This window comes from Serratia proteamaculans (assembly GCF_946227095.1).
In the GTDB taxonomy this organism is placed as follows: domain Bacteria; phylum Pseudomonadota; class Gammaproteobacteria; order Enterobacterales; family Enterobacteriaceae; genus Serratia; species Serratia proteamaculans_E.
Map to the genome: position 1 here is coordinate 57,517 of NZ_CAMISV010000015.1, position 56,090 is coordinate 113,606.

The following is a 56,090-nucleotide window of genomic DNA, read 5'->3' on the forward strand; positions in this document are numbered from 1 at the left end:
ATTAGGCGCGCAATCGTATTGACGACTCGACACGCCAGTGACTCGGTTTGCCTTCTCACTACATCCTCGCGACTAATGACAATCCTTATCTCAAGCCTGAGACAAAGCCTCTCATTAGCCGCGCGAACCTCTGTAACGGAAGATCCTGTTTGGAAACATCAGTAATACATTAACCTGATTTGCTTATGCTTCCTAGAAGAAAGGGGCCAAAATAGGCCCCTTTCCACTGAAACTCGCTTGATTAGCGACGCAGACCCAGACGCTCGATCAGGCTGGTATAACGTGCTACATCTTTACGCTTCAGGTAATCCAGCAGCTTACGACGCTGAGAAACCATACGCAGCAGACCACGACGGCTGTGGTGATCTTTTTTGTGCTCTGAGAAGTGGCCTTGCAGATGGTTGATCTGCGCAGTCAACAGGGCAACCTGAACTTCGGAAGAACCGCTGTCGTTAGTACCACGACCGAAATCAGCTACGATTTTAGCTTTAGCTTCAACACTTAGAGACATTGTCATACTCCAGATTATAGATAATAAATACAGGCGCCGATCTCTAATTCAGCAACCCAATGCATAAGCTGCGCCATTCTACTCTTAGCGCAGTGCGATCGCAAGACAGTGCGTTTTCTGCCCTTAGTCGAAATATTCAACTACCAGGCGGCGCGGCGCCACACGACCGTCATCGGCAATATCACCCACGCCGATAAATTTACGCTCTTCACCTTCGGTGATACGCACCATGCCCGAGGCCGGTGCGCCGGCAACCTGAACCGGTTGTCCCTGCTTCACGTAACCCGCGACAACGGGCAGCAGATTCACTTCCGGGTAGTTTTCCACCGGGCTGTCCATTGGCATCAACAGCGGATCGAGCAGCTCGGCCGGGGCGACTTCCTGCCGATGGGCCTGCTCCAGCAATTCATTCAACTGCTCCAGCGTGACCATGCGCTCGGTCGGGTAGGTCGCTACCTGCAGACGACGCAGGTAGATCACGTGCGCACCGCAACCCAGCAACTCACCGAGGTCATCGGTGATGGTGCGGATGTAAGTGCCTTTCGAACAGTGAATTTCCAGCTCCAGCTCATCCCCTTCCCAGCGAATAAACTGCAGTTCGTAAACGGTAATGCTGCGCGCTTCACGCGGTACTTCGATACCCTGGCGAGCATACTCGTAGAGTTTCTTGCCCTGGTACTTCAGCGCCGAGTACATCGAAGGCACTTGCTTGATATCGCCACGGAAACTGTCCAGCGCCACATCGAGCTGCGCCTGGGTGAAATTCACCGGTCGCTCCTGCACTATCTGGCCGTCAGCATCCGAGGTGTCGGTACGCTGGCCAAGTCGGGCAATCACGCGATAGCGTTTGTCGGAATCGAGCAGGAACTGTGAAAACTTGGTCGCCTCACCGAGGCAAATCGGCAGCATGCCGGTCGCCAGCGGGTCGAGCGCGCCGGTGTGGCCAGCGCGATTGGCGTTATAGAGGCGTTTTACTTTTTGCAGGGCGTCGTTGGACGACAGGCCCTGCGGTTTGTCCAGCAACAGGACACCGTGGATATCACGGCCGCGGCGACGAGGGCGACTCATTAAGCCTCCTCGTCATCGCCTGATGCGGAACGGCGTTCGGCGTCATTCTTCACTACGTTGGTCACCAGGTTGGACATGCGCATGCCTTCAACCAGAGAGTTATCGTAAGCGAAGGTCAGCTCAGGTACTACGCGCAGGCGCATGGCTTTACCCAGCAGCGTGCGGATGTAGCCTGAAGCGTCTTCCAGCGCTTTAATGCCCTTAGGCACCAGATCCGGATCGGCGTTTTCGGTCAACACGTTCAGGAAGGTGACATAAACTTTGGCGTAGGCCAAATCACGAGAAACTTCTACACCAGAAACGGTAGCCATGCCGACACGCGGGTCTTTGACTTCACGCTGCAAAATGATAGCAATCTCTTTTTGCATCTCTTGTGCCACGCGCTGACCGCGGCTGAATTCTTTTGCCATTTTGTGGATTCTCCAGACAAATCGGGGGGCACAAGGCCCCCCAGAACAGACTTAAGCAGATGTGCTAGCGTTAAGCGATGGTGCGTTGGATCTCGATGATTTCGAATACTTCGATCATGTCGCCGACGCGCACGTCGTTGTAGTTCTTAACACCGATACCACATTCCATGCCGTTACGGACTTCGTTAACGTCATCTTTGAAGCGGCGCAGGGATTCCAGCTCGCCTTCATAGATAACCACGTTGTCGCGCAGAACGCGGATTGGGTTGTGACGTTTGATATTACCTTCGGTAACCATACAACCTGCAATGGCACCGAATTTAGGCGATTTGAACACGTCACGCACGGCGGCCAGGCCGATAATCTGCTGCTTGTATTCAGGCGCCAACATACCGCTCATCGCCTGCTTCACTTCGTCGATCAGGTTATAGATCACGGAGTAGTAACGCAGATCCAGGCTTTCTGCTTCAATCACGCGGCGCGCAGAAGCGTCGGCACGGACGTTGAAGCCCAGGATGATAGCGTTGGAAGCCGCTGCCAGCGTGGCGTCGGTTTCGGTGATACCACCTACGCCAGAGCCAACAATCTTCACTTTCACTTCGTCGGTAGAGAGTTTCAGCAGTGATTCGCAAATCGCTTCACAAGAACCCTGTACGTCGGATTTCAGTACGATGTTCAGCTCAGAAACTTCACCGTCGGTCATGTTCGCAAACATGTTTTCCAGTTTGGATTTCTGCTGACGCGCCAGTTTAACTTCGCGGAACTTGCCTTGACGGTACAGCGCAACTTCACGCGCTTTCTTCTCGTCACGCACTACAGTCACTTCATCACCGGCAGCAGGAACGCTGGACAAGCCCAGGATCTCAACCGGAATAGAAGGACCTGCTGAGGTCACTTCGTGACCCAGTTCGTCACGCATCGCACGCACACGGCCGTATTCGAAGCCACACAGAACGATATCGCCTTTATTCAGCGTACCTTCCTGTACCAGCACGGTAGCAACCGGGCCACGACCTTTATCCAGGAAGGACTCGATAACTACGCCGCTAGCCATGCCGCTGCGTACCGCTTTCAGTTCGAGAACTTCAGAACGCAACAGGATAGCTTCCAGCAGTTCGTCGATACCGGTACCGGCTTTCGCAGATACGTGAACGAACTGAGCTTCGCCGCCCCATTCTTCTGGCATAACGCCGTACTGGGACAGTTCCTGTTTAACGCGATCCGGATCGGCTTCCGGCTTGTCAATTTTGTTTACTGCAACCACCAAAGGTACCTTCGCTGCTTGCGCATGCTGGATAGCTTCGATGGTTTGCGGCATCACGCCGTCGTCGGCAGCAACAACCAGAACAACGATGTCTGTCGCCTGAGCACCACGAGCACGCATTGAAGTAAAGGCTGCGTGGCCTGGGGTATCCAGGAAGGTGATCATGCCGTTTTCGGTTTCTACGTGGTAAGCACCGATATGCTGGGTAATACCACCGGCCTCGCCTGCTGCCACTTTAGTGGAGCGGATGTAGTCCAGCAGAGAAGTTTTACCGTGGTCAACGTGGCCCATGATGGTCACAACTGGCGCACGTGGCTCAGCCGCAGCACCGGTATCACGGTCGCTCATCAGCGCTTCTTCCAGCTCGTTCTCACGACGCAGGATAACTTTGTGGCCCATATCTTCGGCAACCAGCTGCGCGGTTTCCTGATCGATAACCTGGTTGATGGTGGCCATTGCGCCCATCTTCATCATCGCTTTGATGACCTGAGAGCCTTTAACCGCCATCTTGTTAGCCAGTTCGGCTACGGTAATGGTTTCGCCGATCACAACGTCACGGTTAACCACCTGAGCCGGCTTGTTGAAGCCTTGCTGCAGAGTGCTTGGCTTACGCTTGCCTTTACCACCACGGGTAACTGCGCGCGCTTCTTCACGGTCTGCTTTAGACTCGGAAAGTTTGTTGCCTTTCTTCTGCTTGGTCGCTTTACCGCCACGAGTGCGGGCGCGGCGTTCGCCTTCAACTTTAGCATCGTTTTCGTCTTCGGCAGCACGGGCGTGCTGGGAAGTGGTTACATGATAATCGGCAGTTTCAACCGCTGCGCTGGCTTTCTCAGCAGCAGCCCATTCTTCGCCTTTCTCTTCGGCCATGCGGCGCGCTTCTTCCGCTACGCGTTTGGCGTCTTCTTCAACCTTGCGCCCAACTTCCTCTTCCGCTTTACGTTTCAGTTCTGCGGCTTCGGCTTCACGGCGTGCTTTTTCTGCCTGTGCTGGCTTGGTCATTTCGTCGGTATGTTGATTCGTCACTTTTTCTTTTTCCGCTGAATTACGCTTAGCGATCTCCGCGGCCTCACGTTTGGCTTGCTCTTCGGCTGCGCGCTTTGCTTCTGCTTCGCGTTTCGCTAGCTCTTCTGCTGCGCGCTGTGCCTGCTCTTCCGCTTCACGCTGTGCCTGCTCTGCCGCTTCAGCCTGTTGGGCTTCTGGCGTATCGCGATTTACATAAGTGCGTTTCTTGCGGACCTCAATTTGCACCGATTTACTTTTACCGCCGGTGCTCGGAATATTCAAGGTGCTGCGCGTTTTGCGCTGCAACGTGAGCTTACCCGGCGCGCTACCGTGTTCACGGTTCAAGTGCGCCAGTAAGGCTTCTTTCTCATGTTGGGTTACAGAGTCGCTCTCCGACTTGTTAATCCCTGCATCAGCAAACTGCTGTACCAGGCGATCAACTGGAGTTTGGATCTCTGCTGCCAGCGATTTTACGGTTACATCTGTCGTCATGCTGTTCCTTCCTGCTACAGTTTATTACGCGTTGTCGCCAAACCAACAGATATTACGTGCGGCCATAATCAGCTCGCCGGCTTGCTCATCGCTAAGCCCTTCAATATCAGCCAGATCGTCAACACCCTGCTCGGCAAGATCTTCCAGCGTACAAACCCCACGCGCGGCCAGTTTAAAGGCCATGCTGCGCTCAAGACCCGACAGGTTGAGCAAATCGTCAGCAGGTTTTTGGTCGCCCAGGCTTTCTTCTTGTGCCAGGGCCAGCGTGGTCAATGCAGCTTTGGCGCGATCGCGCAACGCTTCAACCATATCTTCATCCAGACCGTCGATTTCCAGCAGCTCTTTGATTGGCACGTAAGCCAACTCTTCCAGAGTAGAGAAGCCTTCTTCAACCAGTACGGTGGCGAAATCTTCGTCAATATCAAGATGTTTGGTGAAGGTATCAATGGCGGCATGAGCTTCGGCCTGGTGCTTGGCCTGCAGATCGTCCGCCGTCATCACGTTCAGTTCCCAACGGTCATCGTCACGATGTTGTTTTAACAGCTGGGATGCCAAACGCACGTTTTGGCCATTACGGCCGATCGCCTGTGCCAGATTGCTGGCTTCAACGGCGATATCCATAGTGCAATTATCTTCATCAACCACGATCGAGGCAACATCTGCCGGCGCCATGGCGTTGATGACGAACTGCGCAGGGTTATCATCCCACAGGATGATGTCGATACGTTCACCGCCGAGCTCGCTCGAAACAGCCTGAACGCGCGCACCGCGCATACCTACACAAGCGCCGACTGGGTCGATGCGTTTGTCGTTGGTTTTCACTGCAATTTTCGCACGGGAGCCAGGATCGCGGGCTGCCGCTTTAATTTCAATCACTTCTTCGCCGATTTCCGGTACTTCGATGCGGAACAGCTCTTTCAGCATCTCGGCGCTGGAGCGGCTGACAAACAGCTGCGCACCACGGGCTTCAGGACGAACGGCGTACAGGATACCGCGGATGCGGTCGCCCGGACGGAAGTTTTCGCGTGGCAGCATGTCTTCACGGCCAATCACCGCTTCGGCGTTGCTACCCAGATCCAGCGCAATGCTGTCACGGTTAACTTTCTTCACCACGCCGGTGACGATTTCACCTTCGTGCTGACGGAAGGCATCAACCACCATGGCGCGCTCGGCTTCACGGACTTTCTGTACGATAACCTGTTTCGCGGTCTGAGTGGTGATACGGTCGAAGGTGACAGATTCAATCTGATCTTCGATGTAACCGCCCAGTTCCATGCCTGGCTCTTCATACTGTGCAGCTTCCAGCGTGATTTCACGCGTTGGCTGAGTCACTTCATCTACAGCAACCCAACGACGGAAGGTATCGAAATCGCCCGTTTTGCGGTCAATGCTGACGCGAACTTCGATTTCCTGCTCGTATTTTTTCTTGGTGGCGGTGGCTAATGCGGTTTCCAGCGCTTCGAAAATCTTCTCACGCGGAAGGGATTTTTCATTGGAAACAGCTTCAACAACAGCCAGAATCTCTTTATTCATCCTAGTTGCCTCATCCAAACTTTAAAAGTGGGGTACCAGGTTCGCTTTCTGGATGTTGCTCAGCGCGAACACTTCATCTTTCCCTTCCACAGTAACCGTGATCATCTCGCCATCGACAGACTTAATAATGCCCTGCCATTTGCGACGGTTCTGTACGGCCATGCGCAGGACCAGGCTGACTTCGTCACCGAGGAAACGAGTATAGTGCTCGGCGGTGAACATCGGGCGATCAAGGCCAGGAGAGGAGACTTCCAAGTTGTAAGCCACTGTGATTGGCTCTTCGACGTCCAATACAGCGCTGACCTGGTGGCTGACATCAGCACAATCGTCAACATTGATGCCGTTTTCACTATCAATATAGATACGGAGCGTCGATTGGCGCGCACGAATAAATTCGATGCCTACAAGTTCAAAGCCCAACGCTTCTACCGGTGCCGAAAGCATCTCTGTTAATTTTTGCTCTAATGTGGACAAGCCCACCCCCAAGACATAAAAAAAGGGCCTAATAGCCCAGTGATTCTGTTGCCAAATAACAAAAAACCCCGAAAATTCGGGGCTTTATGCAACTGGACCCTGTTTGCCGCTAAGCGGCTTCGGTGCAACTTTCTAGCAAGTGTCATTTTCAAATGTTGATCGAGAAAAGCGGAATTCAATCGAAAAGTGTATTTGAAAATAAACACTTAAAGGAAAGTGGTTGCGGGGGCCGGATTTGAACCGACGACCTTCGGGTTATGAGCCCGACGAGCTACCAGGCTGCTCCACCCCGCGTCCGAAAACGTGGCAAATATTACGCCGATAATCGCAAAATAGCAAGTTATCTCTGGGATTTGGTACCGAGGATGGGACTCGAACCCACAAGCCCGTTAGGGCACTACCACCTCAAGGTAGCGTGTCTACCAATTCCACCACCTCGGTACTGATTCTTACTGCTAACGGCTGTTATTTATATCGAGGTAACAACAACCGTTTTCAAACTCTGTTACTGCCTGGCGCTTACTGCGGGATATCGCTGCTCGGCTTGGTTGGTGCTGCCGGCGCGGTAGTCTGCTCAGATTTCACTGGCTGACCCAGATTTTCCCACTCGCTGCCTTTTTTGGTCTGGTTGGTGCTCAGGTTGCCCAGGATCAGACTGATGACGAAGAACAACGTCGCCAGCACAGCCGTCATGCGGGTCATGAAGTTGCCGGAACCACTCGAACCGAACAATGTGCCAGACGCACCTGCTCCGAATGAGGCTCCCATATCAGCGCCTTTACCTTGCTGCAGCATAATCAGAGCTACCAGCCCGATTGAGATCAGCAGGAAAATTACCAGAAGAGCTTCGTACATAGTTGTACCCGTATCCTTGCGGCTTCACCGCGTGCCAAATGCTTCACACCCCATAGGCTTCTTTTCTAACAAGAAGTCGCAGGCGTTATATCAAACTGCCCACTGAAGCGGGTGTGAATACTAACCAAAGGCGCTAAGCCACGCAAGGGCAATTTGCAGCCACCGGCGCGTTTGCGGAAAAAAACACCAATAAAATTCGCAGGCTGTGATTTTCGGGGGCAATGACCGCCCCCGAACTCATCAACGTTCAATTAACCCGCAGATTTCACCGCATCGGCGATGCGATGCGCCAGCGCAGTCACCTGCTGCTCATCCTCACCTTCAACCATTACGCGGATCAGAGGTTCGGTGCCGGATTTGCGCAGCAGGACACGGCCGCGACCGGCCAACTCAACTTCAACCTGCTCGGTAACTTTACGCACTTCTTCGGACTCCAGCGGGTTGTGCTCGCCGACAAAGCGCACGTTGACCAGAATTTGCGGCAGCAATTTCATGCCGCTGCACAGATCATGCAGACTCATACTGTTGCGAACAATCGCGGTCAGCACCTGCAGACCGGCGACAATACCGTCACCCGTGGTGGTTTTGTCCAGCAGGATCACGTGGCCGGAGTTTTCCGCACCGATGCGCCACCCCAGTTCTTGCAGCTTCTCCAGTACGTAGCGGTCACCGACTTTCGCGCGTGCAAAGGGAATGCCCAGCTGCTTGAGCGCCAGCTCCAGCCCCATGTTGCTCATCAGCGTACCAACCGCACCACCGCGCAACTGGCCCTGACGCAGCCCTTCGCGAGCAATGATATACAGGATTTGGTCACCATCGACCTTGTTGCCAAGGTGATCAACCATCATCACGCGGTCGCCATCACCGTCAAATGCCAGGCCGACATGGGCTTTTTCCTGCAGCACGCGCTCCTGCAATTGACGAACGTCGGTCGCGCCGCACTTCTCATTGATATTCATGCCGTCTGGCTCAACGCCGATGGCAATCACCGTGGCGCCCAACTCGCGCAGCACGCTTGGTGCAATGTGATAGGTCGCGCCATTGGCGCAGTCCACCACGATTTTCAGGCCTTTCAGGCTCAGCTCGCTCGGGAAGGTGCCTTTACAAAATTCAATATAGCGGCCGGCAGCGTCGATGATACGGCTGGCCTTGCCCAATTCTGAGGATTCCACGCAGGTCAGCGGCTTTTCCATTTCGGCTTCAATGGCTTCTTCAACATGGTCCGGCAACTTGGCCCCATCAATCGAGAAGAATTTAATGCCGTTGTCATAAAACGGGTTATGCGATGCCGAGATCACAATGCCAGCTTCAGCACGGAAGGTGCGCGTCAGATACGCCACCGCCGGCGTCGGCATCGGGCCGGTGAACGAGGCAGACAACCCCGCAGCGGCAAGCCCGGCTTCCAGCGCCGACTCCAGCATATAGCCAGAGATGCGGGTGTCTTTGCCGATAATAATTTTACGAGACCCGTGACGTGCCAATACCTTACCCGCCGCCCAGCCAAGCTTTAGAACGAACTCAGGGGTAATAGGACTATCACCGACCTTGCCACGAATGCCGTCGGTACCAAAATATTTGCGCTCGCTCATGTCTCTATCATCCCTTAGCTGAAAGTGTTGCCTCGACGACACGCATCGCCTCGACGGTTTCTTTAACGTCATGCACTCTGACAATCTGTGCGCCCTGCATGGCGGCGATCACCGCACAGGCCACGCTGCCGATGACCCGCTGCTCAGGGGGCACATTCAGCAGTTGTCCAATCATCGACTTACGTGACATCCCCACCAACAACGGCAGGCCGAAGTGATGAAACTCTGACAATCTGGCCAGAAGCTGATAATTGTGCGCTAAATTCTTACCGAAACCGAATCCAGGGTCGAGCAGCAATTTCTGATTTGTAATCCCGGCGGCGTTACAGCGTTCAATATGCCGTTGGAAAAAGGCGTTTACGTCACCAATAAGGTCGTCATAGTGCGGCGCCTGCTGCATGGTTCGCGGTTCACCCTGCATATGCATCAGGCATACCGGTAGCCCAGTTTCTGCAGCTGCGGCCAGCGCACCCGGTTCCTGCAGCGAGCGAACGTCGTTGATCAAATGCGCCCCCGCCTGGGCCGATTCACGGATCACCCCGGCTTTCGAGGTATCCACCGAGATAAAGACCTCAAAACGCCGGGCTATCGCTTCCACCACGGGCACTACGCGTGCGATCTCTTCCTCCTCACTGACCTCTGCCGCTCCCGGTCTGGTCGACTCGCCACCCACATCAATCATGGTCGCACCGGCCGAAATCAGTGCATGGGCATGCAACAACGCCTGATTTAGCTGGTTGTGTTGGCCGCCGTCAGAAAAAGAATCCGGGGTTACGTTGAGGATCCCCATCACCCGTGGATGGGAAAGATCGAAAGTCGTGTCTCGCACGGTTAACTGCATTACTAATCCACCTTACTGTTGCCTGGTTCACTGCCCGCCGGACAATAAAAAACCCCGGCATGCCGGGGTTCGATGTTATTACACAGCCAAAGTTACTTGTCTAGCTGTTCAGACATGGTATTGCCTGGGTTTGGCGTGCGTGGCTCATCTACCGGCGTTGGGGCTTTTGGTGTGCCACCATTGTCGGAGTTGCTGCCTTTGCTCGCATCGTCCCAACCCGCTGGCGGACGCACGTCTTTGCGGTTCATCAGATCGTCGATCTGTGGCGCATCGATGGTTTCATACTTCATCAGCGCATCCTTCATTGAATGCAGGATGTCCATGTTTTCCATCAACAACGCACGCGCACGAATGTAGTTGCGTTCGATCAGGGATTTAACTTCCTGGTCGATGATGCGCGCGGTTTCGTCCGACATGTGTTTCGCCTTGGCCACGGAACGGCCCAGGAACACTTCGCCCTCTTCTTCCGCATACAGCAGTGGCCCCAGCTTCTCGGAGAAGCCCCATTGGGTCACCATGTTGCGGGCAATCGAGGTCGCCACTTTAATGTCGTTCGACGCACCGGTAGAGACTTTCTCTGGCCCGTAAATGATCTCTTCAGCCAGACGACCACCGTACAGAGTAGAGATTTGGCTCTCCAGCTTCTGACGGCTGGCGCTGATTGCATCGCCTTCCGGCAGGAAGAAGGTGACACCCAACGCGCGGCCACGAGGAATAATCGTTACCTTGTGCACCGGGTCGTGCTCAGGAACCAGACGGCCGATAATGGCGTGGCCTGCTTCGTGATACGCGGTCGACTCTTTCTGCGCTTCGGTCATCACCATGGAGCGACGTTCCGCACCCATCATGATCTTGTCTTTGGCTTTTTCGAACTCAACCATCGACACGACGCGTTTGTTGCCGCGAGCGGCAAACAACGCTGCTTCGTTGACCAGGTTAGCCAGGTCAGCACCGGAGAAGCCCGGAGTACCGCGTGCCAGTACTGAAGCATCAACATCTGGCGCCAAAGGCACGCGACGGGAATGCACTTTCAGGATCTGTTCACGGCCACGTACGTCTGGCAGACCAACGACAACCTGACGGTCGAAACGACCTGGACGCAGCAATGCCGGGTCAAGCACGTCTGGACGGTTGGTCGCGGCGATGACGATAATGCCTTCATTGCCTTCGAAGCCGTCCATCTCAACCAGCATCTGGTTCAGCGTTTGCTCACGTTCATCGTGACCGCCACCCAGACCGGCGCCACGCTGGCGACCGACGGCGTCGATTTCATCGATAAAGATGATGCACGGAGCCGCTTTCTTGGCCTGTTCGAACATGTCACGCACACGAGAGGCACCGACACCCACAAACATTTCCACAAAATCGGAACCGGAAATGGTGAAGAACGGCACTTTTGCCTCGCCGGCGATCGCTTTCGCCAACAGCGTTTTACCGGTCCCTGGAGGGCCAACCATCAGCACGCCTTTAGGGATCTTGCCGCCCAGCTTCTGGAAACGGCTCGGCTCGCGCAGGTATTCCACCAGTTCGCTCACTTCGTCTTTTGCTTCGTCGCAACCAGCAACGTCAGCAAAAGTGGTTTTGATCTGGTCTTCCGTCAGCATGCGGGCCTTGCTCTTGCCGAAGGACATCGCGCCCTTACCGCCGCCGCCCTGCATTTGCCGCATAAAGAAGATCCAAACCCCGATCAGCAACAGCATTGGGAACCACGAAATAAAGATAGAAGCCAGCAAACTCGGCTCTTCAGGCGGTTCACCAACAACTTTCACATTCTTGGTTAACAACGTATCCAGCAATTTAGGATCGTTGACGGGGATGTAGGTCGTGTATTTGTTACTGTCTTTCTTGGTAACGTTAATTTCACGTCCGTTGATTCGCGCTTCGCGAACCTGGTCCTGGGTCAGCTCGGACATGAAGGTAGAGTAATCCACCCTACGGCCATTCGACTCGCTGGGCCCAAAGCTCTGGAATACAGACATCAACACTACCGCGATGACTAACCAGAGAATTAGGTTTTTCGCCATGTCACTCAAGGGATTAACCTCATATTACAACTGTGTTAACAAACAGCGTTAGGGTACTACAGCTTGCGCCCTGTCGCTACAATGTACACTTCGCGCGAACGTGCGCGGGAAGCGTCTGGCTTACGAATCTTAACCTTCGTAAACAGGGAGCGAATTTCCCGTAGGTACTCGTCAAAACCATCTCCCTGGAACACCTTCACCAGGAAACTTCCGCCTGGTGCGAGGACATCACGACACATTCCCAGTGCTAATTCCACCAGATACATCGATCTTGGAATATCGACGGCCGGAGTGCCACTCATATTCGGGGCCATGTCAGACATAACCACCTGAACCTTGCTTTCACCTACACGTTCCAACAGAGCCTTGAGCACCAGTTCATCACGAAAATCGCCCTGAAGGAAATCGACGCCAACGATAGGATCCATTGGTAAAATATCACAGGCGATGATACGGCCGGAACCGCCGATCTGGGTCACGACATATTGCGACCAACCACCCGGTGCCGCACCCAAGTCCACTACGGTCATGCCGGGTTTAAACAGTTTGTCACTCTGCTGTATTTCATCAAGTTTAAACCAGGCGCGCGAACGCAGCCCTTTTTTCTGCGCCTGTTGAACATATTTATCGCTAAAGTGTTCTTGTAACCAGCGACTGGAGCTAGCAGAACGCTTTTTATTAGCCATCTCGTTTTCCAACTATCATAAAAAGAGTCTTAATGTCAGGTTCGCTGCTCATGTAGACTCACACCGGTGAAGACCGATTTGGTGATATACATGAGATGGCGGTAGAATGTACCGTTTTCAATCCCAACTTAAGCAAAAAAGACAATGAATCTGAATAATAAACAAAAACAGCACCTGAAAGGCTTGGCGCATCCGTTAAAACCGGTTGTCATGCTGGGTAATAACGGTCTCACCGAAGGGGTGCTGGCTGAAATTGAACAGGCTCTGGAGCATCATGAGCTGATCAAGGTAAAAATCGCTGCTGAAGATCGCGAGACCAAAACCCTGATCGCCGACGCTATCGTGCGTGAAACGGGTGCCTGCAACGTGCAAGTCATCGGTAGTACGCTTATTCTTTACCGCCCGTCGAAAGAGCGCAAGATCAGTCTACCGCGTTAATAAGCATTGGGTTAACGAAAAGGTGCCATGCACCTGATTCAGATAAAAGGCCGCGTGCGGCCTTTTTCCTTTCTTTACAAAACCCTGGCGATTTTCTGAACGAATGCAGAGCAATCAGAGATAATCAACCTTCAAGATCTCATAATCGACATCGCCACCCGGGGTTTTTATCACTACCACGTCATCAACTTCTTTACCGATCAAACCGCGCGCCATCGGTGAATTCACCGAAATCAGATTTTTCTTGAAATCGGCTTCGTCGTCGCCAACGATGCGGTAGGTCACTTCTTCTTCGCTATCCAGGTTCATCACCGATACGGTGGAGCCAAAAATCACGCGGCCATTGTTTGGCATCTTGGTGATATCGATCACCTGCGCGTTGGACAACTTGGCTTCAATTTCCTGGATACGCCCTTCGCAAAAACCCTGCTGCTCACGAGCGGCATGGTACTCTGCGTTTTCTTTCAAATCGCCGTGTTCACGGGCGTCAGCGATGTCCGCAATGATTTTCGGACGACGCACACCTTTCAAAAAATCGAGTTCTTCGCGCAGTTTCTCAGCGCCAAACAAGGTCATCGGAATCTGTTTCATAATGTAAATACCTCTAAATCTTTCCTGTTCAAATAACCGTCATCCTGACGTGTTCGAATGAAAAAACGGTGGGTGCATGCCCCCCGCCTCCAGGCGACAAACAAAAGAAGCCTGACTCGGAACGGTTGCCCAAGTCAGGATCGATTTTGCATTTTGATACGCATTTTAGCGTAGAGTTCCTTGAGGGTCATCGTTTACTTTTTCCCTGAATGCACCGTAGTATGACGGCACGTTATCCAGCTGTTATCCCGAGATTATGCGTTTTTCACGAATTGTCAGTGCATTGGCTTGCGCATTTGTTCTAAATGCGAATGCGGCCCCGGTTGAAGATTACACACAATATTTGCCTGATGGGGCCAACCTTGCCCTGGTAGTTCAGAAGATCGGCGCAGACGCACCGACCATCGATTATCACTCTCAGCAAATGGCGTTGCCGGCCAGTACCCAGAAAGTGCTGACCGCGCTGGCTGCTTTATTGCAGCTCGGCCCCGACTATCGCTTCACGACCACGCTGGAAAGCCAGGGTGATATCAGTGACGGCGTGCTGCGCGGCAACCTGATTGCCCGCTTCAGCGGCGATCCAACCTTTAAGCGCCAGAGCCTGCGCAACATGGTGGCGATCCTGAAAAAACAGGGCGTACGCCAGATTACCGGCGATGTGCTGGTCGATACTTCGGTATTCGCCAGCCATGATAAAGCCCCAGGTTGGCCGTGGAACGACCTGACTCAGTGCTTCAGCGCCCCACCGGCGGCGGCGATAGTCGATCGCAACTGCTTCTCGGTGTCGCTGTACAGCGCGCCAAATCCGGGCGACATGGCCTTTATTCGCGTGGCCTCCTATTACCCGGTCAATATGTTCAGCCAGGTACGTACGCTGGCGAAAGGTTCCGCAGACGCCCAGTATTGTGAGCTGGATGTGGTACCGGGCGAGTTGAATCGCTTTACCCTGACCGGCTGTCTGACCCAACGTAGCGATCCGCTGCCGCTGGCCTTTGCCATTCAGGATGGTGCCAGCTATGCCGGCGCTATTTTAAAAGATGAGCTGAAACAGGCCGGTATTCAGATCGACGGCCACTTGAAGCGTCAGACCCAACCGGGCCTGAAGGGAACGGTGATCGCACAGACTCAATCCGCGCCGCTGCACGAGTTGCTGAAGATCATGCTGAAGAAATCGGACAACATGATCGCCGATACCGTATTCCGCACGATCGGTCATGAACGTTTCGGCGTTCCAGGCACCTGGCGAGCCGGTGCCGACGCGGTGCGTCAGGTCCTTCGTCAGAAAGCCGGGGTTAATTTGGGCAACAGCATCGTAGTGGATGGCTCAGGCCTGTCACGCCACAACTTGCTGGCCCCGGCAACCATGATGCAGGCGTTGCAGTACATCGCGCAGCATGACAGTGAACTGAACTTTATTTCAATGCTACCTTTGTCCGGCTACGACGGAACCCTGCGTTACCGTGGCGGTCTGCATGAAGCCGGTGTTGACGGCAAGGTTTCTGCCAAAACCGGCGCGCTGCAAGGCGTGTATAACCTGGCCGGTTTTATCACCACTGCCAGCGGTCAGCGTTTTGCCTTCGTACAGTATCTGTCGGGCTATGCCGTGCCGCCGGAAGACCAGAAGCAGCGCCGCGCTCCATTGGTGCGTTTCGAAAGCCGCCTGTACCGAGATATTTATCAGAATAACTGAGGGTTGTGATGAAACTGCTGATTGTTGAAGACGATGAGCTCCTGCAACAAGGCCTGGCACTGGCATTAGCCGGGGAAGGCTATGCCTGTGACTGTGCCGCCACGGCGGCGGAGGCCAGTGCTCTGCTCCTCACCAGTCAGTACAGTATGATTATCCTCGATCTGGGCCTGCCCGACATGGACGGCGCCAGCCTGCTTCGGCAGTGGCGCCGACAGCAAGTCGAATTGCCGGTACTGATTCTAACGGCACGTGATGCACTGGAAGACCGTGTCGACGGGCTGGATGCCGGCGCCGACGATTACCTGGTGAAACCCTTCGCGTTAGTTGAGCTACAGGCGCGCGTGCGTGCTCTGATCCGCCGCTACCAGGGTCACAGTGACAATCTCATGCAGTTGGACGATCTCCAGCTCAATCTCTCCAGCCAGCAGGTTTATGTCCAACAGCAGCCGGTCGAAGTCACCCCTAAAGAATTCGCCATCTTGTCACGCCTGATGATGCGTGCCGGACAAACGGTCAATCGTGAGCTGCTGCAACAAGATCTTTATACCTGGCAGGATGATTTGGGCTCTAACACGCTGGAAGTGCATATCCATAACCTGCGCCGCAAATTGGGTAAGGATCGCATCCGTACCGTTCGCGGTATCGGCTATCGCCTGGAATCCTCATCATGATCAGCATGCGCCGTCGTCTGTTGTTGATGCTGGCGCTGATCCTGTTGGTCACCCAGCTTATCAGTGCCTTTTGGCTGTGGCATGAAAGCCAGGAGCAAATCAGCTTCCTGGTGGATGAAACCCTGTCGGCCAAGGTTCGTACCGAACGTGTCGATACGGAAATCGCCGAAGCGATCGCCTCATTGCTCGCGCCTTCACTGATCATGATGATCGTTACATTGCTTGCCTCATTTTGGGCCATCAGCTGGATTATCCGGCCGCTCAATCAACTGCAACAGCGGCTGGAAAAACGTTCTGCAGATAACCTGACGCCGCTGCCGCTCAACAGTGACAGCCTGGAAATAATGGCGGTTACCACCACACTCAACCAATTATTCTCACGGCTGGATAACACCATCCAGCAGGAACGACTGTTTACCGCCGACGCCGCCCATGAGCTGCGCACGCCGCTGGCGGGGATCCGCCTGCATCTGGAGTTAATGGAAAAACAGGGGATCCCGCAAAGCGGACCGCTGATTACCCGCATTGACCAACTGATGCACACCGTTGAACAATTGTTGATGCTTGCACGCGCCGGGCAAGATTTTGCCAGTGGCCATTATCAACGCTTCGATTGGGTGAGCGACGTTATTCAACCGCTGCGGGAAGAACTCGAGGAGTTGGCAGCACAACGCGGACAAAGTTTGCAATGGCAGCTTCCGGCCACAGCTCCGGTGCATGGTGACCCGGTGCTGTTACGTCTGCTACTGCGCAACCTGGTTGAGAATGCCCATCGTTATAGCCCCGAGGGCAGCAGGATCCAGGTGCAGCTTTCCCCGCAGGATAGCGGTTATCGGCTACAGGTGATCGATGAAGGGCCAGGCGTCAAAGAAAAAATGGTGGGCGAGCTTACCCAGGCCTTCCGCCGTATGGATCAGCGCTATGGCGGCAGTGGGCTGGGGTTGAACATCGTGACCCGCATTGTGCAGCTGCATCAGGGACGTTTAACGCTGGAAAACCGCCAGGATACCCACGGGCTCAATGCTCAATGCTGGCTGCCGGAAAACGTACTGAAATAAAAAAGGGCCCAGTGTTAACTGAGCCCCTCTCTTCGCAAGATTACTTCTGGTAAACGATTTCGACGCCTTCGTCGTCTTCTTCATCCCAGTCGTCATCCCAGTCGTCATCCGCTTCAGCTTCCACTTCAGCGATCTGTTCACGGTGGTAATCATCCCACATGAACTCGACTTTCTCCGGCGCACTTTCTTCGATGGCCATGGCTTTCGGTTGGGTATTGATAAACTTCATCACGTCCCAGCACAGCGCATTGACACCTTCGCGATTGACCGCGGAGATCATGTAGTACTTACCTTCCCAACCCATGCCCTCTGCAATCGCCTTGGCACGTTCGGCAGCTTCTTCTTCACCTATCACATCAATCTTGTTGAAAACCAGCCAGCGGGGCTTCTGCGTCAGATTCTCGCTGTACTGATTCAACTCATTGATGATGATTTTGGCATTTTCTACCGGGTCAGACTCATCGATTGGGGCGATATCCACCAGGTGCAGCAGCACGCGGCAGCGTTCCAGATGCTTCAGGAAGCGAATACCCAGACCAGCGCCGTCAGCGGCACCTTCGATCAGCCCAGGGATATCGGCAACCACGAAGCTTTGCTCATGGTCCATACGCACCACACCCAGGCTTGGCACCAGAGTGGTAAACGGATAGTCAGCCACTTTCGGCTTGGCAGCAGACACTGCGCGGATAAAGGTCGACTTGCCGGCGTTCGGCAGGCCTAACATACCCACATCGGCCAGCAGCAACAGTTCCAGCAGGATGTCACGAGCTTCACCGGCGGTACCCAGCGTTTTCTGACGCGGAGCACGGTTAACAGATGATTTAAAACGGGTGTTGCCCAGACCGTGCCAACCGCCCTTCGCCACCATCAGACGCTGCTCATGACGGGTCATGTCACCGAGGATCTCGCCGGTGCCCTGATCCTGCACGCGGGTACCGACCGGTACCTTGATGGTAATATCTTTGCCACGCTTGCCGGTACAGTCACGGCTCTGACCGTTTTGGCCACGTTCCGCGCGGAAAGATTTCTCAAAGCGGTAGTCGATCAGCGTGTTGAGGTTTTCGTCCGCCAGCAGATAGACGTCACCGCCATCGCCACCGTCACCACCATCAGGCCCGCCGTTCGGGATATACTTTTCGCGACGGAAGCTGACGCAACCATTACCACCGTCACCTGCAACGACCAAAATCGCTGCTTCATCTACAAACTTCATTTACCGTCTCCGTAAATCATTCACCGGGCTGCTTCAAAGGAGCAACCAGGCGGGGTTCTGCCCGTCGCGGCCACCAACGGTGACCAATTGCGGAAAACATGGCACCCGCTACCACCACGAAAGCACCGACATAGCCAACGACGTTTAATGTCGGGGCGGCGAATACCTGTGGCCAAGCCAGCGCCAATAAATCTGAAAAAAGCAGGGTAAACAACGGTGTTAGCGTCACTAACGCGCTCACCTGTGCCGCCTGCCAGCGCGCCATGGCTTCAGCCAGCGCACCATAACCAATCAGCGTGTTGGCACCACAGAACAGCAGACAGGCTAATTGCCAGCCGCTGAGCTGGAAAATCACCTCCGGCCTGGCCAGAGGAAATAACGCCACTGCACATAAAGTGTACAACATTACCAGGATTTGCGGCGAGGCCAATCGACGCAGCAACACTTTCTGCGCAACGCCATAAGTAACCCAGACCATTGCCGCACACACCCCCAACAACACCCCAAGGGTGTAATCCGTCAGGCGGGTGAAAATTTCAAGCAGGCTGACGTTGAAAAACAACAGCAATCCGCAGATCAGCATCAGCGCGCCAATCACCTGGGTGATACGCATCCGCTCTTTTAAAATCAGCACGCTGGCAAACATCATGCCGACCGGCGACAACTGGCCGATCACCTGCGATGCGGTCGGGCTGAGATACTGCAATGAAGAACTGAAGAAAATAAAATTCCCCAGTAAGCCTGCGGTGGCGACGGCCAAAATCAACAACCAGCGCGGTTGGCGGAACAGGGTCACCGGCGGCAACTTGCCGCGCACGGCCAAAATAAGCCCCAACCCAAGTGCAGCCATGGTAAATCGATACCAAACGATGGTAAACGGCTCCATCACTACCAGCACTTCTTTCATCGCAATCGGCAATGCACCCCAGCAAACTGCCGTAGTCACCGCCAGAGAAATGCCAATTCCGACCTGCTGTTTCGTTTCCATCTTACCTTTGCCAGCGCTGACGGGCCGATACACAAGCAGCCCATAAATGTAAAAAGCCCCGCAACGAATTGCGGGGCTTACATCTATTTAGTAAGGCTCGGAAAATTATTCAGCTTCGATGCTGATAAATTTACGATTGCTCGGGCCTTTAACTTCGAATTTGACTTTACCGTCTTTCAAAGCAAACAGAGTGTGGTCTTTGCCGCAACCCACGTTGGTACCAGCGTGGAATTTAGTGCCGCGCTGACGAACGATGATGCTGCCTGCCAGTACTGCTTCGCCGCCAAAGCGTTTTACGCCCAGACGTTTAGCTTCTGAATCGCGACCGTTACGAGTCGAGCCGCCAGCCTTTTTGTGTGCCATTAATCTGCTCCCCTAACTTAAGCGCTGATGCCGGTGATTTTAACGTCAGTGAACCACTGACGGTGGCCCTGCTGCTTACGATGGTGCTTACGACGACGAAACTTAACGATCTTAATTTTCTCGCCACGACCGTGAGCAACGACTTCAGCTTTGATCTTACCGCCATCGACGTAAGGAACGCCGATTTTGATATCTTCGCCATTAGCGATCATCAGAATCTGGTCAAACTCAACTGCTTCACCAGTTGCGATGTCCAGCTTTTCCAAGCGAATGGTTTGACCTTCGCTTACTCGGTGTTGTTTACCACCACTTTGGAAAACCGCGTACATATAAAACTCCGCTTTCCGCGTGCCCAACTGTTTAGTACAGAGCGCGCTATAAATATTCACAATAGGGCGCGAATTCTACGCAATAATCCAGCATATGACAAGAGCAGAATAAGACCAGAAGCAGAAAAAAGAAGAAAAAAAGCACAGTTTCTTTCATGGCGTTTATCTGAGCCGTTTTTCAAGTACAATCAGAGGGACAGTTACCGCCATGTACCGATGTGAGCAGCGATCTCAACGCGGTGAAGAGAAACACAGCTGAAAAAAATACAATGAACCTAGAGCAAATTACCGAGTTAACCGCGCAAGATATGGCGGCCGTGAACGCAACAATTCTCGAACAGCTGAATTCCGATGTCACGCTCATCAATCAGCTTGGCTATTACATTATCAGTGGTGGCGGTAAACGCATCCGCCCGATGATCGCCGTTCTGGCGGCGCGGGCGTTGCATTATCAGGGTGATAAACACATTACCGTTGCTGCGCTGATCGAATTCATTCACACCGCGACCCTGCTGCATGATGATGTGGTGGATGAATCAGATATGCGCCGCGGCAAGGCCACCGCCAATGCCGCATTCGGCAATGCTGCCAGCGTGCTGGTCGGCGACTTCATCTATACGCGTGCTTTCCAGATGATGACCAGCCTGGAATCGCTGCGCGTGCTGGCGCTGATGTCCGAGGCCGTCAACGTGATAGCCGAAGGCGAAGTGCTGCAGTTAATGAACGTCAACGATCCGGACATTACCGAAGAAAGCTACATGCGGGTGATCTACAGCAAAACCGCACGTCTGTTTGAAGCGGCGGCGCAGTCCTCAGCCATCCTTTCAGATGCAAGTGAAGCAGAAGAAAAAGCGCTGCAGGATTACGGTCGCTACCTTGGCACCGCTTTCCAGTTGATCGATGACCTGCTCGATTACAGCGCCGACGGCAGCACGCTGGGTAAAAATACCGGTGATGACCTCAATGAAGGAAAGCCAACACTGCCGCTACTGCACGCCATGCATAACAGCGAAGGCGCACAGAAAACCATGATCCGTGGGGCTATTGAACAAGGTAACGGCCGTCACTTGCTGGAACCCGTGTTGCAGGCCATGCAGCAATGCGGCTCGCTGGAATATACCCGCCAGCGTGCTGAGGAAGAGGCTGACAAGGCCATCGCTGCATTGCAGGTTCTGCCGGAGTCCGCTCATCGTGCCGCGCTGGAAGGATTAGCGCATCTTGCGGTTCAACGTGATTTTTAAGAAATAATAAACGTCTTGCTGTTTCCACAGACCCGCACTGCGGGTCTGCTCATTTCTCCGCTGAAATACGCGCCAGTAAACTACCGATCCCTTCTCGCATCAGGAACTCCAAAACTTTCTCGCGTTCGCTCTCCGTCAGGTGGTAGAAATATTCGATCCACACGGCCAGCGGATCCTTTCGGTCCAGCTCATAGCTCGCAGGTTCTTCTTTTAATACCAATAAATTACGCGTTCCTGCAGGCAAGCTGTCAATATGGTATTCCAGTGCTTTCCCCTGCACGCCTTTACGCCGACGACTGTTCCAGCCTTCACGACGCGCCATCAAATTTATTCCCTGTGGTGAGGAAGGTAATCCTGCTACGCCTGTCAGTTCCTTGGCGGCAAACCACTCTTTTTTCATAGCCATGTTCTCTGGAGAAAAGTCGGCGAATATCTTTTTTGGGAAATTTATTGGATATTTTTTAAGAAATTTAGTGGTATCCTAGTTTCCGTATAAGCGTTTCATGTTGTTCAAACGATTAATTTTGACCTGTTAGTTATACCACTAACAGAACTTTCGCTAATCAAAAAAGGAATGCAAACATGAACTCAAGGAACAAGGATTGGCATCCGGCGGATATCATTGCGGCTTTACGTAAGAAGGGAACCACACTGGCGGCGGTATCGCGCAAGGCGGGGTTAAGCTCATCAACGCTGGCGAATGCGTTGTCGCGTCCCTGGCCAAAAGGGGAATGGTTAATTGCCGAATCACTTAACATCCATCCTGCAGAGATTTGGCCAAGCCGTTATTTCGACCCCTACACCCATAACCTGCTGGATCGAAAAGCCCGCATCCGGTCATAGCTGCGGGCATAAAAAAACCGCCGGTACGCTGTCCGGCGGCCTATGCATACTCATGCACAACTGAATGATCAGTTATTGATAAACTTTTCGCCCAGTTCGATATCTTTGTGCAGAACATCCAGCATGTCTTCCAGCGCTTTCTGTTCGAACGCGCTCAACGCACCGATGTCTTTGCGTTCTTCAACGCCATTCTTACCCAGCACCAGCGGCTGTGCGAAGAAGCGAGCATATTTGCCATCACCTTCCACGTAAGCACATTCCACCACGCCTTTTTCGCCTTGCAGCGCACGAACCAGAGACAGGCCGAAACGCGCCGCCGCCTGGCCCATTGACAGGGTTGCAGACCCGCCACCGGCTTTAGCTTCAACCACTTCAGTACCCGCATTCTGGATACGCTTGGTCAGATCAGCCACTTCCTGTTCGGTAAAGCTCACACCAGGGATCTGTGACAACAGTGGCAGGATGGTCACGCCAGAGTGTCCGCCGATTACCGGTACGTTCAGCTCTTCCGGCTGTTTGCCTTTCAGCTCAGCCACGAAGGTGTTGGAACGGATGATATCCAGCGAGGTCACGCCAAACAGTTTATTTTTGTCATAAACACCGGCTTTCTTCAGCACTTCTGCTGCGATAGCTACGGTGGTGTTAACCGGGTTGGTGATAATACCGATACAGGCTTTCGGGCAGGTTGTTGCCACTTGCTGGATCAAATTACGCACGATGCCCGCGTTCACGTTGAACAGATCTGAACGATCCATGCCTGGTTTACGTGCAACGCCGGCAGAAATCAGTACCACGTCCGCACCGTGCAGAGCTGGAGTCGCGTCTTCGCCACTGAAGCCTTTGATTTTAACTGCGGTTGGGATGTGGCTTAAATCGACGGCAACGCCTGGGGTAACGGGGGCAATGTCGTAGAGAGAGAGTTCAGAACCTGAAGGAAGCTGGGTTTTGAGTAGAAGGGCGAGGGCCTGGCCGATACCGCCAGCAGCACCGAGAACTGCAACTTTCATCCTATACTCCTTTATTATCTTAAATATATAAAGCGCCGTGAATATGTTGGGTACGGACCTTAAATTATTACACCTTTAAAAACAATCTCTTAACAGTCTGTTTGAGAACTGGCGCAATAAAACGGCCGATGTCGCGCTCATCTTAGATTAAATCGCTTACGCATTAAGGGCATAGCGCACACTAATCAAAAATACTGCGAGGTTATTCACGAGCAAGTTAACCGGCGGTTACATTACACCCTTACACAACATCAGAACAACATCATTTTAATAACATTTTCTTTACCACCGCAGACGGCTTTTTAGGTCATGGAAAGGGCATATTCATGGGATACAGATTTTGTTAAAATGCTGCCCTTTCCTCGTTGCCCGGGCATTTTTGTTTTTTCCAGGCGTCCTTTTATTGCATAAAAATTCATTTATATGCATAATAACCACTTCTATTGTCAACATTCCACGGTGCAAAATGCGTAATCCCGCAAAGCAGGAAGATCTGATCAAGGCGTTTAAAGCGTTATTGAAAGAAGAAAAATTCAGTTCTCAAGGCGAGATCGTTTTGGCGCTGCAAGAAGAAGGCTTCGAAAACATCAACCAATCCAAAGTATCGCGCATGCTGACCAAGTTCGGCGCGGTGCGTACGCGCAATGCCAAAATGGAAATGGTGTATTGCCTTCCGGCCGAACTCGGCGTGCCCACTACCACCAGTCCACTGAAAAACCTTGTGCTGGACGTCGATCATAACGACGCCGTGGTAGTGATCCACACCAGTCCTGGCGCCGCGCAGTTGATTGCCCGCCTGCTGGACTCGCTGGGTAAATCCGAAGGGATCCTCGGCACTATCGCCGGTGACGACACTATTTTCGTTACCCCGGCCAGCAGCTTTACCGCTCGCCAACTGTACGAAGCCATCCTGACGCTGTTCGAACAAGAGTTATGATGCATAGCGCTAACAAAATGCGGCTAGCGGTCGCGTTTTGTTAGCACTTCTTTAACCCTACCCTTACCTTTCCCTCATCCCCTACCACGTTTAAAACCAGGTTTCCTCCACACCACAACATATTTCAATGACATTTCTCCGTAACCAGTGATAGCTACTGCCATCTTCCGCACTTTTGGTCAAAAGCACTTACCCTATTGAAATTACATAGATTTAACATTGAAAGATCGTTTTATAAGCGATTTTTATTCCATCTGGTTATTAAAAATAAGGAACACCATAATAAAGTTTCACAAGAAACTGTTAGCTAACTATTAATTTTTGACGTTACTAGATGTATACTCATTTCCGTGACGTAAATCACAGTTCATTGGAACTGATAAAAGAATACGAAAAGGTGAAATCATGAAAATTAAAGCTACCATCGCAACCATGAGCGTTCTATCCATGCTTTCTTTCGGTGCATTTGCAGCACAATCTGTTGATGCAAATCAGGCCGCAAAAATGCAGGCTGCAGGCACTATTACCGTCAGCGGCGTTGCCGGGGCACCTTCGGACATCCGTCAGGCACTGTCTGAAAAAGCCGATGCCAAAGGGGCAACCGCTTACCGTGTAATCGAAGCGCGTAACGAAGGCAACTTCCACGCCACCGCAGAAATTTACAAATAAGTACAAGGTGTTACCCGGAAACGGGCAATAGAACTCTGGACCCCAGCATTACCGATAACAGCCTTCAAGTATAAAAACGCTGCAAAAGCCCTTCCAGGCGGTTATCGCAACAGGACCCAATATCATGAACATGAAAACTACCCTCGCCGCACTCAGCCTGCTGTCAGTCGTTTCGTTCGGTGCTTCTGCCGCTACGCTAATCACTAATGACCAGGCCAACAATCTTCAGTCTGCCGGTACCATTACCGTCAGCGGCATTACCGGCGCGCCTTCCGATATTCGCCAGGCCCTGTCTGACAAGGCCGACAAGCAAGGCGCTAAAGCCTACCGCGTGATCGAAGCCTACGAAAACGGCAACTGGCACGCGACTGCAGAAATCTATAAATAACAATTCAGGGGACATGCTTACCGAACTGATTACCCTCGTCACTGCCACTGCCGAGTTCTGTCGTAAGTACTGATTCCCTGAAGAAGCTTCGTCGTCCTATCCGACGGACCCCGTTGCCCTCGCTCGCGAGGGCTTTTTTACGCCCATAAAAAAGGACCGTTACCGGTCCTCTGTACAAAACTTTTAAAATTTATCAGGCAATCAATAGGTTGCTTTCGGTTCCGGTTTGTTGGCCAGAGCCTCCAACAGTCGATCGTGGATCCCGCCAAAGCCGCCATTACTCATCACCAGAATATGGTCACCCGGCTGGGCCGTTTTCACGATCATATCCACCAGCGTGTCGAGATCGGCGCTCCAGTGGGCCGGTTGAACGCAGGCCTCCGCCACCTCCGCGACCTGCCAGGGGATATGGTGCGGCTGGAACAGGAACACTTCATCAGCGCGGCCAAGGGAGGGTGCCAGATCGTTCTTGCTAATTCCCATCTTCATGGTGTTGGAACGCGGTTCAAGCACGGCCAGAATACGGGCGGTGCCGCCGACTTTGCCACGGAGCGCGGCCAGGGTCGCCAAGATTGCCGTTGGGTGATGGGCAAAATCGTCATACACCGTAATGCCATTGGCTTCACCACGTAGCTCCAGGCGACGACGAGCATTGATAAAGTCGTCGAGTGCGCGGCAGGCATCTGCAGGTAATACACCAACATGACGGGTGGCGGCAATGGCCATCAAACCGTTATGCATATTGTGTTCACCGACCAACGACCACTTAACTTCACCTACCTGCTCACCGTTGAGGAATACCGCATAATGGCTGGCGTCCGGTGTCAGTTTCTGCGCACGCCATACGCCGTCCTCTCCAACCAGCTCCTGCTCACTCCAGCAGCCCATCGCCATCACCTGTTTCAGGTGGCTGTCGTTATCAGGCAGAATGATCTTGCCCTTGCCAGGTACCAAACGCACCAAATGGTGGAACTGTTTTTGGATCGCTTTCAGATCGTCGAAGATATCGGCATGATCAAACTCTAGGTTGTTCAGGATCAGCGTGCGCGGGCTGTAATGCACAAACTTGGAACGCTTGTCGAAGAACGCACAGTCATACTCGTCGGCTTCGATCACAAAGAACGGGCTGTCGCCCAGGCGAGCAGAAACGTCAAAGTTACCCGGAACCCCACCAATAACAAAGCCCGGCTGATAGCCGCAGGCTTCGAGGATCCAGGTCGCCATACCGGCGGTGGTGGTCTTGCCGTGCGTTCCGGCAACGGCCAGTACCCAGCGATCGCGCAGCACATAATCATGCAGCCACTGTGGGCCGGAAACGTAAGGGATGCCCCGCTCCAGTACCGCTTCAACGCACGGATTACCGCGTGTCATGGCGTTACCGATGATCACCAGATCCGGCACCGGATCCAGCTGAGCCGGATCGTATCCCTGGATCAGGTCGATCCCTTCCTTCTCCAACAGCGTGCTCATCGGCGGATAGACATTAGCGTCAGAGCCGGTCACCTCATGCCCCAGCGAACGTGCCAGCACTGCCAGCCCGCCCATAAAGGTGCCACAGATCCCAAGAATGTGAATGCGCATAGTTTTCTCATAGAGTACGTCGAATGTTGGCCCCATTCTAACGCCCAGAATCATCCAGAAGAAATGGATTTGCCTATGAATAGCGTTCATCTTTGGGCTACACTGCTCGCGAATACGTTGGCGGTTTGTTAACAAACCGCTACCCATCCGTAGATTCAGGGATTGTGTCATGAAAACGTTAGGCGAATTTATCGTCGAGAAACAGCACGACTTCTCTCACGCCACCGGCGAGCTGACAGCGTTACTTTCTGCAATTAAACTGGGCGCCAAAATCATCCACCGCGATATCAACAAAGCGGGCCTGGTTGATATTCTCGGTACCAGCGGCGTTTCCAATGTACAGGGTGAAGTTCAGATGAAACTGGACCTGTACGCCAACGAAAAGCTGAAAGCGGCATTGAAAGCACGCGGTGAAGTTGCGGGTATCGCTTCTGAAGAAGAAGATGAAATCGTGATATTCGACGGCGAGCGGGCTGAAAATGCCAAGTATGTGGTGCTGATGGATCCGTTGGACGGCTCGTCCAACATCGATGTCAACGTCTCGGTCGGTACGATTTTCTCTATCTATCGTCGCATTACCCCGGTTGGCATTCCAGTGACCGAAGAAGACTTCCTGCAGCCAGGCAGCGCTCAGGTCGCCGCCGGTTATGTGGTTTATGGTTCATCCACCATGCTGGTGTACACCACCGGTTATGGCGTGCATGCCTTTACTTACGATCCTTCTCTGGGCGTGTTCTGCCTCTCTCATGAGAAAGTTCGCTTCCCGGCCAGCGGCAATATGTATTCCATCAACGAAGGGAACTACATCAAGTTCCCGCGCGGTGTGAAGAAATACATTAAATATTGTCAGGAGCAGGACGAAGCAACGCAGCGTCCTTACACCTCACGCTACATCGGTTCACTGGTTGCCGACTTCCACCGCAACCTGCTGAAAGGCGGCATCTATATTTATCCAAGCACCGCCAGCCACCCGCAAGGTAAGCTGCGCCTGCTGTATGAATGCAACCCGATGGCGTTCTTGGCAGAACAGGCCGGCGGTAAAGCCAGCGACGGTAAAAACCGTATTCTGGACATTACCCCGGTGAAACTGCACCAGCGTGCACCGTTCTTCGTCGGCACCAAATCCATGGTGGAAGACGCCGAGCGCTTTATCGCCGAGAATCCGGACGAATAACCGGTTCTATGCGGGGGGCGCATTTCGCCCCCCTGCATTCAGAGTTTGAACGCCGCCATACTCTGCGCCAGCAACTGGGCCTGCTCCTCCAGCGAGCGCGTCGCTGCCGCCGACTCTTCGACCAATGCCGCATTTTGCTGCGCCACCTGATCCATCTGTGCCACCGCCAGGTTGACCTGCTCAATACCGCTGCTTTGCTCACGCGTAGCCGCAGAAATCTCCCGCATCAACGCCGTCACACGCCCCACTTCGCCGGTGATCCCATTCATGGTTTTCGCCGCAGACTCGGCCATCTGTTCGCCTTCCTGCACCCGATTTTGCGATGCTTCGATCAACCCTTTAATCTCTTTCGCCGACTGCGCGCTACGTTGGGCCAGGCTGCGTACCTCACCGGCCACCACGGCGAAACCACGCCCTTGCTCACCCGCACGTGCCGCTTCTACCGCCGCATTCAGCGCCAAAATATTGGTCTGGAAAGAGATGCCATCCATCACGCTGATAATATCGGCGATGCGCCGTGAGCTGTCGGTTATCGCCTGCATCTTGTTCATCACTTGGCTGACCACCTCACTGCCCTGATTGGCAATATCAGAGACGCTCAGCGCCAATTGATTGGCTTGTTCACAGTTCTCGGCATTCATTTTCACCGTTGAGGTCAGTTGCTCCATGCTGGCGGCAGTTTCCTCCAGCGAAGCGGCCGACTCTTCGGTACGCTGTGCCAGATGCTGGTTACCGGCGGCCAACTCGCGTGAACCGGTGTCGATTTGGCTACTGGCGTCACGCACCTTACTGACTGAACTGGCCAATGCCTGTTGCATCCGCTGCATCGCACGCACCAGACGGCCCATTTCAGTTTCCCCTTCACCGGTGATGTGGTGCGTCAGGTCGCCGCCGGCGATATGTTCCAGTTGGGCAATGGATTCATCCAGTGGCCGCAGGATAATTATCCGTAGCGCAAACCAGGCCAGTACCGCCAGCAATACGCTGAGCAGGCCGGCAACCAGGATCAGTGTAATCTTGGTGCTGGCGTTACTTTCCGCCTCATGCACCCGTTGCTGACCGATCTTCATGGCAAAGCTGCGGAAATCGCTGAGGTCTTTTTCGAAAGCGATGCTCAGGGCGGAGATTTTGGTTTCCTGGATGTCGTAATAGTCATCAACTTTGCCGGCCTTGATGGCATCGGCCATTGGCCTGACGCCTTGCTCCAGATAGGCGCGATAGCTGTTTTGCAAACGAGTGGACAATTCGCGCCCACGTTCGGTAACGGTGCCGACGCTGACAAAGCGCGCCATTTCCTGCTTTGACTGCGCAAGGTAGTCATAAATGCGCCCCACCGTGGCATCGGACACCTCGATCTGGCCGATTTCGCGCTGGCGTACCGCCAGTGAGGCGGCCGTTCTGGCACGCAACGTCAGGTTGGAGCTGCTGGCCAACGATCCCAGTTCTTCCCCCAAAATCTGGTTCAGGGTATGTAACGATCGCGATCCTTCGTTAATGGCGTTGACGCCGATCGTGCTGACCATAATCAACAGCAGCGTCATCAGGCTCAGCAGGGCAATCAGCCCGGCCTTGACCGTAATCTTTTTTAACATGAGTGGTTCCCGGCTTCAGAAATAGTGAGTTCTAACGTAGAGGAGGTAAAACGCAGAGCCAGACTTCGCCGACTCATTATTATTTGATGAAGTTATCGGCAACCGCGGGGAAAACTTAACGCCGTTGGAGGATTAATCTGGAAATTCAGTGGATGACCGTCTGCCGGGGCGAGGGTGATGAAAAGGGCAGGAAATCGCAAAAGAGTCCGCTATAATAGCCGCCACTCCATTTCTGGTTTGATTAAAGGAAACCGACATGAGCTTGCTTAACGTCCCTGCTGGCAAAGACCTGCCAGAAGACATCTACGTAGTTATCGAAATCCCGGCCAATGCCGATCCGATCAAATATGAAATCGACAAGGACACCGGCGCGCTGTTCGTTGACCGTTTCATGTCCACCGCGATGTTCTATCCGTGCAACTACGGTTACATCAACCACACCCTGTCTCTGGACGGTGATCCGGTTGACGTATTGGTACCAACGCCATACCCGCTGCAGCCTGGCTCAGTGATCCGCTGCCGTCCGGTGGGCGTACTGAAGATGTCCGACGAAGCCGGTGAAGATGCGAAACTGGTTGCCGTTCCGCACAGCAAACTGAGCAAAGAGTACGATCACATCAAAGATGTGAACGACCTGCCGGAACTGCTGAAAGCACAGATCTCTCATTTCTTCGAGCACTACAAAGATCTGGAGAAAGGCAAATGGGTGAAAGTGGAAGGTTGGGCAGATGCTGCCGCAGCCAAAGCTGAAATCATTGCTTCTTTCGAACGTGCTGCCAAGAAGTAATTCTTAGCCGCCGTCCGATAAAAAAACACCGCTCAGTGAGCGGTGTTTTTTTTACTTTTCGTCGAGACGCCTCAGCCAGTCACCGCTATTAATTCGCGGGTAACCGTCCACGCTGTGTTTATACAGGTAGATCCACGCACTGCCATAAGGCGTCTGAATCAGCTCGCGCTTATAGTCCCTGGTGTTGCTTTTCAGTTCGTCCAGCTCAGCCAAAATCGATGAGTTGATGCGGTACACCTCACAATGTACCGTGCCCTCTCCAGGGATCGCCGCCGGGTAATGGCCCAGATTATAAATCTGATAGCCTTCGAGCTCATGCTCGCCGAGCCATTGGGCGTTGGTCATCCAATGGCTGTTTCCCTGTTTGCGTCGTAAACTGCCGTAGACAATTATTCGCATCGCTAAAACTCAAACTGATAGAGCAAATCTAATGCCTGGTCGAGACCAGACACCGCTTCAAGATACAATTTAGGCATCAGGCGGTAACGTAACGTCAGCGTGGCCAGCGAGTCGAAAATACCCACCCCATATTTTACTTGTAAGCCTGGGAGAACATAACCACTCACGACAACCTGGGAACTGTCGCCAACCCCCTGAGTATCCAGGGCCAAATTACTTACGCCAAACGCCTCGCCGATTTTACCCACAAGTTGACCACTTTGTGCAACCCCCATCCCAATTAACATTGAGGTCATTGCGTTGCCATCTGCGCCGGAACTGCCCAATCCCTGTCCGCGCAGCAGATAAGACAGCGCTTCCTGCTGGGATTTGGCCGGATCCGAGAATACTTCCAGCTTCGGTGCATCCGCCAACCCGGTGACCCGCACCCCTGCGGTGACGTCGTCTTCGGTAGAGTCCGGATTACGGATCGCCTCAAGATTCAGCAACGGCTGATCCGGCGGCCCAGAGAACATCAGTTGGCCCTTGCGAACGATCAAATCCTGACCATAAGCATGGAAGCGACCGGAAGGGATGTCAATCTGGCCGTTCAAGCCCAGGCCATTCTTATCCTGCACCACTTTCAGATCGCCCTTCAACCGGGCCTTCAGACCAAAGGCATCCAGGCGCACATCGTTGCCAACGTGGATCATCAGGTTGCTGTTGATCGGGATCGAAGCCGTTTTTGGTTGTATCGGTTTAAGTTGGTCATCCAGCATCACTTCATCGGAAGAGACGCCGACCGCGCTTTCCGGCAGATCTTGTACCGTAATACGCGCCCACGGAATGTCGACCGAACCATTGAGTGAGAACAGCTGCGGCGTCGCCTCGAAGATCAGATCCGGTGATACATCGATACGGATCATCGGCGGCACCGTCACCCGCAATTTATCGCCCTTGGCGGCGATACGCGCACGCCAGGCGTTGATGTCGCGCCAGTCAGCGTCACCGGACAGATTAAGCTGACCGTGGGTGGTACTGACCAGCCCTTCCAGCGTCGAGGTCATGCCGTCAAAGTTCATCGCCAGGCGACCTTCGGTCATGTCAAACGGCATCCAGTGACCGTCGATATCGACCTTGTCCAACGCCATGCGGCCATACACCAAAGGTTTCTGCGCGCTGCCGCCCAGGCGCAGGTTGGCATTCAGCATGCCCGCGGCTTTCTCCCCTTGCATCAGCGCCGGGTTAATCATCGCCAGTGAAATGTTGGTGATGTTGACGTTACCGCTGATATTGCGGCGTACCTGCGGATCGGCAATCTGTACGCTACCGTCAAACTGACCATTGTTCGTCAACTTGATCAGCCAGTCGGCCTGTGCACGACCATTGGCGAGGCCGGCGTTAAGGTTCAGCTTGTCGAAGGCAATCGGCAGCGCATTACCCTGCACCTGCTGTACCACCTTCACCCCGTTGCCCACCAGCGAGACTTTCGCCTCCGGCAGCGCACCACCCGGTTTCCAGCTCACGTCCGCCCGCCCGGTGAACACGCCGCTCAGCGCCGTTTCCGGCCCGAGGAAAGGTTTGATCATCGCCAGATCAAAGCGGTTCAACACCACGCTGGCCTGACCGCTCTGGCCGGCTTCGATGGTTTTCGGTACGCAAAGTTCGGCATTCGGGTTCTGCCAGCAATGTGGCCCGATGCTGATTTTCTGTGCGGTATTCAGGTAATCAAGCGCGATGTCACGGGTTAACCGCCATTCCCCCACCGGGGTATCGAAGCGAGTATTGTTCAGGTTGCCACGCCAGCGTTGCTGTTGGCGATCAAAACTGCCCTGCAGCGCCAACTGACCGGAGACCGGTTTGCCGTCAATTTTCAGTTGCAGCTGATGCTGCTTCTCACTGCCTTTGGCAGTAAGCTGAAGCAGGCTGATGTCCAACGCATCCTGTTTCAGTTGTTCGACGCGTACCGCCAACTGCCCTTGGATCTGGTCGCTGGAGCGCACGTCACCGTCAATTTTCACCCGGTTGATACGCAGCGCCTGCCACTGCAGGCCGGAAGCGGTCAGATCGGCCAGCAACTGAGGTGCCTGCAGGTTACCGCGCAGTTTCAGCAGGCCTTTCGCCGTACCGCCCAATCCTGGCAGTGCGCCGTCCAGACGCGGTGCGTCGATGTTCGCATCCAGGTTCCAACTCTTCTCGTCCAACTGACCTTTGACGTTCAGTTGGTTACGTCCCAGGGTCAGATCGATACCCGGAATTTTCCACTGGCCGGCAGCGTTACCACTGAGCGTACCGCGCGCGGTGACCTTGTTTTGCTTCACGTTACCGTCGAGCTGTAACACCGGCACCTGTAATTGCCAACTGCCACCGTGCAGACTGCCGCGGGTGGTGATTTTGCCGTCCAGCTTCGCCGGCCATTCCGGCCACTGTTTGGCGGTATTGATACCGCTCAGCGTCAGCTGTGAATTCCAACTGATGGCCTTGCTCCAGTCCACCAACGCAGTCAGATCGGTATTGCCCTGCAAGGCCGCCAAACGCAGGCGATCCAGTTTGAACTGTTCAACGTTGCCTTTGCCGTCCAGCGTCAACACCGCCGGTGGCAAGTCCTGGCCTTTGATATTGGCGCGGGTCGACAACGCATAGTCGGTTGCCTTGCCGTTAAAGCGCAGGCGGAAATCATTGATCTGGTACTGCGATTCGCCGCTCAGCGGCCATTTCAGCTGCTTGCTTTGTAGCGTCAGCGCCAGCGGTAAACCGACTTCGGCCAGTTGGGTTTGCAGATCAAGCTGCGCGCCGACCGGACCGGACAGGTTGAGCGCTACCTTCAGTTCTTCACGCAGCCCACCGCCGATGTTCAGTTTGACCTTTTCACCCTTCAGCGGATCGATGTTCAGCGTGCTATTCGCCACCATCTCCACCGGCCAGGTGCCCGTCAGTGTGGCCTGCCCCTGTGCCGACAGCGTGCCTTGTGGGGATTTGACATCGAAATTGTCCAGCTTGATATGCTGATCCAGAGTGCTGGCCTGCAGCAACAGGCTGGTGATCAGCACGTCGGTGTCACCGGTCAACCGCAGTTGTTCACCGCTGATCTCCTTGACGGTGATATCCAGCGGCAGGCGAATGTCCGGTAAATCCGGCAGCAGTGGCTTGGCGAACAGGGCTTTCAGTGTTTCACCCAGCGGCTTCTCTTCCGGTTGTGGTGCTGGCTTCGCGCCCTGACTGGCTTTTTCCTCTACCTTTTTCGCCACCTCGACCACCGGTTGTACCGCTTCCGGTAACGGGTTCTGTGGGGTTTTCGGCAGGGCAATCAGCAAGCCGCTGATTTTGGTTGGCAATAAGGTCAGCGCGCGCTCTTGCCACTGTGCACCGGTACGGAACTCGCTAAGGGAAATAGCCGTATCGTCTACGCTGACCTTAACGTTGTTCAACGCCAGCATCCGCAGGGTAATCGGATATGGCGTACTCAGGTTGGTGGTCGGCTCGCTGGTTTCTGCCACCGGCGCGGACGGCGTCATTTCTTTAGTTTTCACCACCACGTCCACGTCCTGTGCGGTCAGAGCATTGACACACAGCGAACTGTTTTTAAAACAGGCCAGATCGAGCGACAGATGGAACTGTCCGGCATTCACCGTCACGCCCGGCATCTGGTATTTCACGCCTTTCAGCGTCAGGTCACGCCAGCCGCCAGTGACGCTGGCAATATCCAGCCCCGGCACCCAGCGCGCCGCACTGTTGATAACCAAATGCAGGCCACTGGTGGTCCCGAGCAGGTATGCAACGCCGCCGATCAGCAACAGCAGGACAATCAGAAATCCGAGACAAATCTTTTTTATCAGGCTCATAGTTCAGGCCCCAAACCAATATAGAACTGCACCCCGTGGGTGTCTTTATCCCCCACCGGGGCGGCAATATCCAGCTTCACCGGGCCAACAGGTGACTGCCAGCGCACGCCGAAGCCGGCACCGGTCTTAAAGTCGCTCTGCTTGATATCGTTCACCGCCTCGCCGGAATCGACAAACACCGCGCCCCACCATTTGCCGGTCACGTTGTATTGATACTCCAGCGAGCCGGTCAGCATTTTGGAGGCGCCGGTCAGCTTGCCGTCATCATCACGGGGTGAAATGCCCTTGTACTTATAGCCGCGGATACTGCGGTCACCACCGGCGAAGAATCGCAGATCCGGCGGTACCCTTTCAAAGTCGTTGGTTTCGATCCAGCCCACCTGCCCACGCGCGACAAAACGGTGCTTGTCAGCCAGCGTACGGATCCAGACGTTCTGCGCCTGCATCAGCGCAAAGTCCACGTCGGAGCCCCAGGTGCTGTCGGACACATCGATAGAATAACGCTGACTGTCCCCCCAGGTTGGCATCAGGCCGCCGCGCGAGCGGGTACGGTTAACGCTGACGCCCGGGTACAGCAGCATGGTGGTGTTGGTGACGTTACCCTGAGTAAAGTGGTCAAGACGCCAGGTCAGGTTCAACGCCCGTTGCCAGCCGCTGGAGAGATCCCAGTTACGGGAAACCACCGCTTTTGAGGTGACGGACTTGGTATCGTTGAGATCGACGTTCTTGAAGCCGCCCTGCAGCAGGTAGTACTGCTCCAGCGGGTTCTTCAATAACGGGATTTTATAGGTCAAATCAAGCTGCTGCTCCGGAGCCGAAATGCTGGCGCTGGTTTCCAGACTGTGGCCGCGGTCATTAAGCCACGGCTTTTTCCAGGTGCCTTTGATCCGGGGACCGACGTCGGTGGAATAACCCACCCCGGTTTCGATGGTATTACGAGTGCGCGGTGACACCAACGCATCTAACGGCAAAATCTTGTTCTCTTTGGCATCTTGGAAATCAGGGGACACCACCACCGAGTTAAACCAGTTAGTGGCGGACAAACGGCGATTCAGCTCGGCCAAATCCTCCGAACTGTAATAACCCCCCTGATGAAAGGGCACCAGATTTTGCAGATAGTCTTCACGGATTTGCGAGCCGGTGAACTTCACCTGGCCGAAGCGGTAACGCTGCCCACTGTTGAAATCGATGTCCCAATAGGCCTTATGCAGATCTTCCGCCACGCCGAGCTGGCTCTTGGTCATATCGGCATCGAAATAGCCTTTACGCAATGCCAGGCCGGTCAGCGAACCTTTAAAGCTGTCATATTTACCGTGATTGAGGATCTCCCCTATCGTCGGCTTGCCTTTCTTGACCAGCGTCAGATAGTCTTCATCGGTTTTCGCACCGCCTTCCAGCACGATATTGGCACCGGCAATTCGCACCGGCTCACCTGGGTTAACCTTGGCGTGCAGCACCGGACGAGCCAACCCTGGCCGGTCATCCAGCGTAAAGTCGATGGTTGGCTCATAATAGCCGAGCGCTCGCAGGCCCTGACGGACGGCTTCATCCACACGGGCGCGAAAGCGGCCATCCGTGCTGACCTCTTCCGGCGTGATGGACGACAGACGCACCCGGACGTTTTTTTCCAGTTCCCCACTAAGTCCTTCAACCTGCAGCCGCACATTCGCCGAATACGCCGCAGGCGTGGCGAGCAGCGCACACAAAAAGCACAGGGCACGGTATCGTGGCACGCGTTCTCCTTAATTTATTTTACTTTCCTGTAATAACACTCACTCTGGGGCCAGGGCCTACTCCGCGCTATCAAGACGGCAGCCCTTTTCAGCATGATTCCAGACGCTGCATGTTACGGTTTTACTGCCGCAGTAAACTGGCGCATTCTTATCTTTTGGCGCTCTAAATACTGCGTTAAGCTGATACATAATCCCAATATGTAGCTTATTGTGGGCAAAGTTGCGGTTAGATACAACTTAACTGCCGCGACTTAGGTCAATTCTTACTGTGACAACAGGAGTCAACCGTGGTGCCATTTTTTGATAAAACACAAACCGTCGACAAGGCAAACTCACTGCCTGGCCGCACCACCCCCATGCCGGTTGCCACACTCAACGTGGTCACCGATCATTCAATGACCCAGGTGCCGGACGGTATGGCGGTGGCGATCTTCGCCATGGGCTGTTTCTGGGGTGTAGAGCGCCTGTTCTGGCAGCAGCAGGGCGTCTACAGCACCGCAGCCGGCTACAGCGGTGGCTATACGCCAAACCCAACCTACCGCGAAGTGTGCAGCGGCCAGACCGGTCACACCGAAGTGGTGCGTGTGGTATTCGACCCGAAAATCATCAGCTATAAACAGTTGCTGCAGGTGTTTTGGGAGAACCACGACCCGGCGCAGGGTATGCGTCAGGGCGGTGACGTCGGCACCCAGTACCGCTCAGCGATTTATACGCTGACACCAGAGCAGCAGGCCGAGGCGGAAAGCAGCCTGCAGCGTTTCCAGCAGGCGATGAACGAGGCCGGCGATAAACGCACCATCACCACCGAAGTGGCACCGGCACTGCCGTTCTACTATGCGGAAGACGACCACCAGCAGTATCTGTACAAGAATCCGGAAGGGTACTGTGGTCTGGGCGGTATCGGCGTGTGCTTGCCACCCCAGGGCTAAGACACCGATTGACGGTAATTTTTTAACCGCTGGCGGCCCCTGTAGGGCTGCTGCTATACTGTGCGGGCCGCTTCTGCGGCCCGATAACCTTCTTTCTGGTTGTTATCGCTACTTTTTTTACAATGTACTACCCTTCCTCAAGAGCGCCGTCATCCCGTCGGCACGTATGGATAGATTATGTTAAACAGTATTTTACTGATTCTTTTTCTGATCGCAGTGAGTGCGTTTTTCTCACTGTCGGAAATTTCTCTGGCCGCGTCACGCAAGATTAAACTGAAACTGATGGCTGACGAAGGTAACGTCAATGCCGCCAAAGTCCTCAAACTGCAGGAAACCCCGGGGTTGTATTTTACCGTGGTGCAGATTGGCCTGAACGCCGTGGCAATTCTCGGCGGTATCGTTGGCGATGCAGCCTTTTCCCCCACTTTCCAACCGATTTTCGACCGTTTCCTGTCGCCTGAACTGGCAGAGCAGGCAAGCTTCATCTGTTCGTTCGTGCTGGTGACCAGCCTGTTTATCCTGTTCGCAGATTTGACCCCGAAGCGCATCGGTATGATTGCACCAGAGACGTTTGCCGTCCGGATCATCAACCCGATGCGTTTCTCGATCATGATTTTCCGGCCGCTGGTGTGGTTCTTTAACGGCATGGCAAACCTGATCTTCCGCCTGTTCAAACTGCCGATGGTGCGTAAAGATGACATCACCTCTGACGACATCTATGCGGTGGTGGAAGCCGGAGCTCTGGCGGGCGTGCTGCGTAAGCAGGAACATGAGCTGATTGAAAACGTGTTCGAACTGGAATCACGTACCGTGCCTTCGTCGATGACCTCGCGTGAAAGCGTGGTTTACTTCGATCTGCGTGAGACCGAAGAAAGCATTATCCAAAAGGTCTCGACCCATCCGCACTCCAAGTTCCTGGTGTGTGACGGCAATATCGATCAGGTAGTCGGCTATGTGGACTCCAAAGACCTGCTGAACCGCGTTCTGGGCAATCAGAGCCTGGTACTGAGCAGCGGCGTGCAGATCCGTTCGGCGCTGATCGTGCCGGATACCCTGACGCTGTCCGAAGCGCTGGAAAGCTTTAAAACCGCCGGTGAAGACTTTGCGGTTATTCTCAATGAATATGCGTTGGTCGTGGGTATCATCACCCTGAATGACGTGATGACCACGCTGATGGGCGATCTGGTGGGCCAGGGCCAGGAAGAGCAGATCGTGGCGCGTGATGAGAGCTCATGGCTGATTGAGGGCGGTACGCCGATCGACGATGTGATGCGTGTCCTGCACATTGATGAGTTCCCGCAGGCGGGCAACTACGAAACCATCGGCGGCTTTATGATGTACATGCTGCGCAAAATCCCGAAACGCACCGACTTCGTGAAATATGCCGGCTACAAGTTTGAAGTGGTCGACATCGACAGCTACAAGATTGACCAGCTGTTGGTGACCCGGCTGAGCGACAAACCGGCGTCGGTACTGCCGAAGGCACCGGAAGAAAACCCCGCAGCCTGATCCCAAGCGATAAAAACGTCAGCGGCCCCATCGGGGCCGCAATTATTTTAGCTTTTGCAGGTGCTCTAACTATTACCCTATGAAGGTAGTCTATCAACCCATCTCAGTCTGCAGTAACAGCACCTGACGATTGACCTCTGACATCACGCTGAAGTGGCGCCGGTCACGAATTTTCGGTAGCAGGATTTTCCCTTCATCGAATTCGAACGCGCCTACATCTTTGATATACAGCCTGCCACGAAACAGGGTCTTTACGTACTTCGCCACTTTCAACGGATTATAACGCTGGAAGATTCTCATTCTATTACTCTCCTCCGTTTGGTCCATGCGCTCAGCGAGCCGCCAAGGTGGCAGCCTCTAAAGTAAGAACGCAACTTGATTGCCATGTAGTAGACCTAGTAAAGACTATATCGTTCACTTCTGCCCGGAGATCTTCACTGGATTTACACTTTTTGACAGAATTGTATATGATTATATATAACTTTTTCAGTATATCCCTTCAAAATCCAGGTATTAGCGGCCAGAAGAAAGAACTGAGATCCGGCTAACAGGACAGACCTCCGATCACCACCTATGCTTTAGGCTGTCGGGTGCTGTCGGCACCGTTTCCCCTTCAAGGAGAAGGCATGAAAAAAAGTCACATGCTCATTGTATCCCTGCTGTTTGCACCCCTTTTGGCCTCTGCGCACAACTTCCAGCTCCAGCAACGCGTCGCGCCGATTGGCGTCAGCGACAAGGGGGAGTTGAACTACGCTAATGATAAGTTTAGCTATCAAAACTGGAATAGCGCGCAGCTCAGTGGGAAAGTGCGAGTCATCCAGCATATTGCCGGGCGCAGCTCCGCCAAAGACATGAACGACCCACTGATAGAAGCGATTAAGAAAGCCAAGCTACCGCACGATCGTTACCAAACGACGACAATCGTGAATACCGATGATGCTCTGCTCGGCACCGCGATGTTTGTCCGCAGCAGCATTGAAGACAGCAAGAAAGAGTTCCCCTGGTCGCAGTTTGTGGTCGACAGCAACGGCAACGTGCGCAAAGCCTGGGATCTGCAGCCGAAGGGTTCAGCCATTGTGGTACTGGATAAGCAAGGCAGGATCCAGTTCGCCAAAGACGGCGCGCTGACGCCGGAAGAGGTGCAGCAGGTGATGACCCAACTGCACCAGCTCCTGGCGAACTGATTTAGAACAGCGAGACCCGGAAGCCGGGGTTGAGGAAAGATTCACGCGGTGTATAGAGCAGCGGTCTGCCCTGCCAATCGTGGATCTGCGCCCCGGCTGCCACCGCGACTGCGTGACCGGCAGCGGTATCCCAAATATTGGTGGGCCCAAAACGTGGGTAAAGCTGCGCTTTACCTTCTGCCACCAGGCAGAACTTCAGCGAGGAGCCGACAGAAACGGTCTGATGCTCCCCCAACTGTTTCAGGTAATCCTTCAGTTCTTCATCACTGTGCGAACGGCTCACCACCACCAGCGGCGGATTGGCATTACTGACGCCAATCACCTGACGCTGACCCTTTTCTTCTTTCCAGGCTTTACCGCGCTCGGCCAGATACAGCACGTCGATCGCCGGGGCATACACCACGCCCATCACCGCCTCACCGTCTTCTATCAGCGCGATATTTACCGTAAATTCGCCGTTACGATTAAGGAATTCCTTGGTGCCGTCCAGCGGATCGACCAGCCAGTAGCGCGTCCAATTCTGCCGTACTTCCCAGGCTGGGGGATCTTCCTCCGACAGCAAGGGGATTTCCGGCGTCAGTGCCGCCAGGCCACGTTTGATTATGTGGTGCGCTGCCAGATCGGCCGCAGTCACCGGGGAGTCATCTTTTTTCTGTGCGACATCAAGCGGCTGTTCACCGTCATACACCGCCATGATTGCCGCGCCCGCCTCGCGGGACAGTTGGCAAATTTGCTCTAACATCATTCACCTCAGATAGGCAGTTCCGTGGGTCATTTCCCCTTTCTCATTGCTAGTAGCCTAGTTTTTTTTGCATGGAATATCCATCACAACGATTTAACCTGCGGTTATCGTTCAAGTCTTTGCCGTCACAACTGTGACATTTCCTGCGTTCCCTCGGCTAATTTTCTGCCACACTTCACAGTTTGGTGAGACGACCAATGTTAATTACATGTCCCTCTGCGATAAAACTCGAAAAATGGAATGGAGAAAGCCAACAATGATGAAGCGTCCGCTGACGTTGTCTGCCCTCGCTGTACTGGTTTGCGCCTCGGCGCAGGCGGCAACGGTCGATCTGCGCGTGCTGGAAACCACTGACCTGCACAGCAACATGATGGACTTTGATTACTACAAGGATAAACCGACCGATAAATTCGGCCTGGTTCGCACCGCCAGCCTGATTGAACAGGCCCGCCAGCAGGCCGCCAATACGGTACTGGTGGACAACGGCGACATTATTCAGGGCAGCCCGCTCGGCGATTATATGGCGGCCAAGGGCCTGAAACCCGGTGATGTGCACCCGGTATATAAGGCGATGAATACCCTGAACTATGTGGTCGGCAATATCGGTAACCATGAGTTCAACTACGGGCTCGACTACCTGAAAAACGCCATCGCCGGTGCCAAATTCCCGTACATCAACGCCAACGTGATCGATGCTAAAACGCAGAAACCGCTGTTCACTCCTTACATTATCGTCGATACGCCGGTAAAAGACCGTGACGGCCAAGAACATAGTTTACGTATCGGTTATATCGGCTTTGTACCGCCGCAGATCCTGGTGTGGGATAAAGCCAATCTGCAGGGCAAGGTCACCGTCAATGACATCACCGAAACGGCTAAACGCTACGTGCCGGAAATGCGCAAACAGGGCGCCGATCTGGTCGTCGCTATCCCGCACTCCGGCCTGTCCAGCGAGCCCTATAAGGCCATGGCGGAAAACTCGGTGTACTACCTCAGCCAGGTACCGGGCATCGACGCCATCATGTTCGGCCATGCTCACGCGGTGTTCCCAAGTAAGGACTTCGCCAATATCAAAGGGGCTGACATCACACAGGGTACGCTAAACGGCATACCGGCGGTGATGCCGGGCCAGTGGGGCGATCACCTCGGCGTGGTCGATCTGCAATTGAATAACGACAGTGGCACCTGGAAAGTCACGGCAGCCAAGGCGCAAGCACGGCCGATTTACGACAAAGAGAACAAGAAATCGCTGGCAGCGGAAGACGCCAATCTGGTGAAAGTGTTGGCAGAAGATCATAAAGGCACGCGGGACTTCGTCAGCAAGCCAGTCGGCAAGGCTGACGACAACATGTACAGCTATCTGGCGCTGGTGCAGGATGATCCGACAGTGCAAATCGTGAATAACGCTCAGAAAGCCTACGTCGAGCACTATATTCAGGGCGATCCGGATTTGGCCGATCTGCCGGTGCTGTCGGCTGCGGCACCGTTCAAGGTGGGTGGGCGCAAGAACGATCCGGCCAGCTTCGTTGAAGTGGAAAAAGGTCAGCTCACCTTCCGTAACGCGTCCGATCTCTACCTTTACCCCAATACGCTGGTGGTGGTGAAGGCCAGTGGCAAAGAGGTGAAAGAATGGCTGGAGTGTTCCGCCGGGCAGTTCAACCAGATCGACGTTAACAGCAGCAAGCCCCAGGGCCTGATCAACTGGGACGGTTTCCGCACCTATAACTTCGATGTGATTGATGGGGTTAATTATCAGGTCGACGTCAGCCAACCGGCGCGTTACGACGGCGAATGTCAGTTGATCAACGACCAGGCCGAGCGCATTAAGGATCTGACGTTCAAAGGCAAGCCGATCGATCCGAAAGCCACCTTCCTGGTTGCCACCAATAACTATCGCGCCTACGGCGGCAAGTTTGCGGGGACCGGCGATCAACACATTGCCTTCGCTTCACCGGATGAGAACCGCTCGGTACTGGCGGCTTATATCAGCGCTGAAACCCAACGGCATGGTGCGGTACGGCCACAGGTGGATAATAACTGGCGCCTGGCGACGTTCAGTAGCCCGCAGCCACTGGATATCCGCTTCGAAACTTCACCGAGTGACAAAGCCACTGCGTTTATCAAAGCGCATGCCCAATACCCGATGAAAGCCGAAGGGACAGACAGCGTCGGCTTTGCGGTTTATCAGATTGATTTAAGCCGTAAATAAATAAGCAGTAGGCCGGGGGAAGCCACCTTCCCTTGGCCATCTACTCCTTTTACTCTCTGGTGCGAGCTTTAAATTGCATTTATAATACATGTTATAAATTCTTTCATTTAAAGAGGCACTCCCATGGATTACCGTAACCAATCCCTTGGCGCTCTCGCCATCGCCATTCCCCGGGCATCGCGCCTGTTCCGCCTGAACGATTTGGATTTCTGCTGTGGGGGCAAACAAACTCTGCAACGCGCCGCCGAGCGTAAAGGGCTGGATATCGAGCAGTTGGAAAACGAACTGGCCACCCTCGCCGCCGCACCGGAACCAAGCCATGATTGGCGCACGGCACCGCTCGGCGACGTGATTGACTATATCCTGCCACGCTTCCATCAGCGGCACCGCGAGCAACTGGCCGAGTTGGTACTGATGGCGGAAAAAGTCGAACGGGTTCACGCAGACAAGCCCACCTGTCCACGCGGTCTGGCTAAACAGCTGAACCTGATCCGGCTGGATCTGGAAAATCATATGATGAAAGAAGAACAGATCCTGTTCCCGATGATCAGACAGGGTATGGGGCGCCAGGCGGCTGGGCCGATCTCGGTAATGGAACATGAGCATGATGAAGCGGGCGAGCAGTTAGAAGTGGTGAAATTCCTCACCAATAACGTGACGCCACCGGAAGGAGCCTGCAATACCTGGCAGGCGTTGTATGGCGGTATTGACGAGTTCATTGATGACCTGATGGAACACATCAATCTGGAGAACAACCTGCTGTTCCCCCGCGCGCTAAACGGCGCATAAAACAAGGGCGCCAGCAAGGCGCCCAGAGAAACCTGTTATAGGATTACAGGATTTCCAGCAGTTCTACGTCAAACACCAACGCGCTGAATGGCGGGATGGATGCGCCTGCACCACGCTCGCCGTAGGCCAGGTCGTGTGGGATATACAACTGCCATTTGGAACCAACTGGCATCAGGGTCAGTGCTTCGATCCAGCCTGGGATCACGCCGCTAACCGGGAACTCAGCCGGTTGGCCACGCTCTACGGAGCTGTCGAACACGTCGCCGTTAATCAAACGACCGGTGTAATGCACACGCACGCGATCCTGACGGGACGGGATTGGGCCATTGCCCTGCTCCAGCACGGAGAACTGCAGACCGGATTCGGTCAGCGTCACTTCGTCACGCTTGGCGTTATCTTCCAGGAACTTCTGACCTTCAACGGCCATTGCCTGCTGACGATCACGACGCACGGCATCCGCACGTTCGTGGATTTCACGCAGGGCACGGTGAACCACGTCTACCGGAACCGCCGGGGCATTCCCTTCCAGCGCGTCACGCAAACCTGCCAGCAAAGCTTCCGGTTGTAAACCTTCCAGACCGGACTCTTGCAACTGCTGGCCGACCTGTAAACCAATCCCGTAACTCGCTTGCGCTTCAACGCTGTCAAAAGAAGGGGTTGTCATGGGGTTTTCCTTTAGTCTGTAAAAAGTCGAAAGCGCAGCATAACAGCGCCGCAAAGCCGGGTAAAATCTTGTGTGGAGAATGATGACTTTTGTCGTAGAAAAAGAAACAATAACCTTCTGTTAACGCCCGCTTACGCGATCCCAGGCGAGTCGCCTGCCGCAACAGACATGAGTTTGCTGCTGCCTTTCACTTCAATCAGTTAGCGGGTTATACTGGAAGCAGGGCATCGGGCCGTCGGTACAGCCTTTTGTACTCTGATATTTTACGCCGTTGAAGAGAGGTCACCATGGGCAGAATCTCGCCCAGGAGAAGGAAAACCACCCGTGTCTACCAGCCATTACTGCGCACCTGGCTGAACTTCAGCCAGCGCCTGAAACCAGGCTCCGCGCCAGAGGCGGTAGAAGATCCGGATTCAGAACAACCACCGGAAAAGGGTAAGGGACAGAATATCAAAGCGTTACTGCTGAAGATCTGGCATCTGCCGGACGGTTTTGGTTGGATGGAGCCATTACCCTATTTTCACCGCCGCTGGACCCTGATTTTCGGTATCATCCTGCTGCTGGCGCTGTTGTGGCCATATTCATCGGAAAACAGCGGGCAGCCCTTCCCGGTCACTCAGCAGGATAACAGCGTCCCATTGCGGGCCGATCTGCAAAATGACGCTCAGCAACAGCACGCCGCAGAACCTGAACCGGCGGGCAACTGGCAACGCTACCAGATCCAGCCGGGCCAGACGCTGGCGCAGCTGTTCCGCGATAACAGCCTGCCGGTGAACGAAGTGTTCGCCATGGCGCAGGTGGAAGGCAACGACAAGCCACTCAGCAATATGAAGGCCGGCCAGGAAGTGCGTATCGAACGGGATACCAACGGTGTGATCACCGCGCTTTCGGTCACTACGGCAGATAACAGCCAGGTGCTATTCCGCCGCCAGGCTGACGGCAGCTATCGCCGCGAGCGTTAATTCGCTAACTGCGTCAACAGAAAGTCGCGCAGCACGACGCCATGGTTGTGCTGTGTGTCTTTACTGCCATAAAGCAAGGTCATGGGTTGCCCTTGTCGTAATAACGCCACCAGCGGCTGCCAAGCGTCATTTTCCGCCAGTTGCCGTTGGTAGCGGCTTTCAAACTCTTCCCACTGCTCGATATGCTGATGAAACCACTGCCGCAGTGCATTATCCGGTGCGACCTGCTTTAGCCACTGAACGCCCTGCAACCGTTCCTTGCTGACGCCTCGCGGCCACAGTCGATCAATCAGATAGTAGTTCTCCGGTGCCGGGCCGGTAAAGTCATACACTCGCTGTAGGTTAATCTCTGCCATTTGCCACCGCTCCTCACCCAGGGTGATAACAGGGTAACGCGTTTTGCCGGACGCAGAAAAGCAAAACGCCAGCACAAGGCTGGCGTTTTAACTTGGTGAGCAGCAGCGATTAAGCTTCTGCTACCACAACTACATTCAGCTGTGCGAATACGTCGCTGTGTACCTGGAACTGAACTTCGTGTTCACCAGTGGTACGCAGAACGCCATTCGGCAGACGAACTTCGCTCTTGGCAACTTCAACGCCTGCCGCAGTAACTGCGTCAGCGATGTCGCGAGTGCCGATAGAGCCGAACAGTTTACCTTCGTCGCCTGATTTAGACGCGATGGTGACTGAACCCAGTTCGTTGATCTTGGTTGCGCGAGCTTCAGCAGCAGTCAGAATTTCAGCCAGTTTGGCTTCCAGTTCTGCACGGCGTACTTCGAAGAACTCTACGTTTTTCTTGGTAGCAGGAACAGCTTTGCCCTGTGGTACCAGGAAGTTACGGGCGTAGCCCGCTTTAACGTTAACTTGATCACCCAGGCTGCCCAGGTTTGCTACTTTATCAAGCAGAATAACTTGCATTACCTTATCCTCTTAAAGTCGTTAATAGACGGCGGCCGATTACTGATGACGATCAGTGTATGGCAGCAGGGACAGGTAGCGAGCGCGCTTGATGCAGCGAGCCAGCTGACGCTGGTATTTTGCACGAGTACCGGTAATACGGCTCGGGACAATTTTACCGCTTTCGGTAATGTAGTTTTTCAACGTTGCGATATCTTTGTAATCGATCTCAACAACGCCTTCCGCTGTGAAACGGCAGAACTTGCGACGACGGAAATAACGTGCCATTAGGCTAGTCTCCAGAATCTATCAATTCAATCTGCTCGGCATGCAACACCGTCTTGTTCAGTCCATTGCGCCCTTGATGGCTGCTAATGAAACCTGAAACGGTGAGAGGCGTACCGACCGTTATACTTTGAGTAATGGCCTGATGGGCTTTGCCGCTGATAATCACCGGCATACGACACCAGGCTTGCCGGGTAAAACCGGCTTCCACCTGCACTGAACGGTGCTCAAGCACGAACTGGCAATGTGGAATACCTGACGGGCTCACTTTACGCGTCGGCGTCTTGCACACAGTGCCAGACAACGTCAGCCGATTAGCCGTCACGGTAAATTACTCTTCAGAATCCCCAGCATCTGCATCATCTGCGGTTTCGTTAGCGAAGTCTTCGCGGCGATCGCCACGACGTTCGTCTTTCGCTTTAACCATCGGAGATGCTTCAGTTACCGCGTGCTTAACGCGCATAACCATGCTGCGGATAACGGCGTCGTTGAAGCGGAAGTTAGTTTCCAGCTCATCGATCGCTTCCTGCGGAGCTTCAACGTTCAGCAGAACGTAGTGAGCTTTGTGCAGTTTGTTGATCGGGTAAGCCAGTTGACGGCGGCCCCAGTCTTCCAGACGGTGAATCTGACCAGCAGCGTTAGTGATAGTAGCACTGTAACGCTCGATCATGCCCGGAACCTGTTCGCTTTGGTCAGGGTGGACCATAAAAACGATTTCGTAATGACGCATCGAATTGCTCCTTACGGATTATTCAGCCTCCTGTCAGGGTCAACCGCGGCCCATGGAAGCAAGGAACGTGTATGTGTGTGCGGCTGAAAAAATGACGCGTAATCATACTTGCGCAGGCTGAAAAACTCAAGGGTCGAAGGGGGCTTATTATCGGTAATGCGAAGCGGATGCGAAAATAGCACGATTTGCTGTCAGCAAAACCTATGTACACAAATCCATCAGTTCAAAAAATCCCTCAATGAAATCATCACTGCCGCGTGAATTTCATTCATTTTTTTTGAAAGAGGTCATCAAAATGACGGCCTTTTTAATCCGACGGGAAGGTCTAAAATTGTAGTTATCCGCCGCAGACAGCGCGACGAAAAAGATTTGAGGTTATTCAATACATGCAAATAACTTTTTGCTGCACTGGCATCGGCTGTCAGGCCGTTGAAGCAAACAGTTAAGAGAGGCAATTATGAAACGTATTACCATCGCTACCGCCATTGCTTTGCTGTTTTCCGCCAACGTCATGGCCGCGACCGAGATCACTTCCCATCAGGCTGACCAACGTCAGAGCGTAGGATTCGTCACGCTGAACCAGAATGTGGTCTCTCCGGATGACGCCACCAGCCAGGTGAGCAAGATAGCCGATCAGCGCGGTGCCACCGCCTATCGGATCATTGCCCTGCATGAGCCTGAAAACAACAGCACCATCCACGTCAGCGCCGAGCTGTATCGCTAAGTGAAAATGCAGTACCAGGGAAGCAAGTCGTGCCCAAAACAGTCAATTAAAATACGCAAGTCACCATCAGCCCCCTGCATGCAGGGGGCTTTTTTTACAACGTTTGCACGAAGAAATCGGCGGTGGCACTGAGCGCCTGCGGCGTAATACGGTGCTTGACTCCCGGCTCAGTAAGCAACGTCAATTGCCGGTCCCAGCCGCTCTGGCGCAGTTCAGTCGCCAGCCGCAGGCTTTCCGCCACCGGTACCAGATCGTCTGCCTCACCGTGCCACAGCAACAGTGGGCGATCGGCAATTTTTTCCAACTGGTGCTCCAGACCGTAATCCGCCAGCACGGCAATGCGTGCGTCAAAGCCGCTGGGCGACAAAGGCTCCCCCTGCTCATCCAGCGGCGGGAACAGCGTTTGCGCCAGGGAGGTGTAATAACCGGCCCCCATCAGACTGGCGGCCGCTTTCACCCACGGATAACGGGCAAAGCTGCCCAGCGTCGTCATCCCGCCCATTGACGCCCCGCCCACGCCAATACGCCCTTCGGCAACCAGACCACGCTGCTCAAAATGCGCTTTCAGTGCCGGTAACTCGTCAATATTGCGTCGGAGGATCTCCCAAAATCTGGCCAGCCGCTTCGGTTCATCACCATCAAAACGCTCACCGTGCAGATCAGCATCCGGCAGTACCACGCGAAACCCGACCTTGGCTAAGGCATAGGCAAAATAGGCGTAGACTTCTTTCGACGAGGTATAACCATGGTAGAAAAATACCGTCGGCAGCGGTTGGTGATACTGCCCTGCAGGCACCGCGTGGATCACCGCAATGTCTCCCACCCGCTCGTCATAGATTTCAATCATCCGTTTTCCCTCTGCGTTGCTGTCGGCCTTCATAATGGCAAACTTGCGCTAAAAAGCATTAGCTTAATCTGTTCCAATTTATAATGGGTTACACTGAAATCATGCTATCCGCTATACCGAGGTGCTTATGAAACCGTCCCGCCTGTTACTGCCCCTGACGCTGGTCACGCTACTTAGCGCCTGTGGCATGATGACCACTACGCCAAAAGCCCCACCGGCACCTACCGGACAAGCGCAAGAGATCACCCGGGCGCAAACCGGCAGTCTGGTGAAAATAGGCACCACCAGCGCACTGGTCCGCGGTAGCCCAATGGATGTAGAGGCGGAAATTCAGAAGAAAGCCAACGCCAGCGGAGCACGCTATTACATGATCATGATGAACAGTGAAACCGTGGTTCCAGGCCAATGGTATTCGCAGGCGATCCTGTACCGGTAAACGCTGGAGTTTTAATAAGATTTACATTGGCTTTGCACAGACTGAAGTTGGCTGTTGCACACTGGCGGTCAGCGCGCCGCAGCCTGCGGGCGTGGATCCAGGATCCGACCAAGGGGAACGCCATGACACGCTCCGCCGCTCTCACCGCCCTCCTGCTTTCAATGGGGTTACTCAGCGCCAACGCCCAGTCCGCTGAATTGGCCCCCGCAGACCGCGTTACGCCGCTCAGCGAAATTGCGGAAATCACCCTGAATAACCTGTCTGGCTCACCTCAGGATGTAGAACAATTGATTGCCCGCAAAGCTGATGAGCATGGCGCGAGCTATTACCGGATCCTGCGGCTGGAAGAACAGGCGCATCAGCCAGGCTGGCGCGCCTCGGCAATACTCTATCTTTAGTAGGTCATACAGGCCGCATTCAGCACGCCGCCGCTGACTGACACGCCCCCCAGGAAGATCCCGGCGGCCACGTGATTGGACTCAATCTTGTCGCTGATACGCGGCATGTAGATTTTCACCGCCGCAAACAGCAGCAGTTGTACCACCAACGCCACCACGCCCCATAACAGGTAGTCCAGCAGGCTGACCGAGTTGATCGCCGCACTGGCCAGCGGGATCACATAACCCAGGCAGGCGCCGACAAATCCAATGGCGGCTGACTGGTTGTCGGCCTTGATCAACGCCCATTCGTCATGCGGCGTAATGCGGGTATAGACAAACAAAAATACCAGAACCATGGCAAAGCCACTGAAGAAATAAGAGGCGAATGCCGCCAACGCGCTGAGAATATCCATGTCATGTTTCCTGGTCAGAGGTCAGTATCCCTTACGGGCCAAGTGCTGAATTAAAAAGCTTTTCCCGCTGTAACGCCACTGTTTTCCCTAGCCTCCCATCGCTCGGGCGAACAGCGTCTCGCACAGTCGGTCTGGTAATGTTCGTTCACCACGGGCATCAAGCATCATTTGACACCAGGCTTCCGCCAACGGCGGTGAACTGTAACGCAGAAGCTGCGCTGCGGCGAACAGATTGAATAACGCGCCGGTGACCGCCCGTCCCTGCTCTTCCTGAGGTTTGCGCATCAACTGGAGCAGCCGTCGCCATTGGTGATCAAAGTGACGGTTCTGTCCCCTGACCTCGCCAAACTCAAGCTCCAGCGCCTCCTGCACCACCGGCAGCTTTCCCCAGGCCCGCATCACGTCCAGACACATAATATTGCCGGAGCCTTCCCAGATGCTGTTCACCGGCATTTCCCGGTACAGCCGTGGCAACTCACTCTCTTCACAGTAGCCAATACCGCCCAACGCCTCCATCGCTTCGCCAACAAAAGGGATGCCTTGTCGGCAGACTTCAAACTTCGCCGCCGGGGTCATCACCCGACACAGCGCCTGCTCCAAAGGGGCCTCGACGCCAATGCTGTCATAGGCTCGCGCCAGGCGCATCAAGGCCGCCGTCTGCCCCTCCAGCCGCAGCGCCATCCGCGCCAATACCTGGCGCATCATCGGTTGCTCGATCAGAGGCTTGCCAAACGCCTGCCGCTGCAGAGCGTGGTACAGCGCCACCGACAACGCGCGGCGCATCAAACCCTGGCTGCCCAACGCACAGTCAAAGCGCGTCAGACCGCCCATTTTCAGGATATGCCGCACACCGTCCCCTTCCTCACCCACCAGCCAGGCGATGGCATCCTGGAACTCCACCTCACCGCTGGCGTTGGAGCGATTACCCAGCTTATCCTTCAGCCGTTCCAGCCGTATGGCGTTGCGCGTGCCGTCCGGCAAAATACGCGGCAGAAAGAAGCAGGACAGACCGCCCTCGGCCTGCGCCAGCACCAGATGCGCATCGCTCTGCGGCACCGAGAAGAACCATTTGTGTCCCACCAGCCGGTAAGCCTCCCCCGTGCCCCGGGCCGCCAGCGGGTTGGCGGTGGTGGTATTGCTCAATACGTCGGAACCGCCCTGCTTTTCAGTCATCCCCATGCCTATCAACAAACCGCGCTTTTGCCCACCGGGCAACAAATGCGCATCGTAACGGTCGGAAAGCAGCGGCGTCAGCCAGGATTGGAATTCTGCAGGTAATGAGCGCTGCAGCAGTGGAATAGCGCCAAAAGTCATGGTCACCGGACACAGGGTGCCGGCTTCGACCTGGGCATGCAGTACAAAGCGCGCTGCACGTGCCACGAATGAACCAATGCGGGCATCCTCCTGCCACGGCAGGTTATGCACCCGGTTGGCGATCAGCCCCTGCATCAGGATATGCCAGGCGGGATGGAAACGGACATCGTCCAACCGCTGGCCGGTGGCATCATAGCGCAGCAGCTCCGGCGGATTGGCATTGGCCAGTCGCCCCAGCTCCAGTGACTCCTGGGTGCCCAACTGTTGGCCCAGCGAGGCCAGCACCTCGACATCCCAACCGGCTTGTTCGCGCTGTACCGCTTCATGCAGCGGCGTATCGGACAGGAACAAATTACTGTTCCCCAGTGGCTTCGGCTGGTTAAAAACGGTGTGTGTATTCCAGACCATGGGCTTGCTCCCTGATAAAAGCGTCAGGAGTAATTATGGTCGTCAGGGGGATTTCTGCCGCAGGTAAGATCACAGGCTGGGAGTTGAGAAAGTAATAAGGGCGCAAAAATTCTACGCCCTTACCGGTAAATCAGCTGCGCTGACGCACCGCTTCAAACAGACAGATGCCGGTGGCAACGGAAACGTTCAGTGAAGATACCGTGCCTGCCATCGGAATGCTGATCAACTCATCGCAGTGCTCGCGAGTCAGGCGACGCATGCCTTCGCCTTCCGCGCCCATCACCAGCGCCATTGGGCCGGTCATTTTGCTCTGGAACAAGGTGTGGTCGGCTTCGCCGGCAGTACCGACGACCCAGACGTTCATTTCCTGCAGCAAACGCAGGGTGCGCGCCAGGTTGGTCACGCGGATCAACGGAACGTTTTCCGCCGCGCCGCAGGCCACTTTCTTGGCAGTGGCATTCAGTTGGGCAGAACGATCGCGCGGAACAATGACCGCGTGTACACCGGCCGCATCGGCGCTGCGAAGACAGGCCCCGAGGTTGTGCGGGTCGGTCACGCCATCCAGCACCAGCAGGAACGGCGTATCCACGCTTTCAAGCAACTTCGGCAAGTCATTTTCCTGATACTGACGCCCTTCGCGCACCCGGGCGATAATACCCTGATGCACCGCGCCCTCGACTTTCTCATCCAGCCACTGGCGGTTTGCCACCTGGATAACAATGCCGGTCGCTTCCAGCTCGGCAATCAGCGGTTGCAAACGGCGATCGTCACGCCCTTTGAGGATAAACACTTCCAGGAAGCGTTGCGGATCGTTGTCTAACAGGGCCTTGACGGCATGAATACCGTAAATAATTTCGCTCATGATGCTCTTTTAACTGTGCGGCTGGCGTATGCCAGCCGGTGATAATGACGTGTGGCAGATTAAGCCTGCTCAGCACCTTTCTTCTTGCCGGCGCGTTTGGCCTTGGTCGCCGACGCTATTTTCCGGGTTTTGTCAGACACTTTCTTGGCTTTCGCCTTTTTGTCTTTCTTCACCTTGTCAGCGGGTTTGGCTTCGTCTTTACGGAAGGCGCTGTCAGGTTCAAAATTGGCTGGCGCTTTGCCACCACGACGTTTGCGGGGTGCAGCAGTGCGGCCTGCACCGGCCCCGCCACGCAGAGTGCGTTGGCCACCATTCTTGGCGCGATCGCGTTCGGTTTTGCCTTCACCACGCGGTTTGCGAGTGCTGGAAACCAGAGCGAAGTCGATTTTACGCTCGTCCATATGCACCGCTTCAACGCGGATCTCCACCGTATCGCCCAGGCGATAAACCACGCCGGAGGATTCGCCAATCAGACGCTGACCGATATTATCGTAGCGATAATAGTCATTATCCAGCGATGATACGTGCACCAGACCGTCGATAAACAGATCGTTCAGGCGGACGAAGAAACCAAAGCCGGTCACGCTGGCAATAATACCGCTGAACACTTCCCCGACGTGATCCTGCATAAAGTCGCATTTCAGCCAGTCGGCCACGTTACGCGTCGCTTCATCAGCGCGGCGCTCGGCCATCGAACAGTGCTCGCCCAGCTGCAGCATTTCTTCAAAGTCACTGTGCCAGCCACCGGTCGGCGTCCAGCGCTCTTTCGGCTCGCCGTGCTCTTTAGCCAGCTGATATTTGATCGCGCGGTGCATCGCCAGATCCGGATAACGACGGATCGGTGAGGTGAAGTGGCCATAAGAAGCCAGTGCCAGACCAAAGTGACCCCGGTTTTCCGGATCGTAGACGGCCTGCTTCATGGAACGCAGCAGCATGGTTTGCAGCATTTCATGGTCAGGACGTTCGGACACTTCATCCATCAAGGTGGCGTAGTCCTTCGGCTGCGGCTTGTTACCGCCGCCCAGCGTCAGACCCAGCTCGCCCAACACGCTACGCAATGCGGTAATGTGATCGTCGCTCGGACGATCGTGCACACGGAACAGCGCTGGCTCGTTATTCTTCTCAACGAAGCGCGCCGCGGCGACGTTCGCCATGATCATGCACTCTTCGATCAGCTTGTGGGCGTCGTTACGCACCGTTGGCTCTACGCGCTCAATACGGCGTTCGGCGTTGAAGATAAACTTGGCTTCTTCGGTTTCGAAAGCAATACCGCCACGTTCGGCACGCGCCTGATCCAGCACCTTGTACATCGTGTGCAGTTCTTCCAGGTGTTTGACCAGCGGGTGATAATGCTCACGCAGCTCCTGATCGCCCTGCAAGATGTGCCAGACTTTGTTGTAGGTTAAACGGGCATGAGAGCTCATTACCGCTTCATAGAATTTGGCCGTCGACAGACGCCCCTGGGCGGAGATGGTCATCTCACACACCATACACAGGCGGTCAACCTGCGGGTTCAGCGAGCACAGGCCGTTGGACAGCACTTCCGGCAGCATCGGGATAACCTCCGACGGGAAGTACACCGAAGTTGCACGGTTACGCGCTTCGTCATCCAGCGCCGTGCGAGGACGTACGTAGTAGCTGACGTCGGCAATGGCTACCCACAGGCGCCAGCCACCGCCGCGTTTTTTCTCGCAGTAAACCGCATCATCGAAATCGCGTGCGTCTTCGCCGTCAATGGTCACCAGCGGTAACTGACGCAGATCGACACGGCCTTTCTTGGCGGCTTCCGGTACCTGTTCGCTGAGATCGGCAACCTGCTTTTCTACCTGTGGTGGCCAGACATGCGGGATCTCATGGGTGCGCAGAGCGATATCCACCGCCATGCTGGTGCCCATTTTATCGCCGAGGATCTCAACGATCTTGCCCACCGCTTTGGTACGGCGGGTTGGACGCTGGGTCAGCTCCACCACCACCATAAAGCCCATGCGCGCACCGATGGCGGCATCGGCAGGGATCAGGATGTCAAAGCTCAGGCGGCTGTCGTCCGGCACCACAAAGCCGGTACCGGCGTCCATAAAGAAGCGGCCGACGATTTGGCTGGTTTTCGGTACCAGCACTCGAACGATGCGCGCTTCACGGCGGCCCTTGCGGTCTGCAGCCATAGCCTGTGCCAGCACCACATCACCGTGGATTGCCATTTTCATCTGCTCGGCTGACAGATACAGGTCGTCTTTGCTGCCTTCAATACGCAGGAAACCAAAGCCATCACGGTGGCCGATAACGGTGCCGCGCAGCAGGTCAAGGCGTTCCGGCAGTGCATAGCACTGGCGGCGGGTAAAGATTAACTGACCGTCACGCTCCATCGCACGCAGACGGCGGCGCAACGCTTCTAAAGGTTCTTCACCGGTTAAATTCAGCTCTTTGGCCAGCTCTTCGCGGCTAGCCGGCGTTTCTCTTTTCGCCAGATGGGCCAGAATGAATTCACGGCTTGGGATTGGGGATTCATATTTTTCTGCTTCTCGTTCCAGGAATGGATCTTGTGACATTGCGGTTCCTCCGTTGTCATCAGCAGGGTGCCGCTGAGCCTTGTCTTCTCAGCGACGCTTTATTCGACAAGCAATAGCTTGTAGAGCGATGGATTGTCTTCGACCATATCGGCCAGTGTGTGGCTGTCCAGCTCTTCAAGGAAATTCTGTACGCCCTGTTGCAGCACCTGTTTCAGGCGGCAAGCAGGGGTTATGTGGCAAAAGTTACTGCTGCAGTTAACCAGTGAGAGCGGCTCCAGCGCCCTGACGACATCGCCGAGGCGAATGGTTTCGGCCGGTTTGCCCAAACGGATGCCGCCGTTCTTACCGCGCACCGCGGTCACAAACCCAACCCGGCTTAACTGATTGATGATCTTCACCATATGGTTTCTGGACACGCCGTAGACCTCGGTAACTTCCGAGATACTGGTCATTTTGTCCGGTGGCAGCGAGGCCATGTAGATCAACGCCCGCAGGCCGTAATCAGTAAAACTTGTTAACTGCACATCTACCTCTGGGTATCATTTTACCCGTCTGATACGCCGATTTTCGGCATTATTCAAAAGATTACTTATTGGATAATAAACCAGCCAGAGAGTTCGCCGCTAATTATTTAGCGTATCTCGGGCTCTGGACAGGTTAAAGAAAGGATTTTTCGAAGTGAAACCGCAACCGGGGAGAAAAATGATAAAAACAAACCGGGACATTGCCCGGTTTGTTTTACTGCCGCAAGGCCAGATTATGCGTCGAACGGGTCGCGCAGGATCATGGTTTCGCTACGGTCTGGGCCAGTAGAGATAATGTCTACCGGTACGCCAGTCAGCTCTTCAATGCGCTTGATGTAGTTCAGCGCCGCCTGTGGCAGTTTGCTGTGTTCTTTCACGCCGAAGGTGGTGTCGCTCCAGCCTGGCATGCTTTCGTAGATTGGCTCGATACCTTCCCAACCTTCAGCCGCCAGCGGAGTGGTGGTCATTTCGCGGCCGTCAGGCATGCGGTAACCCACGCAGATCTTCACTTCC

The 56,090-nt window shown here is 54.4% G+C and carries 58 protein-coding genes and 2 tRNA genes (1 of these 60 running past the window's edge); 20 read left to right on the plus strand and 40 right to left on the minus strand.

Features of this window, described 5'->3' with window-relative positions; genetic code table 11:
* Positions 1-241: 241 nt before the first annotated feature.
* From rpsO to rlmE, 13 genes are all read right to left on the minus strand, one after another.
* Positions 242-511 (minus strand): 30S ribosomal protein S15, encoded by a 270-nt coding sequence (rpsO, locus tag OC597_RS22950; protein ID WP_012004950.1) that lies wholly within the window; start codon positions 509-511, stop codon positions 242-244.
* Between the two features lie 123 nt (positions 512-634).
* A complete protein-coding gene (gene truB, locus OC597_RS22955; RefSeq protein ID WP_129935225.1) occupies positions 635-1,579 on the minus strand; it encodes a tRNA pseudouridine(55) synthase TruB in 945 nt (314 codons plus the stop codon).
* Positions 1,579-1,989, minus strand: a complete 411-nt coding sequence (gene rbfA / locus OC597_RS22960; RefSeq protein ID WP_085119479.1) for a 30S ribosome-binding factor RbfA — start codon at positions 1,987-1,989, stop codon at positions 1,579-1,581. The genes truB and rbfA overlap by 1 nt, the downstream gene beginning before the upstream one ends.
* A 70-nt stretch (positions 1,990-2,059) precedes the next feature.
* Positions 2,060-4,747 (minus strand): translation initiation factor IF-2, encoded by a 2,688-nt coding sequence (gene infB / locus OC597_RS22965; protein WP_207978098.1) that lies wholly within the window; start codon positions 4,745-4,747, stop codon positions 2,060-2,062.
* A 24-nt stretch (positions 4,748-4,771) separates the two neighbouring features.
* Entirely contained in the window at positions 4,772-6,280 is a 1,509-nt protein-coding gene (gene nusA / locus OC597_RS22970) for a transcription termination factor NusA (RefSeq protein WP_085119476.1), read from the minus strand.
* A 21-nt stretch (positions 6,281-6,301) separates the two neighbouring features.
* Complete coding sequence (gene rimP / locus OC597_RS22975; RefSeq protein ID WP_071827073.1) at positions 6,302-6,754, minus strand: ribosome maturation factor RimP; 453 nt, start codon at positions 6,752-6,754, stop codon at positions 6,302-6,304.
* A gap of 217 nt (positions 6,755-6,971) precedes the next feature.
* A tRNA-Met gene (locus OC597_RS22980) sits at positions 6,972-7,048 on the minus strand.
* 60 nt (positions 7,049-7,108) lie between these two features.
* Positions 7,109-7,195: transfer RNA gene (locus OC597_RS22985), tRNA-Leu, on the minus strand.
* Positions 7,196-7,273: 78 nt separating this feature from the next.
* Positions 7,274-7,609, minus strand: coding sequence for a preprotein translocase subunit SecG (gene secG / locus OC597_RS22990; protein ID WP_012004944.1), 336 nt, complete (start codon positions 7,607-7,609; stop codon positions 7,274-7,276).
* Positions 7,610-7,860: 251 nt separating this feature from the next.
* The gene (gene glmM, locus OC597_RS22995; protein ID WP_261463158.1) at positions 7,861-9,198 is read right to left on the minus strand and encodes a phosphoglucosamine mutase; all 1,338 of its coding nucleotides are present in this window, start codon (positions 9,196-9,198) and stop codon (positions 7,861-7,863) included.
* A 7-nt stretch (positions 9,199-9,205) separates the two neighbouring features.
* Complete coding sequence (gene folP, locus OC597_RS23000; RefSeq protein WP_261463157.1) at positions 9,206-10,039, minus strand: dihydropteroate synthase; 834 nt, start codon at positions 10,037-10,039, stop codon at positions 9,206-9,208.
* Positions 10,040-10,131: 92 nt separating this feature from the next.
* Positions 10,132-12,063: an ATP-dependent zinc metalloprotease FtsH gene (gene ftsH, locus OC597_RS23005; RefSeq protein WP_085119471.1), complete on the minus strand. Its 1,932-nt coding sequence runs from the start codon at positions 12,061-12,063 to the stop codon at positions 10,132-10,134.
* A gap of 56 nt (positions 12,064-12,119) precedes the next feature.
* The gene (gene rlmE, locus OC597_RS23010; RefSeq protein WP_012004940.1) at positions 12,120-12,749 is read right to left on the minus strand and encodes a 23S rRNA (uridine(2552)-2'-O)-methyltransferase RlmE; all 630 of its coding nucleotides are present in this window, start codon (positions 12,747-12,749) and stop codon (positions 12,120-12,122) included.
* A 144-nt stretch (positions 12,750-12,893) separates the two neighbouring features.
* Here rlmE and yhbY point away from each other — a divergent pair, with 144 nt between their 5' ends.
* A complete protein-coding gene (yhbY, locus tag OC597_RS23015; protein WP_004933536.1) occupies positions 12,894-13,187 on the plus strand; it encodes a ribosome assembly RNA-binding protein YhbY in 294 nt (97 codons plus the stop codon).
* A gap of 114 nt (positions 13,188-13,301) precedes the next feature.
* On the opposite strand, the gene greA is transcribed toward yhbY, so the two are convergent.
* A complete protein-coding gene (greA, locus tag OC597_RS23020; RefSeq protein ID WP_085119470.1) occupies positions 13,302-13,778 on the minus strand; it encodes a transcription elongation factor GreA in 477 nt (158 codons plus the stop codon).
* Between the two features lie 256 nt (positions 13,779-14,034).
* Here greA and dacB point away from each other — a divergent pair, with 256 nt between their 5' ends.
* Genes dacB through pmrB form a run of 3 tightly spaced genes read left to right on the plus strand, consistent with a single transcriptional unit; the run spans position 14,035 to position 17,197 of the window.
* Positions 14,035-15,468 carry a serine-type D-Ala-D-Ala carboxypeptidase gene (dacB, locus tag OC597_RS23025; RefSeq protein WP_262210628.1) on the plus strand — a complete coding sequence of 478 codons (1,434 nt, stop codon included), beginning with the start codon at positions 14,035-14,037 and terminating at the stop codon, positions 15,466-15,468.
* 8 nt (positions 15,469-15,476) lie between these two features.
* Positions 15,477-16,139: a two-component system response regulator PmrA gene (gene pmrA, locus OC597_RS23030; protein WP_099064532.1), complete on the plus strand. Its 663-nt coding sequence runs from the start codon at positions 15,477-15,479 to the stop codon at positions 16,137-16,139.
* Entirely contained in the window at positions 16,136-17,197 is a 1,062-nt protein-coding gene (gene pmrB / locus OC597_RS23035) for a two-component system sensor histidine kinase PmrB (protein WP_261256910.1), read from the plus strand. The genes pmrA and pmrB overlap by 4 nt, the downstream gene beginning before the upstream one ends.
* 40 nt (positions 17,198-17,237) lie before the next feature.
* Here pmrB and cgtA read toward each other — a convergent pair whose 3' ends face one another.
* From cgtA to rplU, 4 genes are all read right to left on the minus strand, one after another.
* Positions 17,238-18,410 carry an Obg family GTPase CgtA gene (gene cgtA, locus OC597_RS23040; RefSeq protein ID WP_261256907.1) on the minus strand — a complete coding sequence of 391 codons (1,173 nt, stop codon included), beginning with the start codon at positions 18,408-18,410 and terminating at the stop codon, positions 17,238-17,240.
* 16 nt (positions 18,411-18,426) lie between these two features.
* The gene (locus OC597_RS23045; protein ID WP_261256905.1) at positions 18,427-19,398 is read right to left on the minus strand and encodes a DMT family transporter; all 972 of its coding nucleotides are present in this window, start codon (positions 19,396-19,398) and stop codon (positions 18,427-18,429) included.
* A gap of 105 nt (positions 19,399-19,503) precedes the next feature.
* Positions 19,504-19,761 (minus strand): 50S ribosomal protein L27, encoded by a 258-nt coding sequence (gene rpmA / locus OC597_RS23050; protein ID WP_004933559.1) that lies wholly within the window; start codon positions 19,759-19,761, stop codon positions 19,504-19,506.
* Between the two features lie 17 nt (positions 19,762-19,778).
* Complete coding sequence (gene rplU, locus OC597_RS23055; RefSeq protein ID WP_012004933.1) at positions 19,779-20,090, minus strand: 50S ribosomal protein L21; 312 nt, start codon at positions 20,088-20,090, stop codon at positions 19,779-19,781.
* 269 nt (positions 20,091-20,359) lie between these two features.
* Between rplU and ispB the strand changes: the two genes are divergently transcribed.
* Positions 20,360-21,331, plus strand: coding sequence for an octaprenyl diphosphate synthase (gene ispB, locus OC597_RS23060; protein WP_261424978.1), 972 nt, complete (start codon positions 20,360-20,362; stop codon positions 21,329-21,331).
* A gap of 49 nt (positions 21,332-21,380) precedes the next feature.
* Here ispB and OC597_RS23065 read toward each other — a convergent pair whose 3' ends face one another.
* Complete coding sequence (locus OC597_RS23065) at positions 21,381-21,731, minus strand: DNA-binding protein (RefSeq protein WP_262210631.1); 351 nt, start codon at positions 21,729-21,731, stop codon at positions 21,381-21,383.
* A 182-nt stretch (positions 21,732-21,913) separates the two neighbouring features.
* Here OC597_RS23065 and OC597_RS23070 point away from each other — a divergent pair, with 182 nt between their 5' ends.
* A complete protein-coding gene (locus OC597_RS23070) occupies positions 21,914-22,174 on the plus strand; it encodes a helix-turn-helix domain-containing protein (protein WP_261256901.1) in 261 nt (86 codons plus the stop codon).
* A gap of 68 nt (positions 22,175-22,242) precedes the next feature.
* On the opposite strand, the gene mdh is transcribed toward OC597_RS23070, so the two are convergent.
* Entirely contained in the window at positions 22,243-23,181 is a 939-nt protein-coding gene (mdh, locus tag OC597_RS23075) for a malate dehydrogenase (RefSeq protein ID WP_261256900.1), read from the minus strand.
* Between the two features lie 466 nt (positions 23,182-23,647).
* Here mdh and argR point away from each other — a divergent pair, with 466 nt between their 5' ends.
* The 3 genes from argR (at position 23,648) to yhcN (OC597_RS23090) (ending at position 25,175) form a co-directional block, all read left to right on the plus strand.
* Positions 23,648-24,118 carry a transcriptional regulator ArgR gene (argR, locus tag OC597_RS23080; RefSeq protein WP_020824937.1) on the plus strand — a complete coding sequence of 157 codons (471 nt, stop codon included), beginning with the start codon at positions 23,648-23,650 and terminating at the stop codon, positions 24,116-24,118.
* A gap of 405 nt (positions 24,119-24,523) precedes the next feature.
* Positions 24,524-24,787 carry a peroxide/acid stress response protein YhcN gene (gene yhcN, locus OC597_RS23085; protein ID WP_099064488.1) on the plus strand — a complete coding sequence of 88 codons (264 nt, stop codon included), beginning with the start codon at positions 24,524-24,526 and terminating at the stop codon, positions 24,785-24,787.
* A gap of 124 nt (positions 24,788-24,911) precedes the next feature.
* Complete coding sequence (gene yhcN / locus OC597_RS23090) at positions 24,912-25,175, plus strand: peroxide/acid stress response protein YhcN (RefSeq protein WP_261256898.1); 264 nt, start codon at positions 24,912-24,914, stop codon at positions 25,173-25,175.
* A 201-nt stretch (positions 25,176-25,376) separates the two neighbouring features.
* On the opposite strand, the gene mpl is transcribed toward yhcN (OC597_RS23090), so the two are convergent.
* A complete protein-coding gene (gene mpl, locus OC597_RS23095) occupies positions 25,377-26,756 on the minus strand; it encodes a UDP-N-acetylmuramate:L-alanyl-gamma-D-glutamyl-meso-diaminopimelate ligase (protein WP_261256895.1) in 1,380 nt (459 codons plus the stop codon).
* 169 nt (positions 26,757-26,925) lie between these two features.
* Between mpl and fbp the strand changes: the two genes are divergently transcribed.
* The gene (gene fbp, locus OC597_RS23100; RefSeq protein ID WP_099064485.1) at positions 26,926-27,930 is read left to right on the plus strand and encodes a class 1 fructose-bisphosphatase; all 1,005 of its coding nucleotides are present in this window, start codon (positions 26,926-26,928) and stop codon (positions 27,928-27,930) included.
* Positions 27,931-27,968: 38 nt separating this feature from the next.
* On the opposite strand, the gene OC597_RS23105 is transcribed toward fbp, so the two are convergent.
* A complete protein-coding gene (locus tag OC597_RS23105) occupies positions 27,969-29,522 on the minus strand; it encodes a methyl-accepting chemotaxis protein (protein WP_261424979.1) in 1,554 nt (517 codons plus the stop codon).
* A gap of 256 nt (positions 29,523-29,778) precedes the next feature.
* Here OC597_RS23105 and ppa point away from each other — a divergent pair, with 256 nt between their 5' ends.
* Complete coding sequence (ppa, locus tag OC597_RS23110) at positions 29,779-30,309, plus strand: inorganic diphosphatase (RefSeq protein WP_085119444.1); 531 nt, start codon at positions 29,779-29,781, stop codon at positions 30,307-30,309.
* A gap of 51 nt (positions 30,310-30,360) precedes the next feature.
* Here the strand turns inward: ppa and OC597_RS23115 are convergent, their stop codons facing one another.
* The 3 genes from OC597_RS23115 to tamA are packed head-to-tail and all read right to left on the minus strand — an operon-like array spanning position 30,361 to position 36,262.
* The gene (locus tag OC597_RS23115) at positions 30,361-30,708 is read right to left on the minus strand and encodes a gamma-glutamylcyclotransferase family protein (protein ID WP_261256893.1); all 348 of its coding nucleotides are present in this window, start codon (positions 30,706-30,708) and stop codon (positions 30,361-30,363) included.
* Positions 30,709-30,710: 2 nt separating this feature from the next.
* Positions 30,711-34,529 (minus strand): autotransporter assembly complex protein TamB, encoded by a 3,819-nt coding sequence (tamB, locus tag OC597_RS23120; RefSeq protein ID WP_262210634.1) that lies wholly within the window; start codon positions 34,527-34,529, stop codon positions 30,711-30,713.
* Positions 34,526-36,262: an autotransporter assembly complex protein TamA gene (tamA, locus tag OC597_RS23125; RefSeq protein WP_262210636.1), complete on the minus strand. Its 1,737-nt coding sequence runs from the start codon at positions 36,260-36,262 to the stop codon at positions 34,526-34,528. The genes tamB and tamA overlap by 4 nt, the downstream gene beginning before the upstream one ends.
* Positions 36,263-36,549: 287 nt before the next feature.
* Here tamA and msrA point away from each other — a divergent pair, with 287 nt between their 5' ends.
* Complete coding sequence (gene msrA, locus OC597_RS23130) at positions 36,550-37,191, plus strand: peptide-methionine (S)-S-oxide reductase MsrA (protein ID WP_410071726.1); 642 nt, start codon at positions 36,550-36,552, stop codon at positions 37,189-37,191.
* A 177-nt stretch (positions 37,192-37,368) separates the two neighbouring features.
* Positions 37,369-38,700 carry a polyamine export protein PaeA gene (paeA, locus tag OC597_RS23135; RefSeq protein ID WP_099064481.1) on the plus strand — a complete coding sequence of 444 codons (1,332 nt, stop codon included), beginning with the start codon at positions 37,369-37,371 and terminating at the stop codon, positions 38,698-38,700.
* Between the two features lie 93 nt (positions 38,701-38,793).
* Here paeA and OC597_RS23140 read toward each other — a convergent pair whose 3' ends face one another.
* Entirely contained in the window at positions 38,794-39,000 is a 207-nt protein-coding gene (locus tag OC597_RS23140) for a stringent response modulator YtfK (RefSeq protein WP_012004917.1), read from the minus strand.
* A gap of 326 nt (positions 39,001-39,326) precedes the next feature.
* On the opposite strand from OC597_RS23140, the gene OC597_RS23145 reads away from it, so the two are divergent.
* Entirely contained in the window at positions 39,327-39,884 is a 558-nt protein-coding gene (locus OC597_RS23145) for a YtfJ family protein (RefSeq protein WP_099064480.1), read from the plus strand.
* 1 nt (position 39,885) lies between these two features.
* Here the strand turns inward: OC597_RS23145 and cysQ are convergent, their stop codons facing one another.
* Entirely contained in the window at positions 39,886-40,626 is a 741-nt protein-coding gene (gene cysQ, locus OC597_RS23150; protein WP_261256887.1) for a 3'(2'),5'-bisphosphate nucleotidase CysQ, read from the minus strand.
* 256 nt (positions 40,627-40,882) lie between these two features.
* Here cysQ and OC597_RS23155 point away from each other — a divergent pair, with 256 nt between their 5' ends.
* Together OC597_RS23155 and ytfE are read left to right on the plus strand one after the other, a co-directional pair.
* Complete coding sequence (locus OC597_RS23155) at positions 40,883-42,835, plus strand: bifunctional 2',3'-cyclic-nucleotide 2'-phosphodiesterase/3'-nucleotidase (RefSeq protein WP_262210639.1); 1,953 nt, start codon at positions 40,883-40,885, stop codon at positions 42,833-42,835.
* Between the two features lie 123 nt (positions 42,836-42,958).
* Complete coding sequence (ytfE, locus tag OC597_RS23160; protein ID WP_261256881.1) at positions 42,959-43,624, plus strand: iron-sulfur cluster repair protein YtfE; 666 nt, start codon at positions 42,959-42,961, stop codon at positions 43,622-43,624.
* A 43-nt stretch (positions 43,625-43,667) separates the two neighbouring features.
* On the opposite strand, the gene bamJ is transcribed toward ytfE, so the two are convergent.
* Positions 43,668-44,288: a BamJ family beta-barrel-assembly machinery protein gene (bamJ, locus tag OC597_RS23165; protein WP_037423251.1), complete on the minus strand. Its 621-nt coding sequence runs from the start codon at positions 44,286-44,288 to the stop codon at positions 43,668-43,670.
* Positions 44,289-44,575: 287 nt separating this feature from the next.
* Between bamJ and OC597_RS23170 the strand changes: the two genes are divergently transcribed.
* Positions 44,576-45,250: an OapA family protein gene (locus OC597_RS23170; protein WP_085119430.1), complete on the plus strand. Its 675-nt coding sequence runs from the start codon at positions 44,576-44,578 to the stop codon at positions 45,248-45,250.
* On the opposite strand, the gene OC597_RS23175 is transcribed toward OC597_RS23170, so the two are convergent.
* The 5 genes from OC597_RS23175 to rpsF all read right to left on the minus strand — a co-directional run bounded on the left by OC597_RS23175 (position 45,247) and on the right by rpsF (position 47,162).
* Positions 45,247-45,606, minus strand: a complete 360-nt coding sequence (locus tag OC597_RS23175) for a DUF488 domain-containing protein (RefSeq protein WP_262210642.1) — start codon at positions 45,604-45,606, stop codon at positions 45,247-45,249. The genes OC597_RS23170 and OC597_RS23175 overlap by 4 nt on opposite strands.
* A 109-nt stretch (positions 45,607-45,715) precedes the next feature.
* Entirely contained in the window at positions 45,716-46,168 is a 453-nt protein-coding gene (rplI, locus tag OC597_RS23180; RefSeq protein ID WP_012004910.1) for a 50S ribosomal protein L9, read from the minus strand.
* A gap of 39 nt (positions 46,169-46,207) precedes the next feature.
* Positions 46,208-46,435 (minus strand): 30S ribosomal protein S18, encoded by a 228-nt coding sequence (rpsR, locus tag OC597_RS23185; RefSeq protein WP_002210155.1) that lies wholly within the window; start codon positions 46,433-46,435, stop codon positions 46,208-46,210.
* Positions 46,436-46,439: 4 nt separating this feature from the next.
* Positions 46,440-46,757, minus strand: a complete 318-nt coding sequence (priB, locus tag OC597_RS23190; protein WP_085119426.1) for a primosomal replication protein N — start codon at positions 46,755-46,757, stop codon at positions 46,440-46,442.
* 6 nt (positions 46,758-46,763) lie between these two features.
* A complete protein-coding gene (gene rpsF, locus OC597_RS23195) occupies positions 46,764-47,162 on the minus strand; it encodes a 30S ribosomal protein S6 (RefSeq protein ID WP_006317459.1) in 399 nt (132 codons plus the stop codon).
* A gap of 457 nt (positions 47,163-47,619) precedes the next feature.
* On the opposite strand from rpsF, the gene OC597_RS23200 reads away from it, so the two are divergent.
* The gene (locus OC597_RS23200) at positions 47,620-47,886 is read left to right on the plus strand and encodes a YdgH/BhsA/McbA family protein (protein ID WP_085119424.1); all 267 of its coding nucleotides are present in this window, start codon (positions 47,620-47,622) and stop codon (positions 47,884-47,886) included.
* Positions 47,887-47,980: 94 nt separating this feature from the next.
* Here the strand turns inward: OC597_RS23200 and yjfP are convergent, their stop codons facing one another.
* Complete coding sequence (yjfP, locus tag OC597_RS23205) at positions 47,981-48,733, minus strand: esterase (RefSeq protein ID WP_261256871.1); 753 nt, start codon at positions 48,731-48,733, stop codon at positions 47,981-47,983.
* A gap of 127 nt (positions 48,734-48,860) precedes the next feature.
* Between yjfP and bsmA the strand changes: the two genes are divergently transcribed.
* Together bsmA and OC597_RS23215 are read left to right on the plus strand one after the other, a co-directional pair.
* Positions 48,861-49,169, plus strand: coding sequence for a biofilm peroxide resistance protein BsmA (gene bsmA / locus OC597_RS23210; protein ID WP_261463935.1), 309 nt, complete (start codon positions 48,861-48,863; stop codon positions 49,167-49,169).
* 122 nt (positions 49,170-49,291) lie between these two features.
* Positions 49,292-49,567, plus strand: a complete 276-nt coding sequence (locus OC597_RS23215; protein WP_261256869.1) for a YdgH/BhsA/McbA family protein — start codon at positions 49,292-49,294, stop codon at positions 49,565-49,567.
* Here the strand turns inward: OC597_RS23215 and OC597_RS23220 are convergent.
* The 6 genes from OC597_RS23220 to OC597_RS23245 all read right to left on the minus strand — a co-directional run.
* Positions 49,564-49,962, minus strand: a complete 399-nt coding sequence (locus OC597_RS23220; protein WP_261256867.1) for a DUF350 domain-containing protein — start codon at positions 49,960-49,962, stop codon at positions 49,564-49,566. The two genes, OC597_RS23215 and OC597_RS23220, sit on opposite strands and share 4 nt — an antisense overlap.
* Positions 49,963-50,049: 87 nt before the next feature.
* Positions 50,050-51,684, minus strand: coding sequence for an isovaleryl-CoA dehydrogenase (locus tag OC597_RS23225; protein ID WP_262210648.1), 1,635 nt, complete (start codon positions 51,682-51,684; stop codon positions 50,050-50,052).
* 130 nt (positions 51,685-51,814) lie between these two features.
* Positions 51,815-52,546 carry a 23S rRNA (guanosine(2251)-2'-O)-methyltransferase RlmB gene (rlmB, locus tag OC597_RS23230; protein ID WP_085119414.1) on the minus strand — a complete coding sequence of 244 codons (732 nt, stop codon included), beginning with the start codon at positions 52,544-52,546 and terminating at the stop codon, positions 51,815-51,817.
* A gap of 59 nt (positions 52,547-52,605) precedes the next feature.
* A complete protein-coding gene (rnr, locus tag OC597_RS23235) occupies positions 52,606-55,092 on the minus strand; it encodes a ribonuclease R (protein ID WP_262210650.1) in 2,487 nt (828 codons plus the stop codon).
* Between the two features lie 59 nt (positions 55,093-55,151).
* On the minus strand, positions 55,152-55,577 hold the full coding sequence (gene nsrR / locus OC597_RS23240; RefSeq protein ID WP_261256857.1) for a nitric oxide-sensing transcriptional repressor NsrR: 426 nt from the start codon (positions 55,575-55,577) through the stop codon (positions 55,152-55,154).
* Between the two features lie 233 nt (positions 55,578-55,810).
* Positions 55,811-56,090 carry the final stretch of an adenylosuccinate synthase gene (locus OC597_RS23245; protein ID WP_099064530.1) on the minus strand. 1,019 nt of this gene lie beyond the right edge of the window, so only the last 280 of its 1,299 coding nucleotides appear in the window; its start codon lies off the right edge, out of view; it ends in the stop codon at positions 55,811-55,813.

Coding starts and splice junctions, on each gene's coding strand:
- OC597_RS23140 (WP_012004917.1), bottom strand. CDS start 39,000: ATGAGAATCTTCCAGCGTTATAATCCGTTGAAAGTGGCGAAGTACGTA.
- fbp (WP_099064485.1), top strand. CDS start 26,926: ATGAAAACGTTAGGCGAATTTATCGTCGAGAAACAGCACGACTTCTCT.
- secG (WP_012004944.1), bottom strand. CDS start 7,609: ATGTACGAAGCTCTTCTGGTAATTTTCCTGCTGATCTCAATCGGGCTG.
- OC597_RS23220 (WP_261256867.1), bottom strand. CDS start 49,962: ATGGATATTCTCAGCGCGTTGGCGGCATTCGCCTCTTATTTCTTCAGT.
- ppa (WP_085119444.1), top strand. CDS start 29,779: ATGAGCTTGCTTAACGTCCCTGCTGGCAAAGACCTGCCAGAAGACATC.
- OC597_RS23145 (WP_099064480.1), top strand. CDS start 39,327: ATGAAAAAAAGTCACATGCTCATTGTATCCCTGCTGTTTGCACCCCTT.
- yhbY (WP_004933536.1), top strand. CDS start 12,894: ATGAATCTGAATAATAAACAAAAACAGCACCTGAAAGGCTTGGCGCAT.
- OC597_RS23200 (WP_085119424.1), top strand. CDS start 47,620: ATGAAACGTATTACCATCGCTACCGCCATTGCTTTGCTGTTTTCCGCC.
- ispB (WP_261424978.1), top strand. CDS start 20,360: ATGAACCTAGAGCAAATTACCGAGTTAACCGCGCAAGATATGGCGGCC.
- mpl (WP_261256895.1), bottom strand. CDS start 26,756: ATGCGCATTCACATTCTTGGGATCTGTGGCACCTTTATGGGCGGGCTG.
- mdh (WP_261256900.1), bottom strand. CDS start 23,181: ATGAAAGTTGCAGTTCTCGGTGCTGCTGGCGGTATCGGCCAGGCCCTC.
- OC597_RS23065 (WP_262210631.1), bottom strand. CDS start 21,731: ATGAAAAAAGAGTGGTTTGCCGCCAAGGAACTGACAGGCGTAGCAGGA.
- yjfP (WP_261256871.1), bottom strand. CDS start 48,733: ATGATTGAAATCTATGACGAGCGGGTGGGAGACATTGCGGTGATCCAC.
- infB (WP_207978098.1), bottom strand. CDS start 4,747: ATGACGACAGATGTAACCGTAAAATCGCTGGCAGCAGAGATCCAAACT.
- folP (WP_261463157.1), bottom strand. CDS start 10,039: ATGCAGTTAACCGTGCGAGACACGACTTTCGATCTTTCCCATCCACGG.
- rlmE (WP_012004940.1), bottom strand. CDS start 12,749: ATGGCTAATAAAAAGCGTTCTGCTAGCTCCAGTCGCTGGTTACAAGAA.
- rpsO (WP_012004950.1), bottom strand. CDS start 511: ATGTCTCTAAGTGTTGAAGCTAAAGCTAAAATCGTAGCTGATTTCGGT.
- rpsF (WP_006317459.1), bottom strand. CDS start 47,162: ATGCGTCATTACGAAATCGTTTTTATGGTCCACCCTGACCAAAGCGAA.
- yhcN (WP_099064488.1), top strand. CDS start 24,524: ATGAAAATTAAAGCTACCATCGCAACCATGAGCGTTCTATCCATGCTT.
- OC597_RS23115 (WP_261256893.1), bottom strand. CDS start 30,708: ATGCGAATAATTGTCTACGGCAGTTTACGACGCAAACAGGGAAACAGC.
- dacB (WP_262210628.1), top strand. CDS start 14,035: ATGCGTTTTTCACGAATTGTCAGTGCATTGGCTTGCGCATTTGTTCTA.
- OC597_RS23175 (WP_262210642.1), bottom strand. CDS start 45,606: ATGGCAGAGATTAACCTACAGCGAGTGTATGACTTTACCGGCCCGGCA.
- rplU (WP_012004933.1), bottom strand. CDS start 20,090: ATGTACGCGGTTTTCCAAAGTGGTGGTAAACAACACCGAGTAAGCGAA.
- OC597_RS23225 (WP_262210648.1), bottom strand. CDS start 51,684: ATGGTCTGGAATACACACACCGTTTTTAACCAGCCGAAGCCACTGGGG.
- OC597_RS23105 (WP_261424979.1), bottom strand. CDS start 29,522: ATGTTAAAAAAGATTACGGTCAAGGCCGGGCTGATTGCCCTGCTGAGC.
- rnr (WP_262210650.1), bottom strand. CDS start 55,092: ATGTCACAAGATCCATTCCTGGAACGAGAAGCAGAAAAATATGAATCC.
- pmrA (WP_099064532.1), top strand. CDS start 15,477: ATGAAACTGCTGATTGTTGAAGACGATGAGCTCCTGCAACAAGGCCTG.
- tamB (WP_262210634.1), bottom strand. CDS start 34,529: ATGAGCCTGATAAAAAAGATTTGTCTCGGATTTCTGATTGTCCTGCTG.
- OC597_RS23045 (WP_261256905.1), bottom strand. CDS start 19,398: ATGGAAACGAAACAGCAGGTCGGAATTGGCATTTCTCTGGCGGTGACT.
- yhcN (WP_261256898.1), top strand. CDS start 24,912: ATGAACATGAAAACTACCCTCGCCGCACTCAGCCTGCTGTCAGTCGTT.
- rplI (WP_012004910.1), bottom strand. CDS start 46,168: ATGCAAGTTATTCTGCTTGATAAAGTAGCAAACCTGGGCAGCCTGGGT.
- pmrB (WP_261256910.1), top strand. CDS start 16,136: ATGATCAGCATGCGCCGTCGTCTGTTGTTGATGCTGGCGCTGATCCTG.
- bamJ (WP_037423251.1), bottom strand. CDS start 44,288: ATGACAACCCCTTCTTTTGACAGCGTTGAAGCGCAAGCGAGTTACGGG.
- rpmA (WP_004933559.1), bottom strand. CDS start 19,761: ATGGCACACAAAAAGGCTGGCGGCTCGACTCGTAACGGTCGCGATTCA.
- bsmA (WP_261463935.1), top strand. CDS start 48,861: ATGAAACCGTCCCGCCTGTTACTGCCCCTGACGCTGGTCACGCTACTT.
- OC597_RS23170 (WP_085119430.1), top strand. CDS start 44,576: ATGGGCAGAATCTCGCCCAGGAGAAGGAAAACCACCCGTGTCTACCAG.
- rlmB (WP_085119414.1), bottom strand. CDS start 52,546: ATGAGCGAAATTATTTACGGTATTCATGCCGTCAAGGCCCTGTTAGAC.
- truB (WP_129935225.1), bottom strand. CDS start 1,579: ATGAGTCGCCCTCGTCGCCGCGGCCGTGATATCCACGGTGTCCTGTTG.
- cgtA (WP_261256907.1), bottom strand. CDS start 18,410: ATGAAGTTTGTAGATGAAGCAGCGATTTTGGTCGTTGCAGGTGACGGT.
- paeA (WP_099064481.1), top strand. CDS start 37,369: ATGTTAAACAGTATTTTACTGATTCTTTTTCTGATCGCAGTGAGTGCG.
- ytfE (WP_261256881.1), top strand. CDS start 42,959: ATGGATTACCGTAACCAATCCCTTGGCGCTCTCGCCATCGCCATTCCC.
- rbfA (WP_085119479.1), bottom strand. CDS start 1,989: ATGGCAAAAGAATTCAGCCGCGGTCAGCGCGTGGCACAAGAGATGCAA.
- rpsR (WP_002210155.1), bottom strand. CDS start 46,435: ATGGCACGTTATTTCCGTCGTCGCAAGTTCTGCCGTTTCACAGCGGAA.
- ftsH (WP_085119471.1), bottom strand. CDS start 12,063: ATGGCGAAAAACCTAATTCTCTGGTTAGTCATCGCGGTAGTGTTGATG.
- argR (WP_020824937.1), top strand. CDS start 23,648: ATGCGTAATCCCGCAAAGCAGGAAGATCTGATCAAGGCGTTTAAAGCG.
- OC597_RS23155 (WP_262210639.1), top strand. CDS start 40,883: ATGATGAAGCGTCCGCTGACGTTGTCTGCCCTCGCTGTACTGGTTTGC.
- OC597_RS23070 (WP_261256901.1), top strand. CDS start 21,914: ATGAACTCAAGGAACAAGGATTGGCATCCGGCGGATATCATTGCGGCT.
- cysQ (WP_261256887.1), bottom strand. CDS start 40,626: ATGTTAGAGCAAATTTGCCAACTGTCCCGCGAGGCGGGCGCGGCAATC.
- glmM (WP_261463158.1), bottom strand. CDS start 9,198: ATGAGCGAGCGCAAATATTTTGGTACCGACGGCATTCGTGGCAAGGTC.
- greA (WP_085119470.1), bottom strand. CDS start 13,778: ATGAAACAGATTCCGATGACCTTGTTTGGCGCTGAGAAACTGCGCGAA.
- nusA (WP_085119476.1), bottom strand. CDS start 6,280: ATGAATAAAGAGATTCTGGCTGTTGTTGAAGCTGTTTCCAATGAAAAA.
- OC597_RS23215 (WP_261256869.1), top strand. CDS start 49,292: ATGACACGCTCCGCCGCTCTCACCGCCCTCCTGCTTTCAATGGGGTTA.